43 protein-coding genes (2 of these 43 cut by a window edge) are annotated in these 57,671 nt (G+C 66.5%); 23 read left to right on the top strand and 20 right to left on the bottom strand.

Going from position 1 to position 57,671, the window contains the following annotated elements; genetic code table 11:
• Window positions 1-340 carry the 3' portion of a TetR/AcrR family transcriptional regulator gene (locus tag AB0N05_RS20725; protein WP_364696309.1) on the top strand. The gene continues 242 nt to the left of window position 1, outside the view, so only the last 340 of its 582 coding nucleotides appear in the window; its start codon lies beyond the left edge, outside the window; its stop codon occupies window positions 338-340.
• 76 nt (window positions 341-416) lie between these two features.
• On the opposite strand, the gene AB0N05_RS20720 is transcribed toward AB0N05_RS20725, so the two are convergent.
• Window positions 417-2,312, bottom strand: a complete 1,896-nt coding sequence (locus tag AB0N05_RS20720; protein WP_364696306.1) for a glycosyltransferase — start codon at window positions 2,310-2,312, stop codon at window positions 417-419.
• 141 nt (window positions 2,313-2,453) lie between these two features.
• Complete coding sequence (locus AB0N05_RS20715) at window positions 2,454-2,948, bottom strand: GtrA family protein (RefSeq protein WP_364696303.1); 495 nt, start codon at window positions 2,946-2,948, stop codon at window positions 2,454-2,456.
• A 154-nt stretch (window positions 2,949-3,102) separates the two neighbouring features.
• On the opposite strand from AB0N05_RS20715, the gene AB0N05_RS20710 reads away from it, so the two are divergent.
• Together AB0N05_RS20710 and AB0N05_RS20705 are read left to right on the top strand one after the other, a co-directional pair.
• Window positions 3,103-4,077 (top strand): glycosyltransferase, encoded by a 975-nt coding sequence (locus AB0N05_RS20710; RefSeq protein ID WP_364696300.1) that lies wholly within the window; start codon window positions 3,103-3,105, stop codon window positions 4,075-4,077.
• Window positions 4,078-4,190: 113 nt separating this feature from the next.
• A complete protein-coding gene (locus AB0N05_RS20705; protein WP_364696297.1) occupies window positions 4,191-5,747 on the top strand; it encodes a DUF2142 domain-containing protein in 1,557 nt (518 codons plus the stop codon).
• An 88-nt stretch (window positions 5,748-5,835) separates the two neighbouring features.
• On the opposite strand, the gene rfbB is transcribed toward AB0N05_RS20705, so the two are convergent.
• A complete protein-coding gene (gene rfbB / locus AB0N05_RS20700) occupies window positions 5,836-6,840 on the bottom strand; it encodes a dTDP-glucose 4,6-dehydratase (RefSeq protein WP_364696294.1) in 1,005 nt (334 codons plus the stop codon).
• A 440-nt stretch (window positions 6,841-7,280) separates the two neighbouring features.
• Between rfbB and AB0N05_RS20695 the strand changes: the two genes are divergently transcribed.
• The gene (locus AB0N05_RS20695) at window positions 7,281-7,991 is read left to right on the top strand and encodes a hypothetical protein (RefSeq protein ID WP_364696291.1); all 711 of its coding nucleotides are present in this window, start codon (window positions 7,281-7,283) and stop codon (window positions 7,989-7,991) included.
• 122 nt (window positions 7,992-8,113) lie between these two features.
• Here the strand turns inward: AB0N05_RS20695 and AB0N05_RS20690 are convergent, their stop codons facing one another.
• Window positions 8,114-9,136, bottom strand: a complete 1,023-nt coding sequence (locus AB0N05_RS20690; protein ID WP_364696288.1) for an alpha/beta hydrolase — start codon at window positions 9,134-9,136, stop codon at window positions 8,114-8,116.
• A gap of 238 nt (window positions 9,137-9,374) precedes the next feature.
• On the opposite strand from AB0N05_RS20690, the gene rfbA reads away from it, so the two are divergent.
• Window positions 9,375-10,250 carry a glucose-1-phosphate thymidylyltransferase RfbA gene (gene rfbA / locus AB0N05_RS20685; protein WP_364696285.1) on the top strand — a complete coding sequence of 292 codons (876 nt, stop codon included), beginning with the start codon at window positions 9,375-9,377 and terminating at the stop codon, window positions 10,248-10,250.
• A 2-nt stretch (window positions 10,251-10,252) separates the two neighbouring features.
• A complete protein-coding gene (gene rfbC, locus AB0N05_RS20680) occupies window positions 10,253-10,819 on the top strand; it encodes a dTDP-4-dehydrorhamnose 3,5-epimerase (protein WP_364696282.1) in 567 nt (188 codons plus the stop codon).
• 108 nt (window positions 10,820-10,927) lie between these two features.
• On the opposite strand, the gene AB0N05_RS20675 is transcribed toward rfbC, so the two are convergent.
• A complete protein-coding gene (locus tag AB0N05_RS20675; protein ID WP_364696279.1) occupies window positions 10,928-12,406 on the bottom strand; it encodes an MFS transporter in 1,479 nt (492 codons plus the stop codon).
• Between the two features lie 87 nt (window positions 12,407-12,493).
• On the opposite strand from AB0N05_RS20675, the gene AB0N05_RS20670 reads away from it, so the two are divergent.
• Window positions 12,494-12,898: a MarR family transcriptional regulator gene (locus AB0N05_RS20670; protein WP_364696276.1), complete on the top strand. Its 405-nt coding sequence runs from the start codon at window positions 12,494-12,496 to the stop codon at window positions 12,896-12,898.
• Window positions 12,899-12,911: 13 nt separating this feature from the next.
• Here the strand turns inward: AB0N05_RS20670 and AB0N05_RS20665 are convergent, their stop codons facing one another.
• Window positions 12,912-13,751 (bottom strand): helix-turn-helix transcriptional regulator, encoded by an 840-nt coding sequence (locus AB0N05_RS20665; RefSeq protein ID WP_364696562.1) that lies wholly within the window; start codon window positions 13,749-13,751, stop codon window positions 12,912-12,914.
• A 96-nt stretch (window positions 13,752-13,847) separates the two neighbouring features.
• Window positions 13,848-14,435, bottom strand: a complete 588-nt coding sequence (locus AB0N05_RS20660; RefSeq protein ID WP_364696273.1) for a DUF4282 domain-containing protein — start codon at window positions 14,433-14,435, stop codon at window positions 13,848-13,850.
• Between the two features lie 350 nt (window positions 14,436-14,785).
• Here AB0N05_RS20660 and AB0N05_RS20655 point away from each other — a divergent pair, with 350 nt between their 5' ends.
• Window positions 14,786-15,256, top strand: a complete 471-nt coding sequence (locus tag AB0N05_RS20655; protein ID WP_364696270.1) for a hypothetical protein — start codon at window positions 14,786-14,788, stop codon at window positions 15,254-15,256.
• 110 nt (window positions 15,257-15,366) lie between these two features.
• Here AB0N05_RS20655 and AB0N05_RS20650 read toward each other — a convergent pair whose 3' ends face one another.
• Window positions 15,367-15,849 (bottom strand): LuxR C-terminal-related transcriptional regulator, encoded by a 483-nt coding sequence (locus tag AB0N05_RS20650; protein ID WP_364696267.1) that lies wholly within the window; start codon window positions 15,847-15,849, stop codon window positions 15,367-15,369.
• 127 nt (window positions 15,850-15,976) lie between these two features.
• On the opposite strand from AB0N05_RS20650, the gene AB0N05_RS20645 reads away from it, so the two are divergent.
• The 4 genes from AB0N05_RS20645 to AB0N05_RS20630 all read left to right on the top strand — a co-directional run bounded on the left by AB0N05_RS20645 (window position 15,977) and on the right by AB0N05_RS20630 (window position 22,028).
• Entirely contained in the window at window positions 15,977-18,328 is a 2,352-nt protein-coding gene (locus tag AB0N05_RS20645) for a molybdopterin-dependent oxidoreductase (RefSeq protein WP_364696264.1), read from the top strand.
• 13 nt (window positions 18,329-18,341) lie between these two features.
• Window positions 18,342-20,351, top strand: coding sequence for an adenylate/guanylate cyclase domain-containing protein (locus AB0N05_RS20640; RefSeq protein WP_364696261.1), 2,010 nt, complete (start codon window positions 18,342-18,344; stop codon window positions 20,349-20,351).
• 13 nt (window positions 20,352-20,364) lie between these two features.
• Window positions 20,365-21,024 (top strand): Crp/Fnr family transcriptional regulator, encoded by a 660-nt coding sequence (locus AB0N05_RS20635; protein ID WP_364696258.1) that lies wholly within the window; start codon window positions 20,365-20,367, stop codon window positions 21,022-21,024.
• A 386-nt stretch (window positions 21,025-21,410) separates the two neighbouring features.
• Window positions 21,411-22,028, top strand: a complete 618-nt coding sequence (locus AB0N05_RS20630; protein WP_364696255.1) for a pyridoxamine 5'-phosphate oxidase family protein — start codon at window positions 21,411-21,413, stop codon at window positions 22,026-22,028.
• 17 nt (window positions 22,029-22,045) lie between these two features.
• On the opposite strand, the gene AB0N05_RS20625 is transcribed toward AB0N05_RS20630, so the two are convergent.
• Window positions 22,046-22,501, bottom strand: coding sequence for a GtrA family protein (locus AB0N05_RS20625; protein WP_364696252.1), 456 nt, complete (start codon window positions 22,499-22,501; stop codon window positions 22,046-22,048).
• Window positions 22,502-22,572: 71 nt separating this feature from the next.
• Between AB0N05_RS20625 and AB0N05_RS20620 the strand changes: the two genes are divergently transcribed.
• The 3 genes from AB0N05_RS20620 to AB0N05_RS20610 all read left to right on the top strand — a co-directional run bounded on the left by AB0N05_RS20620 (window position 22,573) and on the right by AB0N05_RS20610 (window position 25,085).
• The gene (locus tag AB0N05_RS20620) at window positions 22,573-24,045 is read left to right on the top strand and encodes an FAD-binding oxidoreductase (protein WP_364696249.1); all 1,473 of its coding nucleotides are present in this window, start codon (window positions 22,573-22,575) and stop codon (window positions 24,043-24,045) included.
• Window positions 24,042-24,803, top strand: coding sequence for a decaprenylphospho-beta-D-erythro-pentofuranosid-2-ulose 2-reductase (locus AB0N05_RS20615; RefSeq protein WP_364696246.1), 762 nt, complete (start codon window positions 24,042-24,044; stop codon window positions 24,801-24,803). The genes AB0N05_RS20620 and AB0N05_RS20615 overlap by 4 nt, the downstream gene beginning before the upstream one ends.
• A 126-nt stretch (window positions 24,804-24,929) precedes the next feature.
• Window positions 24,930-25,085, top strand: coding sequence for a hypothetical protein (locus AB0N05_RS20610; protein WP_364696243.1), 156 nt, complete (start codon window positions 24,930-24,932; stop codon window positions 25,083-25,085).
• A 282-nt stretch (window positions 25,086-25,367) separates the two neighbouring features.
• Here AB0N05_RS20610 and AB0N05_RS20605 read toward each other — a convergent pair whose 3' ends face one another.
• Entirely contained in the window at window positions 25,368-25,610 is a 243-nt protein-coding gene (locus AB0N05_RS20605) for a hypothetical protein (protein ID WP_364696240.1), read from the bottom strand.
• A 217-nt stretch (window positions 25,611-25,827) separates the two neighbouring features.
• Here AB0N05_RS20605 and AB0N05_RS20600 point away from each other — a divergent pair, with 217 nt between their 5' ends.
• Window positions 25,828-27,711 carry a galactan 5-O-arabinofuranosyltransferase gene (locus AB0N05_RS20600; RefSeq protein ID WP_364696559.1) on the top strand — a complete coding sequence of 628 codons (1,884 nt, stop codon included), beginning with the start codon at window positions 25,828-25,830 and terminating at the stop codon, window positions 27,709-27,711.
• A gap of 168 nt (window positions 27,712-27,879) precedes the next feature.
• Window positions 27,880-29,754: a glycosyl transferase gene (locus tag AB0N05_RS20595; protein WP_364696237.1), complete on the top strand. Its 1,875-nt coding sequence runs from the start codon at window positions 27,880-27,882 to the stop codon at window positions 29,752-29,754.
• 24 nt (window positions 29,755-29,778) lie between these two features.
• Here the strand turns inward: AB0N05_RS20595 and AB0N05_RS20590 are convergent, their stop codons facing one another.
• Window positions 29,779-31,671 carry a serine/threonine-protein kinase gene (locus AB0N05_RS20590; protein WP_364696234.1) on the bottom strand — a complete coding sequence of 631 codons (1,893 nt, stop codon included), beginning with the start codon at window positions 31,669-31,671 and terminating at the stop codon, window positions 29,779-29,781.
• Between the two features lie 129 nt (window positions 31,672-31,800).
• On the opposite strand from AB0N05_RS20590, the gene AB0N05_RS20585 reads away from it, so the two are divergent.
• The 3 genes from AB0N05_RS20585 (at window position 31,801) to AB0N05_RS20575 (ending at window position 39,361) form a co-directional block, all read left to right on the top strand.
• Window positions 31,801-35,043 carry an arabinosyltransferase domain-containing protein gene (locus tag AB0N05_RS20585; RefSeq protein WP_364696231.1) on the top strand — a complete coding sequence of 1,081 codons (3,243 nt, stop codon included), beginning with the start codon at window positions 31,801-31,803 and terminating at the stop codon, window positions 35,041-35,043.
• Between the two features lie 98 nt (window positions 35,044-35,141).
• A complete protein-coding gene (locus AB0N05_RS20580; protein ID WP_364696556.1) occupies window positions 35,142-38,450 on the top strand; it encodes an arabinosyltransferase domain-containing protein in 3,309 nt (1,102 codons plus the stop codon).
• Window positions 38,451-38,590: 140 nt separating this feature from the next.
• Window positions 38,591-39,361 carry an alpha/beta hydrolase gene (locus tag AB0N05_RS20575; RefSeq protein WP_364696228.1) on the top strand — a complete coding sequence of 257 codons (771 nt, stop codon included), beginning with the start codon at window positions 38,591-38,593 and terminating at the stop codon, window positions 39,359-39,361.
• A 19-nt stretch (window positions 39,362-39,380) separates the two neighbouring features.
• Here AB0N05_RS20575 and AB0N05_RS20570 read toward each other — a convergent pair whose 3' ends face one another.
• On the bottom strand, window positions 39,381-39,581 hold the full coding sequence (locus tag AB0N05_RS20570; RefSeq protein WP_364696225.1) for a DUF5988 family protein: 201 nt from the start codon (window positions 39,579-39,581) through the stop codon (window positions 39,381-39,383).
• A gap of 60 nt (window positions 39,582-39,641) precedes the next feature.
• Window positions 39,642-40,277 carry a zinc ABC transporter ATP-binding protein AztA gene (gene aztA, locus AB0N05_RS20565; RefSeq protein ID WP_364696222.1) on the bottom strand — a complete coding sequence of 212 codons (636 nt, stop codon included), beginning with the start codon at window positions 40,275-40,277 and terminating at the stop codon, window positions 39,642-39,644.
• A 51-nt stretch (window positions 40,278-40,328) separates the two neighbouring features.
• Between aztA and aztB the strand changes: the two genes are divergently transcribed.
• From aztB to aztD, 3 genes are read left to right on the top strand one after another with little or no spacing between them, the layout of a single operon-like run.
• The gene (gene aztB / locus AB0N05_RS20560) at window positions 40,329-42,455 is read left to right on the top strand and encodes a zinc ABC transporter permease AztB (RefSeq protein ID WP_364696219.1); all 2,127 of its coding nucleotides are present in this window, start codon (window positions 40,329-40,331) and stop codon (window positions 42,453-42,455) included.
• 32 nt (window positions 42,456-42,487) lie between these two features.
• Window positions 42,488-43,357, top strand: coding sequence for a zinc ABC transporter substrate-binding protein AztC (gene aztC / locus AB0N05_RS20555; RefSeq protein WP_364696553.1), 870 nt, complete (start codon window positions 42,488-42,490; stop codon window positions 43,355-43,357).
• Between the two features lie 34 nt (window positions 43,358-43,391).
• Window positions 43,392-44,555 (top strand): zinc metallochaperone AztD, encoded by a 1,164-nt coding sequence (gene aztD, locus AB0N05_RS20550; RefSeq protein ID WP_364696216.1) that lies wholly within the window; start codon window positions 43,392-43,394, stop codon window positions 44,553-44,555.
• Window positions 44,556-44,681: 126 nt separating this feature from the next.
• Here aztD and AB0N05_RS20545 read toward each other — a convergent pair whose 3' ends face one another.
• The 7 genes from AB0N05_RS20545 to AB0N05_RS20515 all read right to left on the bottom strand — a co-directional run.
• On the bottom strand, window positions 44,682-45,152 hold the full coding sequence (locus tag AB0N05_RS20545) for a hypothetical protein (RefSeq protein WP_364696213.1): 471 nt from the start codon (window positions 45,150-45,152) through the stop codon (window positions 44,682-44,684).
• Window positions 45,153-45,351: 199 nt separating this feature from the next.
• Window positions 45,352-46,896, bottom strand: a complete 1,545-nt coding sequence (locus tag AB0N05_RS20540; protein ID WP_364696210.1) for an acyl-CoA carboxylase subunit beta — start codon at window positions 46,894-46,896, stop codon at window positions 45,352-45,354.
• Between the two features lie 52 nt (window positions 46,897-46,948).
• Window positions 46,949-52,165 carry a polyketide synthase Pks13 gene (pks13, locus tag AB0N05_RS20535; RefSeq protein ID WP_364696207.1) on the bottom strand — a complete coding sequence of 1,739 codons (5,217 nt, stop codon included), beginning with the start codon at window positions 52,163-52,165 and terminating at the stop codon, window positions 46,949-46,951.
• Window positions 52,166-52,308: 143 nt separating this feature from the next.
• On the bottom strand, window positions 52,309-54,231 hold the full coding sequence (gene fadD32, locus AB0N05_RS20530; RefSeq protein WP_364696204.1) for a long-chain-fatty-acid--AMP ligase FadD32: 1,923 nt from the start codon (window positions 54,229-54,231) through the stop codon (window positions 52,309-52,311).
• 492 nt (window positions 54,232-54,723) lie between these two features.
• Window positions 54,724-55,704 (bottom strand): cutinase family protein, encoded by a 981-nt coding sequence (locus AB0N05_RS20525; RefSeq protein ID WP_364696201.1) that lies wholly within the window; start codon window positions 55,702-55,704, stop codon window positions 54,724-54,726.
• On the bottom strand, window positions 55,701-56,234 hold the full coding sequence (locus tag AB0N05_RS20520) for a DUF732 domain-containing protein (protein ID WP_364696198.1): 534 nt from the start codon (window positions 56,232-56,234) through the stop codon (window positions 55,701-55,703). The genes AB0N05_RS20525 and AB0N05_RS20520 overlap by 4 nt, the downstream gene beginning before the upstream one ends.
• Window positions 56,235-56,367: 133 nt before the next feature.
• Window positions 56,368-57,671, bottom strand: the 3' portion of a protein-coding gene (locus tag AB0N05_RS20515) for an alpha/beta hydrolase-fold protein (protein WP_364696195.1). 709 nt of this gene lie beyond the right edge of the window; the window shows 1,304 of its 2,013 coding nt (coding positions 710-2,013); its start codon lies beyond the right edge, outside the window; it ends in the stop codon at window positions 56,368-56,370.

The following is a 57,671-nucleotide window of genomic DNA, read 5'->3' as shown; positions in this document are numbered from 1 at the left end:
AGCCGCCGTCGGCATGACCGTGGCCGGTGTCGCCTTCGGCCGGGAACACCTGGACGACGCGCGCTTACTGCTCGATCTGCGGCCCAGCGACCTGCTCGACGGACCCGACAAGGAATTCCAGGATCGCCTGGCGGCCATGAACGCACCGCTCATCGAGCAGCTGCGCCGGATCGCCGCCGGTATCTACGGAGCCGACGGCCCCCGCGAACTCGACGCCGTCGCCCGCGCCATCGTGGATCTCCCCTATGCGGCCCTGCGCAGGCACGCCCGCGCCGAAACCCTGCCGGACTGGCTCGAGGCCGATATCGCCGCCGCAGCCCGCACCCTGCTCACCTCGTAGCCGAAAGCGAAGCGGCCGTGCCCGATTCGGGCACGGCCGCTCGAGGCGATTCGGATTCTTCCGGGAATCGATTCGGCTACTTCTGGGAATCGATGCCGTACAGGCGTTCCCAGTTCTCGCGGCTGGTGAGTTCCGGCATGGCTGCGCGCCAGCGGTTCTGCAGGGACGGGAGTTCCTTGCGGAGCTGCTTCAGCACCTTGTACGCACGCCGCAGCAGACGGCGGGCGGTTTCCTCGTCCCGCTGACGGATTCGCACGCCGGACTGGGAGGCGTCGGTGACGACCACATGGTCGTAGAGGCCGACGTGCCACCAGTGCGCATCCTCGCGGGTGACACCGACCAGGCCGGGGATGGTGCGCCCGGTCCACTGGTTGAAGGCGCGCTTGAACAGGATCAGCAGCGGACGGCTGGGTTCACCGCCCGCGCGCCGAACATTGATGTGCGCGTTGGGGACCGGGGCGGTGGCGGCCGGATGCTTGATGGTCTCCGAGTAGTCGCCGCGCGAGCCGCGGGCAGCCGCGAGGGCCGCGATACCGCCGTCGCGCAGGGCCTCCGGGCCCTTCAGGTAATCCTCGATGCCCTGCAAGGTGGTGTGCGCCAGGCCGTACTGCATGCCGACCAGGTATTCACCGATCTCGCGGAACAGCTGGCGGGTGATCGCCTTCGGGTCCAGGTCCGCATGCAGGGAGGACACGATGAGCGAGTTGCGGGAGGAGAAGTAGCGCGCCCAGTCGTCGAAGTCCTTCCAGTAGAAGTCGGCGTGCCAGACGGCCGCGTTCGGCAGGGTGACGGTGCGGAAACCGTGCTCCCGGGCGCGCAGGCCGTATTCGACGTCATCCCACTGGAAGAAGATCGGCACCGGCAGCCCGATCGTCTTGACCACCTCGGCGGGGATGAGGCAGGTCCACCAGGCTTGGTAGCCCGCGTCCACGCGGCGTTCCTGATGCTTCTTGAGCATGCTGGTATTGCGCAGCGCCTTGGACACCTTCTGCCCGTGCCGCAGCTTGCCCAGATTCGTTTCCTCCGCACCGACATTCAGGTAGTCGGGGTTGAACAGGAACAGCATCTGCGCGCCCACCAGGGTGGGTTCCACGGTCATATTGGCGAAGGCGTTGAGCCGCAAGACCGTTTCCGGCTCGCACAGGATGTCGTCGTCCATGAGGATGACGTCGGCGTGCTCATTGGCGGCGGACACCTCGTACAGGCCGCGCGTGAAGCCGCCCGCGCCACCGAGATTCGGCTGCCGGATGTAGCGCAGCTTGTCGCCGAACTTCGGCTGGGTCTCGGTGAACAGCGGCTGGTCCTGCACCAGGTCGGTGCCCTGGTCGACGACGTAGACGGCGTCGATGGCGGCCAGCACGGTGGCGTCGGAGGCCAGCGCGGCAACCGTGATGGCGCAGTCCTGCGCCCGGTTGAACGTGCAGATGGCAATGGCGACCGGGCGCATGTGATCGGGGGCCTGCGCGGTCCACTCCAGATCGGAGATGGTGACCTCGCTGCCGATGGCGTCGACCTCGATCCAGATCGCGCCGCCGTCGATGTACATGTCGAGCGCGGTCCCGAGCACCACGCGGCCGCTCTCGCTGGTCTCCGCGGTGGCGACGATGCGCCGATGCCCGGCGATATCGGAGGCCGCCAGCCGCACCTTGGTCTTGCCGGTGGTCTCGAGGGTCATGGCGACCTCGACCTCGGTGACGGTGGTCCAGCGCTGCCAGTAGCTGGCGGCGAACCGGCCGAAATAGGTGTTGGTGTGCGCGGTCGTGCCCTTGTCCAGGCGCAGTGAGAAGCGTTCGCGGTGCGACTTGCCCTTGATCACGGCGTACAGGTCGTCGTTGATCTTGGGGGCGGGTCCGGCGAAGACGCCGCGCGCCAGCACCAGCCGCTCGGGCGCGGTGTGATCGGCGCGCAGGGCCGCGGGGGCTCCGGCGGTCTCACTGATTTCGCTCACGGCTTGTCCAGCCGACGCATCCATGAATTCCTCGACATCCCTCGAATACAACAGATACCGGCACACCCGACGTGTGGTCGCACTCCCACTGTCACGCTCGGCGGGCCGAGAATATCAGCTAATCGGCGCGGCATCGGGTTCTGGCCACACATGCGCGAACCTGCACTAACGATTGTCTTCCCGCGCACCGGTGAAGACGAATTTGTCATAAGCCCAGTAGCGGAACGCAACCGCGACCGCCTGGCCGATCAAAGTTCCGGAGATGTTGTCCGCCAAGGGAGTCGACAGGTGCAGCACATAGCGTGAGAAGCCGAGGCACCCCAGTTGCAGCCCGATCGCGACGATGTTGAACAACGTGTAGAGGACGTATTCGCGCGCGGCAGACCCGCCCTTCTTGTGCGCGAAGGTCCACCATTTGTTGCCGAAATAGGTGACGACGGTGGCCACCAGGATGGCAATGATCTTGGCGAGCAGCGGCTGCTCGAACAGCGGCCCCTGTCCGCCCCAGAAAACCAGCAGGTTGTAGGTGCCCGCGTCGACCACGAAGCCGATGCCACCGACTACCAGGAAGGCGCTGCCCTGCCGCAATGCGGTCTTGACCTTGGTGACGAGGGACTCGGGCGCTTGCCCACCCACGGCCGTCGACTCGCTGCTTGACACCGGGTGACGGTACCCCGACACGCCCGAGGTTGGCGGCCGGGAGGGTGGGTAAATCGAGAAATGCGAGGGTGAGCGGGCACGTTACCGTCACAACCCGGTACCCTCCCCGTGTTCGTTCGTATTCGCCTTCCGATCAGATCAGAGGATTGACCGGGTGGACTCCACCGAGCTTCGCATTGCCGCGATCGTGCCGTGCTACAACGAGGAAGCAGCTGTTGCGAAGGTCGTCGCCGACCTGCACGCTGCGGTCCCGGGCATTGCCGTCTACGTGTACGACAACAACAGCACCGACGCGACCTCGGAGCGGGCGCTCGAGGCCGGTGCGATCGTGCGCAAGGAACACCGCAAGGGCAAGGGCAATGTGGTCCGCCGCGCCTTCGCCGATATCGAAGCCGACATCTATTTGATGATCGACGGCGATGACACCTACGACGCCTCCGCGGCCCCGAGAATGATCGAGGAGCTGCTCGCCGGGCCCTACGACCATGTGCTCGGCGTGCGCCGCGAGCTGGACGGCATGTCCGCCTACCGGGCGGGCCACGAGACCGGCAACAAGGTGCTCAATGGCGTCGTCGCCCAGGTCTTCGGCGAGAACGTCGAGGACATGCTGAGCGGCTACCGGGTGTTCTCCCGGCGTTTCGTGAAGAGCTTCCCGGCGGTGTCGAAGGAATTCGAGATCGAGACCGAGCTGACCGTGCACTCGCTACATCTGCGAGTTCCGCAGTCGGCCGTCCCGGTCGGTTTCAAGGACCGCGCCGAGGGCAGCGAATCCAAGCTGCGCACCTATCACGACGGCTTCAAGATCCTGCGCCTGATCATCGGCCTGGCCCGGCATGAACGGCCGGTCGCCTTCTACGGCCTGTTCGGCACCCTCGCGTGGCTGGTCTCGGTCATTCTGATCACCCCGATCGTGATCGAGTTCTACCGGATTCACGAGGTTCCGCGCTTCCCCACGCTGTTCCTGGGCTTCACCCTGCTGCTACTGGGCAGCCTGGCCTGGACGGCCGGGCTCATCCTCGACGGCATTCGCCGCTCCCGGCACGAGGCCGCGCGGCTGGTCTATCTGAACTATTCGGCGGTCGGCGCGCACGAACCCGCCACCGAGCACTCGGGCGGTTCGCGACGATGACGATTCGGACCGAGCCGGAAGCCACCATGCCCGGGGAGGACCCGAGTTCGACCGGAAAAGACGTGCCCTTGCTTGACGTGCAATCCCCGCGGGACACAGCACAATCGGACAACGTGGTTATCGAAGCGAAGGACACCATCGCGCAGCCCGCCAAGATCGAGGCGGCGGCATCGCAGGCACAGCCCACCGGCTGGCGCGGCATGCTGGAGCGCATCGAAACGCGGTTCGGCTCCGCGGCCGTGGCGTTCGTACTGATCGCCGGAATCTTCGGCGCGGTGTTCTCCGTGGTGACGCCGCCCTTCTGGGGGCATGACGAGATCACCCAGTTCGGGCGCGCCTACCAGGTGGCGCAGGGGCAGATCACGCCGCAGAAGATCCATGACGATCGCGGCCCCGCCTGGGGTGGCGACGTACCGGTCAGCATCGACGCGCTCATGAGCTACGCGTTCGACGACTACCGCAATAATGCCGACGAGCCCGATCCCATGGTCGTCGACCCGCACGCCTACGACCTGCTCGGCGCGGCCCCGGTCTCCAAGGCCACCACCCAGGTCTGGTTCACCAATACCGCGGCCTACTCCCCCATCCCGTATCTGCCTGCCGCCGCGGGCATTCGGATCGCGCAGGCCTTCGACCTCAGCGTCGGCGGCATGGTCCTGGCCACCCGCTGGGCCGGACTGCTCGCCTACCTGGCGATCGTCGGCTTCGCGCTGCGCACGCTGCGCGGGCATCGGATCCAGTGGCTGGCACTGACGGTGGCGGTACTGCCGATCGCGGTGTTCCAGGCGGGCACGGTCACCGCCGACACGGTCACCAACGCACTGGCACTGCTGGTTTCGGCGCTGGTCGTGAAGGGCCTGTTCCTGGGGCAGCGACTGTCCCGCCCGGAAACCGTTGCGGCCCTGGCGGCAACCATTCTGCTACCGGTCTGCAAACCCACCTACGTGCTGATCGCCATGCTCACTGTGCTGATTCCGCCGCAGCGCTTCGGTTTCGGCGATCCCGACCGGGTCGCCGTCTGGCAGCGCGCGCTGCCGTGGGCGACCGCCGCCGTGGGCGGCGTGGCCTTCGCGGTGTGGATGAAGATCGCCGCGCCCACCGGCGACGGCATGAGCCTGATGCGCCCGCAGGACCAGTGGGGCAGCGTCCGGCCCGGCGACCAACTGCACGAAATCCTCGGCAACCCGGGGCATTTCCTCAGCGTGTTCGGCGACAGCATCGCGCGCCGCGACCAGCGCTGGTTCACCCAGTTCTTCGGTGAGCTCGGCTTTGCCTACATCGACGTCCCGGCCATCACCATTCTGGCCAGCCTGCTCGCCTTCGCGGTGAGCATCGGCGTGGCCGACCGCATGACCGGTGCGCGCGGCGCGAATACGCTGCGCACCTGGCTGGTGCTGCTCACCATTCTGGCGAGCGTCGCGATGATCTATGTAACCCTGTATATGTCCTTCACGCCCGTCGGGTACTACATCATCGATGGCGTGCAGGGCCGCTACTTCGTGCCGCTGGCGGTGCTGGCGCTCGCGGTATTGCTGCGCTGGATGCCCTTGCGTCTCAGCGACGCTCGCGGCCGCATCCCCTCGCGCGGCCCGGCCCTGACTGTGATCGCGGCGACCTCATTCGCGCTGATCGCGGCCATCGTCAAGTACAGCACCATCGTCTGGGGCTGAAAGTCCGCACAGCCGAAACCCCCTGCACTACACAGAAAAGCGGGGCTCACCGGAAATCCGGTGGGCCCCGCTTTTTGGCACGTGTGCGTCAGAGGACTTTCTCGCCCGCGGCCACGTAGGCCGATTCGGTGGCGGATTTCTGCGCACGCCACCAGGGTTCGTTTTCCCGATACCAGTCGATGGTGGCATCGAGGCCCTTGCGGAAGTCCCGGTATTCGGGTTCCCAGCCGAGTTCGCTACGCAGCAGGGTGGAGTCGATGGCGTAGCGGAGATCGTGGCCGGGGCGATCGGTGACGTGATCGAAGTCGTCCGGATCGCGGCCGAAGGCTTCCAGGATGAGCTGCACCACGGATTTGTTGCCGCGTTCGCCTTCGGCACCGATCAGATAGGTCTGGCCGATTCGCCCGCGCTCCAGGATTTCCCAGACGGCGCTGTTGTGATCATCGACGTGGATCCAGTCGCGAACCTGATGTCCGGTGCCATACAGGCGCGGTCGCACACCGTCGATGAGATTGGTGATCTGGCGTGGAATGAATTTCTCGACGTGCTGATACGGCCCATAGTTGTTGGAGCAGTTGGACAATGTCGCCCGCACGCCGAACGAACGCACCCAGGCGCGCACCAGCATATCGCTCGAGGCCTTGGTGGCCGAATACGGACTCGACGGGTTATAGGGCGTGACCTCGGTGAACGCGGCCGGATCATCCAGTGCCAGATCGCCGTACACCTCATCGGTGGAGATGTGGTGGTAGCGCACCTGATGGCGGCGCACGGCCTGTAGCAGCGAATAGGTGCCGACAATATTCGTCTGCACGAACGGCCACGGATCGGCGAGTGAATTGTCATTGTGGGATTCGGCGGCGAAATGCACCACCGCGTCCACACCGCCGACCAGTCGGTCCACGAGTGCGGCATCGGCGATGTCGCCTTCCACGAACTCGATCCGCTCGGCGATCGACGCCAGTGAGGCGCGGTTTCCGGCATAGGTGAGTTTGTCGAGGACGGTGACTTGCACGCCGGGGCGGCGAGTCAGGGTCTGATGAACGAAGTTCGCGCCGATGAAGCCGGCGCCGCCGGTTACGAGCAGTCGCACGAGAGAAACACTACCGCCGCCGGGGAGAGGGCCCGCCGCACGGCCTCGACATGTTGCAGCCAATACACCTGCCGACCGGTTCGTGTGAGCGGAATCGGATACGAGAAGGAAACAATATATCGACGCCGAAACGGCATGGTCACCCTAAATGTCGCAATTTCGTGGTGTGCCTGCAAAATTCACGCTCGAACCATTGTGGTTTATCAAGCTCGTAGTGTGACCTTTGTCACAAAGAGACTTCTTGGTAACCAACCGCCGGATCAGTGGTATGAATGAAAACCGTACGCACGCAGGACATTTCCGGAACCTCTCAGACCGCGCGAGCGGCATGGTGAACGGAAATTGAACAAACGGTCACGACGGGTTCACCGCTCGTTAGCTGATCTCCATTTCGATTCCCCTTGTCCCCCCGAGCTCTTCCCTGATGAGGTTTGCACCAAATGCTGATGAGGAAATTCGCCGCCACGTCGGCGCTGCTGATCGCCGCCATGGGCGTCACCGCCGGTACCGTCAACGCGGCCCCGGCCGCCAACGAAGCCGACGCGATCAACTACACCACCACCACCACCGAGACCAGCACCGTCATCCGCACGGACGCCGGTTCGCTGGTCGTCGAGGACGGCGTTTTCAAGGTCAAGGCTGCCAATGGCACCACCGTCGCCGGAACCGAGCTGAAGTTCCGCGTCGATGACTTCGTCTTCCCGATCGCGGCCGAGATCAAGGATCGCGTCGCGACTCTGACCCCTGAGTACAGCGTCGAGAAGGCCGTCTACTCGCCGGTGGCCCAGGAAGTTGCGCTGCCCTACGAGAACCAGGCTCCGTGGAAGTCGGACTACGACCGTGAGCAGGCCGCCTGGAACCGCATGAAGGACACCGTCTCCCTGGGTGCCACCATCGGCACCCTGGTCGGCGGCCTCGGCGGCGCGGCCCTCGGCTGCGTCCTCGGTGCCGGCGTGGCTGTCGCGGCGACCGCTCCCCTGGCTCTGCTGTTCGGTGCCGGCCCTGTCACCGGCTGCTTCATCGGTGCTGCCACGGTGGGCTTCCTGGGCACCATCGCGGGTCAGATCTTCGTGACCGCCCCGGTTGCCATCCTGGCCGCCGCGCAGTACTTCACCACCATCAACCAGCCGTCGGTCCAGCCTGCCAAGTAATTCGGCAGCAGTACGGCAGAAACCCCCCGCCCGGACCACCCGGGCGGGGGGTTTCCCTTTTCTGCGCTGCCCATTTCCTGGACGTCGCCATCGCCGGTTCTCGTAGGGGGAGAACCGGCGAATCAGGCTGTGCGCGCGATCTGCCCGGCCTCGAGACGTGCCCGCACGAACTGTGCGACATGCGCCAGCGCGGCCCGGCTCTCCGGCATATTCGGGAAGATCGCCATGAACGCGTGCACCTGACCGCGCCAGATCTCCAGTGTCGCGGGCACTCCCGCGCCCGCCAGGCGTTGCGCCATGATCTCGCTGTCGCGCCGCAGCACCTCGTCCTCGGCGACGATGAGCAGCGCGGGCGGCAGTCCGGCGAGCACATTGTTGACCGGTGACATATCCGGATCCAGCCGCCCGTTCACCTCGGCGCCGAGCTTCACCACCGATTCCAGCGCGGACAGCGGAATCAGCGCGTCCCGATGGTAATTCGGGTGCGCCCGCTTCTCGGTGCAGTCCAGATCCAGTGCGGGACACAGGCCCACCAGTCCGGCGGGCACCGGCAGTCCGGCATCGCGGGCCCGCAGCGCGGTCGCGAAAGTCATGTAGCCGCCCGCGGAATCGCCCGCGAAGACAATGCGGGACGCATCCGCGCCGTGGCTCAGCAGCCATTTGTAGGCGGTCAGGCAGTCGGCGACGCCTCCGGCGATATCGGTCTCGGGCAGCTGCCGGTATTCGACGCTGACCACCGGCAGGCCGGTGCGGCGGGCGAGGGCGGCCACCACGGGGCGGTGGGTGTCGAGTCCGCAGAGGAAGAAGCCGCCGCCGTGCATGTACATGACCACGCCGTCGCGCAGTGAGCTGCGCGCCCCGGCCGGTCGCACGATCTCGATGCGGAAACCCTTGAGCCGTACCTCTTCCCGCTCCACGCCGCGCGGGGTGGGCCGCAGCTTGGCCAGATTATTGATGACGCCGCTCACCACCGGCATGGATGCCTCGGTCACCGTGGCCCGGTCGCCCAGGGGCCGGATCATGGTTCGGCAGGCGACGGTGAGGGCTCGGGCGTAGGCGCTGACTCCGTGGGGATTCGCTACCGGCTGAGTGTCGTCCTTGTGGGACTTGCCGCCGGGCGTCACCGCATTGTGGGCCTTGGACATCGCGCACCTACCTCATTGTTGGCGCGCCGAGTCGTCGTCGGGTGGCGAGGGCTCGGCACCAGGCGCGCGAGTGTCGGCGCTGACATCTCACAAAGCGTTATTTCAGAACACCATGAGAACGTGACCTACGCAACACTTATCGACCGTCCGGGACGCCGGTAAACGGCTGTCATCGATTCGCCGTCGACTCGGAACCGGACTGGCCCCCCTCGCGACCGAACTGGCAGACTCTCGTGACATGCGCGGAATCATCCTGGCGGGCGGCACGGGCTCACGGCTGCACCCCATTACGCGCGGGGTGAGCAAACAGCTGGTCCCGGTGTACGACAAGCCGATGGTGTACTACCCCCTGTCCACCCTCATGCTGGCGGGGATCAGGGACATCCTGGTCATCACCACCCCCGAGGACAGCGCCGCCTTCGCGCGACTGCTCGGCGACGGCAGCCAATTCGGGCTGTCCATCAGCTACGTGGTGCAGCCGGAACCCGACGGGCTCGCGCGGGCCTTCGTGCTCGGCAGGGCCCACATCGGCGGCGACAGCGCCGCACTGGTGCTGGGCGACAATATCTTCCACGGGCCCGGACTCGGCACCAAGCTGAACCGGTTCGACAATCTGGATGGCGGCGCGGTATTCGCCTACCGGGTCTCCGATCCGACCGCCTACGGCGTGGTGGAATTCGCCGACGGCAAGGCCATCTCCATCGAGGAGAAGCCCAAGCAGCCGCGCTCCAATTACGCCATTCCCGGGCTGTATTTCTACGACAATGACGTGGTCGAGATCGCGCGCGGACTGAAGCCCTCCGATCGCGGCGAATACGAGATCACCGATATCAACCGCGTCTACCTCGAGCAGGGCCGCCTCCAGGTGGAGGTGCTGCGGCGCGGCACCGCCTGGCTCGACACCGGCACCTTCGACTCACTGCTGGACGCCGCCACCTATGTGCGCACGATCGAGGAACGACAGGGCCTCAAGATCGGCGTGCCCGAAGAGGTGGCCTGGCGGCTCGGGTTCATCGACGACGAACAACTGTGCAAACTGGCCGAACCCCTGGCGCGTTCCGGATACGGGAAGTACCTGCTCGGCCTGCTGGAACACGGGCGGGTGGAGGAGTAGGCATGCGAATTCGGGAACTATCGGTGCCCGGGGCGTGGGAATTCACGCCGCGGCTGCGCGGTGACGATCGCGGGGTATTCCTCGAGGCGTTCAAGGCGTCGGACTTCGAGAAGGCGGTGGGCCGCCCGCTCGACCTGCGCCAGGTCAATATCTCCACCTCCGCCGCCGGGGTGCTGCGCGGCATCCACTACACCGAGGACCCGCCCGGCCAGGCCAAATACGTGACCTGCGTGCGCGGTTCGTTCCTCGACGTGGTGGTGGACCTGCGCCCGGCCTCGCCGACCTTCCGCAAGTGGGATGCCGTGGTCATCGACGATGTGGAGCGGAAGTCGGTGTTCCTGTCCGAGGGGCTCGGGCACGCACTGCTCTCCCTCGAGGACGATTCCACGGTCAACTACCTGTGCTCGCTCGAATACTCTCCCGAATTCGACCGGGACCTGGACGCTTTCGATCCGGATCTGGCCATCGAATGGCCGACCGTGAATCGCAATGGCGAACCGTTGACCTTCATCCGCTCCGCCAAGGACGCGGCCGCGCCCCGGCTCGCGGATCTGAAGCTCCCGCACTGACTTTCGCGGGACAGACGAAAACTGGGACGCACCGCTTGTCGCGGTGCGCCCCAGCGCATTTCATGAGGTCCGCCGCGCCCGTGTGAGCGACGGGCGCGGCCGACGTTCTCAGCTGACCAGCTCGACCTCCCGGTCGGCTTCCAGTTCGCGAGTCTCCTCGCGACGGTTGCGCACCTTCGGGATGTAGATGGAGAGCGCGACCAGGGCTCCGACAATGGCGACACCGGCGGCGAATTGCAGGCCCGGACGGTAGTTGTCGAGCATGGCGCTCGGGCTGGTGTCGGTGTGCGAGCCGGAGGTGACGATGGCGGTGGTCACCGCGAGCACGATGGCCGCACCGACCTGCATGGCGGTCTGGAGGACACCGGCGGCCAGGCCCTGCTCGTCATCATCGATGCCACTGGTGGCCTGGATATTGATGGCGGGGAAGCCGACCCAGCCGATGCCGACCAGCAGGACCGCGGGCAGCAGCATGGTCACGTAACCGGGGTCGGTGTCCAGACGCAGGTACAGCAGGTAACCGATGGCCATGACCACCAGGGTGACGGCGATGATCGGGCCGGTGCCGAAGCGATCGACCAGCTTGTCCGAGACGAACGCCGAGGCGACCACCAGCAGACCGACGGGCAGCAGGGCGAGAGCCAGGTGCAGCGGCGACCAGCCGAGGGTGTCCTGCAGGTACAGCGTGGTGATGAACTGCCAGCTGAAGTAGGAGCCGCCGACCGCGATGATGGCCAGGCTGGCCCGCCACAGGGTGGGCTTCTTCAGGATGCCGAGGCGGATGAGCGGGTACTTCACGCGCTTCTCGACCGCCACGAACGCGGCGAACAGGGCGATGACCGCGGCGAACGAGCCCAGGGTGCGGAATCCGGTCCAGCCGGCCTCCGGCGCGGAGACCACGGTGTAGACGAGCAGCAGCATGGCGCTGGTGGAGAGCAGGGCACCGAACAGGTCGTGTCCGCCTTCTTCGGCGGGCTTGTCCTTGGGCACCAGGTAGGCGGCCGCGACCAGGGCGGCAATGGCGATCGGGACGGGCAGCAGGAAGGTCCAGCGCCAGCCGAGACCGGTCATGAGACCGCCGAACAGCAGGCCCATGGAGTAGCCACCGGCACCGAAGACGGTGTAGATGGACAGCGCCTTGTTGCGGGCCGGGCCCTCGGCGAAGTTGGTGGTGATGATGGACAGACCGGTCGGCGCGGTGAACGCGGCGGCCAGGCCCTTGATGAAGCGGGTCAGGATCAGCAGCGGGCCGGAGCTCACCAAAGCGCCTGCGAGAGAGGCCAAGGCGAACACGGCCAGGGCGATCAGGAAGACCTTGCGGCGACCCAGCAGATCCGCGGTGCGGCCGCCGAGCAGCAGCAGGCCGCCGTAGCCGAGGACGTAACCGCTGACCAGCCACTGCAGGGTGGAGGTCTCCAGGTGGAGTTCGGAGCCGATGGACGGGAGGGAGACGCCGATCATCGACACGTCAAGACCGTCGAGGAACAGCACGATGCACAGGGTGATGAGCATGCCCCAGAGCCGGGCGGTCCACTGCGTGGAGTCTGCCGCGTTGCTCACCGCGGGGCGGGTCTCGGTGGAAGTCACGAGAGGGAACATTACATGCACGTGCATCAAATGCAAAGGCATTAAATGCAGTTGCATGGGTTGGGGTTTACGTCTAGGATCGGGGCCATGCCGAAGTCGACAGTGCCTGTCGAAACGGCCTTGACCGACAAGTCAGGGCTGGTCACCGAATGGCGCGATCTGCTGTCCCGGCACGCGACGACCTCGTGCGCCCTGGAAAAAGAGCTGCAAGGCCGCCACCACATCGGGCTCAGCGAATTCGAAACCCTGGACCGGCTCATGGAGGCCGGGGGCGAGAGCTACAAGATGAGCGATCTCGCCAATGACATCTACCTCAGCCAGAGCGCGCTCTCGCGAGCGGTCGCCCGGCTGGAGCGCGATGGCTTGGTGAATCGCACTCTGTGCACGAACGATCGCCGCGCGATCTTCGTGTGTCTCACAGAGAAGGGCAGGGAACTGCACGAGCAGGCCGCGCCCACCCACCGCACCGTGCTCGCACAGGAATTGAGCTGAGGCTCAAAACCTTTCAGATCGCGGCGCGGATCGTCTCGATCATCGGGAGCGCATCCACCGCGAGGGAGGTCGCTGCCGCGAATGCCTCGCGGTAACGGTCCACGTCGGGCTCCTTGTCCAAATAGGACGCGCCCGTGAGGGATTCCACGTAGACCACCGGCGGTTCGGCGGCTTCGCCTGCGAGAGACGGGAATTCGAGCAGGACGAAGCGGCCCGCGTCCATGCCGTGGTGATAGCAGCAGTCGGCGGGGACCAGGCGCAGGCGCACGTTCGGGAGTGCGCCGAGTTCGCGCAGGCGGTCCAGCTGGCCGAGGGTCACGTCATCGCCGCCGATGCGATGCCAGAGCACGGCCTCGGAGATCACGACATCGAGTTTGAGGGGCGAATCCGGGCGGGTGAGCAGCCCTTGGCGGGCGGTGCGGACCCGGACCCGGCGGTCCATCTGCTCGGCGGAGATGCCGGGATACGCGCCCGCGAGCACCGCGCGCATGTACGCCTCGGTCTGCAATAGCCCTGGGACCAGCTCGTTTTCATAGGTGGTGAGACGTGCGGCGGCCTCTTCCAGCCCGATGTAGACCTCGTACCCCTCGTCGATCACATCGCTGAATTCGGTCCACCAGCCGCGCGCCTTGGTTTCCCGAGCCAGGCTGGTAAGCGGTTCGATGGCGTCCTCGGGCGCCCCGTAGATGCGGCACATGGCCTCGACATCCAGGCTGCGGAGCGAGGTCTGGCCGGTCTCGATGCGCCAGATCTTCGCTTCCGACCATTCCAGCCGCTGAGCTGCCACCCGAGTCGTCATCCGTGCGCGATTTCGCAGGTCGCGCAGGTGACGGCCGAGTTGTCGGCGTGGCATCGTGGAACCGGTAATCCCCTGCGGTAGTGCCATCAATCCCCCTGAATCAGTGTGCGATCGCATTGTTGCACAAGAAGACTGGGGGGACTATGGACGTCATTTCCGCGAGGAACGCTTACGGTAACGCCAGAACTGCACCGCACGCATGTCTTCGGACAGTTGATTGACAGGTTCCGCCACATCCGAGAGCGCCTGGAAAAGATCGTCGGCGAGCACCGAGATGTGCTCCACCCGACTGGCCAGCCGGGAGGCATTGAGCACGAACTCCAGCAGCAGGCGCACCACGGCCGCGATGGTCAGGCCCAGCGGAATCGCGAAGACCAGTGCGAAGACCAGGCCCAGCCAGGCCGAAACCCGCCACAGCCCTATGGTTCCCACGATCGGGATGGCGAAAGCGCTTGCCAGGCCCAGGACATAGGCCAGCGGCAGCAGGGTGCGGGTCGCCGAGCGCTGGAATTGCAGGTCGAGCAGGGCGCGGGCCGCGTCGATGCTCCATGAGCCGAAAGCGCTTGGGCTGGCGAAGGGTTCGACCGGCGCCTCCTCGGCCTCGCTCTCCTCGGCGGCCCGCCGTGACATCCGCTTGGTAGCGGACTCCTTGAAGGCCGCCCAGCGCCCTTCCGCCTCGATCTCCAGCTCCTCGAATTCCTCGAGTTCCGCTGCGCTCCCACCCGATTGGTCGGTCATGCCGAAGTACTCCTCTCGCACAGACCATCTCAGCCATGCGAAGTCTCATCGGTATCTCGCGCGGGGTGTAGAGCGGCGCAGTGTGTTCTAGAACACGTCCCCGATTTTCGTTCACGAAGGCCGGGTCGCGCCCGATACCTCCCTTGACACCGTTGTCGCAGGCAGCGCCGTTCGAGCCGTCTTCTGTCGTAAATGTGACACAGACGCGATCAGGTCAAAACGGACCGCAAGTTATCTGTTGAAGGCCCGCAACCGAACCCGATTCAGAAAGACTCTGTAACGCTCTGAACCTCTCGTGCCGATACCAGGCACAGAGCAGGACATAGATCTACCGGGGAATGGAGAATCCAGTGCGTAAGACGTTTTCGTCTGCCGTCGAGGAATCCGCGCAGGAATGCATCCAGCGCGGCTGGACGGTCGCCGAGACGGCCAACGGCCTTTGCCTGATCACCGATGACCAGATTTCGGGCATCGAGGTCACCGGCGAAACCGCCGCTTTCGTGCGCCGCTACCTGCGGGCCAACGACCTGACCGGGCCGGTCATCGAGATCCCGGGCGCCGAGCGCCGCGAGATCCACCTGGTCACGGGCCTCCGCAAGGCCGCCATGGCCATCGAGGCGCTGCGCACGGCTGGCGTGATCGTGCACACCGACGGCGCGGGCATCCCGCTGCCGCCGACCCAGATCGCCACCGGCTCCACCTGCTGGGGAGTCACACCGCACGAGGCCCGCTGGGTCCCGCCGGTGGTCGCGGTGGCCGCCGCGGTTCGCGCCGCCGCCGCCAAGGGCGTCAAGCCGCGGGTGGCGCGCATCGCCTCCTGACCCACAGCTTTCGAATACCGCGAAACCCGCGGGTGCACCCCGGCACCCGCGGGTTTCGCTGTATCCGCGGTAAAACGTTGCGAAATGATCGATAACGCACATCATGCGCGCTAGGCGCTGTGCAGGAACCCCGTTCGCGCCGAATCACCGTGCGACACCGGCCGCCTCGGCCTGCCCGGATGCGGAGTGCGTTGCGGTGACGCGTAATTCAGCACCGCGGCGCGGGCGGCGCGCCGATTCGAGACGCCCAGCTTGCGCAGGATCGCCGACACGTGATGGTCGACGGTGCGAACCGACAGGACCAGGTATTCGGCCATCTCCACATTCGTCAGGCCCGCACACAGCAGGTGCAGGACATCGCGCTGGCGGCTGGTGAGGTCCGGGAGCCGGGCGTGCGGGGCCTCGGGGGCCGGGCCGGTGATGCGGACGAACAAGCCGGGTTCACCACCGATACTGAGTTCGACCACCGTGCCGGAACCGTCCGCCACCTCCGAGCTCGCCCGGCGTAGCGCTTCGAGTGCCTCTGTTCGCTCCAAGAACCGCATGTCACCAGCCTTGCCGGGGCGGCAGCGGCGGTCTGTCCGCGCCGACATGGTGGCAGCGTCAGCAAGCCGACACAGCGGCAGTGTCATCAAGCCGACACAGCGCACAGTGACGTAGACATGACGTAATCCGCCGCGCAAGTGTTTCGCCTTCGGCCGTGCCGGGCGATCATTGGTTATGACCCATGTCACGGACGGCCCCCGGACACTGCTGCGCACCTGCCCGCTCTGCGAGGCGGTATGCGGGCTCGTGCTCACCCTCGACGCCAATGACCACATCACATCGATACGCGGTGATCACGCCGATCCGTTCAGCCGAGGATTCATCTGCCCGAAGGGCGCCACCCTCGGGCACCTCGACGAGGACCCGGACCGGCTCACCACACCGATGATCCGGGATCGCGCCACCGACACCTGGCGCGGCGCGAGCTGGGACGAGGCCTTCGGCATCATCCGGGAGCGAATGCCGCAGCTGGCCGCCGAACACGGCAATCAGGCGATCGGGCTGTATCTGGGAAATCCCAACGCGCACACCGTCGCCGGGGCGCTGTATGTGCCGCTGCTGATCCGGGCGCTCGGCACCCGCAGCCTGTTCTCCGCGAGCACCGCCGACCAAATGCCCAAGCAGGTTTCCAGCGGGCTCATGTTCGGTGACCCGCTCACCGTCGCGGTGCCGGACCTGGATCGGACCGACTATCTGCTCATGCTCGGCGCGAATCCGCTCGAGTCCAATGGATCGCTGTGCACCGCACCGGATTTCCCGGGACGGCTGAAGGCGTTGAAGGCGCGCGGCGGCAAGTTCGTGGTGGTGGATCCGCGACGCACGCGCACCGCCAAGCTGGCCGACGAGCATCTGTTCGTGCGGCCCGGTAGCGACGCCTATCTGCTGTTCGGGATCGTCCACACGCTGTTCGAGGAGAACCTCACCGACGTGCGCGTCGAGGTCGAGGGTCTCGACGAAGTACGGGCCGCCGCAGCGCCTTTCACTCCCGAGCAGGTGGCTTCGCGCACCGGGGTGCCCGCCGAGACCATCGTGCGGCTGGCCCGCGAGCTGGCCGCCGCGCCGACGGCCGCCGTGTACGCGCGAATCGGCACCTGCACAGCGGAATTCGGGACCCTCACGCAGTGGCTGGTGGACGTGGTCAATGTGCTGACCGGGAACCTGGACTCCCCCGGCGGTGCGATGTTCGCGACGGGCGCGGCGCTGGGGATCGTGCGCAGCCGCCCGTTCCGCACCGGGCGCTGGGGCAGCCGGGTGCGCGGGCTGCCCGAGTCCATGGGCGAACTCCCGGTGGCCACGCTCGCCGACGAGATCCTGACGCCGGGTGACGGGCAGATTCGCGCCATGGTGACGGTGGCCGGGAATCCGGTGCTGTCCGCACCGGGCAGTGGCCGCATGGATGCCGCCTTCGCCGCCCTGGACTTCATGGTGAGCGTCGACCGCTACCTGAACGAGACCACCCGGCACGCCGACGTGATCCTGCCGCCTCCGCGCATCCTGCAGTCCCCGCACTACGACTTCGCCCTGCTCAACTTCGCGGTGCACAACTACGCCCGCTACTCGCGCCCGCTGGTGCCGCTCGGCGACAGCATGTCCGAGCCGGAAGTGCTGGCCCGGCTCGCCCTCGCGGTCAGCGGTCAGGAACCCCAGCCGGGTCTGGACCCGCTCACGGTGGTGGACGAGATCGTCATCGCGGGCACCCTGCACAAGGCGGGCATCCCCGACCGCCGCGCGGAACTACTCGGCGACAACACCACCGAACAGCGCATCGACCTCATGCTCCGACTCGGCCCGTACGGCGAATGGAACCCGGGGGCGAGCGACGAGATCGCGCGCGCGACCGCGACGGCGGACGGCGGCAGCTCCCGCGCCGAGGACGGGGCGCTGCAATCCGGCCGCCATGGCACCGGGCATCCCTCCGCCGAGAGTGCCGCACGGGTACCGGTCGAAGGCACCGAGCACACGTCGCTGCCATTCGCCGACGGGCTGAATCTGCAAGTGCTGCTGGATAATCCGCATGGCATCGACCTCGGGCCGTTGCGGCCGCGGTTGCCCGGGGTGCTGCGGACCGCTTCCAAGCGGGTAGAGCTCGCGCCGGAGCAACTGCTCGCCGATGTGGCGCGGTTGCACGGGCGGTTGCTGGATGCCGCGCCGGAGATGGTGCTGGTCGGGCGGCGGCAGCTGCGGTCCAACAACAGCTGGCTGCACAATGTGGCGCCGCTGGTGGGCGGGTCGAATCGGTGCACGCTGCACATTCATCCGGACGATATGGAACGGCTCGGGCTCGATGGGCATGCCGTGGTGAAGTCTGCGGCGGGCGCGGTGACCGTGGATCTGGAGCCGACCGAGGACATCATGCCGGGAGTGGTGAGCCTGCCGCACGGATGGGGGCACGAGGACAGTAGTCAGCAGGTCGCACGCGCGCACGCCGGCGTGAACGCCAATGCGCTGACCGATGATTCGCTGGTGGACGCGCCGTCGGGGAATGCCGTGTTCAACGGTGTGCCCGTCACGCTCACACCGGCCTGAACACAGGGAACGCATGTCTCCGATCCGGGTACTGCTGTGGGCGGTACACGTGGCATTGCCCGCGGGCGGGCTGGCGCTGCTCATCACCCGTCCGCAGCTCGACCACCTGTACATGCACAGTGGCTTCCACTTCTGGCTGATTCTCGGCGCGGCCGTGCTGTCGCTGGGGCTGGGCGTGCTGCTGTTGCGGGCCGCCCGCGCACACCGGGATATGCGCCTGGTCCTGGTTTCGCTGGTGTTCCAACTGAATTCGGGATTTCTCGGATTGCACGCGCTGGCGACGCCGGGCGTCATCCTGTCGTCCGCGAATATCGGCTTCACGGTGGCGGTTCCGGTCGGCATGGTGCTGGGCGGGCTGGCGGCGCTGGGCTCGGTGGTGGAATACGGGCCCACCCCCCGCGCGCAGCGGTTCACCGAACTCCTCGCCGCCGTGCCACTCACCGTGATGGCGGTGTGGGCGCTGCTGTCACTCACCCGCGTCCCGCCCTTCGACACCGTGCCCGATCCGTCCGAGGCGCAGGGGCCGCTGGTGGTGCTCGCCTTCGTCGGCGCGGCCTGCTATCTCGTCGCGGCCGGTTGTTATGCCGTGCTCTACCTGCGTAATCGCAGCACCGTGCTGCTCAGTGTGCTCACCGCGTTCGTGCTGCTGGCCGAGGCGCTGTTCGCGGTCGGGTTCGGGCGCAGCTGGCGGGTGTCGTGGTGGGAGTGGCATGTGCTGCTGGGGGTTTCGTTCGCGCTGATCGCGATCAGCGCGCATCGCAGCTTCCTGAAGGAAGGGTCGGCGCGCGGGCTGTTCGACAGTGTCACCCAGCGCAGCACGCTCGGTGCCATTCAGCGCGACTACGACCGGGCGCTCGAGGAGATGGTGTCCGCGCTGGAAGTGCGGGCCAGTGGCGGGGTTTCGGCGACCGAACCCCTGGGCGCGGTCGGGCAGCAGTTAGCGCGCAGGTTCGGGCTGACCGAGCGTCAGGTGGCGGTCCTGCAGCAGAGTGCACAGGCGCTCGGCAATGAGCGCGAACAGGTGCGGCGGCTCGGTGCGCTGGTGGCGGTGGGCGAGCGGTCGAGTGTGATTCGCGGGGAGCGGGAGCTGCTGGCCGAGATTCAGCGGCTGGCGGGGTACGCGTTCGATCGCGATGTGGTGCGGATCGGGATTCTGCGGCGCGGGCATCTGATCTTCGCGGACGGCAGGCCACTCAACCCGGCGGCCTTCGCTTTTCCCTTGAATGTCAAAGGTATTCAAGCCGGTGTGCTCGAGTTGACCCGGCACAATGTGGTGCCCCAGCCCGGCGCCGGACTTGGTCCGGCCGAGCACGCGGTGGCGCGGTCGTTCGCGGCGCAGACCTCCGTGGTGCTCGAAAATGCCCGGCTCTACCAGCAATTGGATGGGCTGTTCCGGTCCTACATGTCGCCGCAGGTGGCGACGGCGCTGCTGGCCGATCCGTCACAGGCCGGGCTGGGCGGGGAAAATCAAGAGGTCAGCGTGCTGATGGCGGATCTGCGCGGGTATACGCCGTTCGCGGAGCAGGCCGGGCCGGAGCAGGTCATGCGCATGCTGAACACGTATTACGGCGCGATCGTGCCGGAGATCCTGGCCGAGGGCGGGACCGTGGTGCAGTTCGTCGGCGATGCGGTGATGGCGCTCTTCAATGCGCCGGTGCGGCAACGGGATCACGCCCTGCGGGCGGCGCGGGCCGGGCTGGCATTGCAGCGGGCGACGGCCGCCGTGCGGGAGAGCCACGACGGGGCGCACGGGGCGTGGCCCATGTTCCGGGTCGGGGTGAACACCGGTCCCGCGATCGTCGGCAATGTGGGTGCTCGGGAGATGCGGAACTTCACCGCCATCGGCGACACCACCAATCTGGCGGCGCGGCTGGAGGGGCTGGCCGAACCGGGGACCGTCGCGGTGGGGCCGCTCACCCGGGAGCGACTCGGTGATCGCGCCGAGGTAAAGAACCTGGGCGATTTCGACATCAAGGGCAAGAGCCAACCGGTGACCGTCTACGAACTGGTGGGCTTGCGATGAGGGAGCGGATGCGTTGACGGAATTCGAACTGCTGGAGGGACTCTCACCGGCCGAGCGGCGGGAGTTCATCGCGGCCTGCACGCCGCGACGGTTCCATCGTCGCGATATCGTCTGCCACGAGGGCGATCCCGGTGATTGCGTGCATCTGATCACGACGGGTCGCGTGATCGTGCGCGTCACCACGCCGCTCGGGCATATCGCGACGCTGACCATTCTCGGTCCCGGCGATATGTTCGGCGAGCAGGCGCTGCTCAGCCCGGACGCGCGGCGCACCGCGACCATCGTGGCGGTCACCGACGCGCAGACGCTGACCTTGAATCGGGCGCAGCTGGAGAAGTTGCGGGCCGAGCATCCGCAGGTGGAGCGGTTTCTCACGAATTCGCTTGCGGCGCAGGTGCGGCGGCTGTCGGCGGCGGTGCTGGAGGCGCTGTACCTGCCGGTGGAGACGCGGGTGCTGCGGCGGCTGGCGCATCTGGCGCGGGTGTACGGGGATGGGGACGGGAAGCCGTCGATGATCCGGCTGACGCAGGAGGATCTGGCGTCCATGGCGGGGACCACGCGGGCGACGGCCAATAAGGTGTTGCGGGAGTTGGAGGATCAGGGCGTGGTGCGGCTCGGGCGCGGGGCCGTGACGGTGCTGGATCGGGCGCGGCTGGACCGCAAGGCGAAGTAAGAATTTCGAAATAGGCAGGGCGGTCGGTTCTTTCAGGCCCTGCAAGGGGGATGGCACCCGGACAAATTGGGGCAAATCCATGCAAAAGGGATTAATCAGTATTGCGAAATCCACTTGCCACCTGCGGAACTCACCGACCGGGATTAGTGAGGCAAGGTCAGCATCCGCATAGCTAAGGGACAAAGGACTCTTGCTGAAGTTTTCATCCGGGAGGATCCTCGCTCGGGAAGGTTTGACCGGCTCCAGTCGACCTCCCCTCACCAGGGCAGATGGGCCGGTTCACGCATTCGCCACACCAAAATAGTTCAACCGTATAGGATTTCGGATGGCCGAGTTTCGTGGCCGAGCCTCTTCTATCCGGTGTTCAGCTACCAAAGGGGTGCACGATGCCCGGTATCAGAAACGGCAGCGACGGCGAGCGAGAACTCCAGGAACGCTACGGAACTCAGGGTCGGGCAGAGCGCTTCTATAATGATCAAGTCCGAAATCGGCTGAATGAAACCATGATCGAATTCATCGGCCGAATGGATATGGCCTTCATCGCCACCGCCGACAAGACCGGCGAATGCGACAATAGCTTCCGCGCCGGTAAGCCCGGCTTCCTGCACGTGATCGATGACCGCACCCTGGCCTATCCCGAGTATCGCGGCAATGGCGTCATGGCCAGCCTGGGAAACCTCCTCGAGAACCCCCATGTGGGCATCCTCATGATCGACTTCGTCCAGGACCTCATCGGCCTGCACATCAACGGCACCGCCCGCATAGTCGACGACACCCTCATGCGCCGCTGCGTCTCCGACCTCCCCCCGGACGACCGCGGTCGCCTCCCGGAGCGCTGGGTGGTGGTGGATATAGAGGAGGCCTACATCCACTGCCGCAAACACATCCCGCACTTGGTCCCCGCCCAGCGCGAGACCCGCCAATGGGGCACCGACAATGTCCGGGCCAAGGGCGGCGACTACTTCCGCGCCAAAGAGGAGTCGCGCGCCCTCGCCGACCTCTGAGGTCGGTACCTCTGCGGTCAGTGGATCTTGAAGATGACCGCGCGCTGGACGATGAAGTTGATCACGGTCGCGGTGCCCTGGGCCACGCAGAATGCGATGGCCATGCGCCACCATTCATCGGGCAGCGCGTAGAAGGTGACCTGGTTGATGCCGACCTGGATGGCGAAGGTCACGGCGTAAAGGGCTATCACCGCGATGAAGCGCTTGCGGCTGGGCTCCGCCTTGAAGGTCCAGCGGCGATTGATCAGATACGCGGTGGTGGTGCCCGCTATGAAGCTGATGGACTTCGCCACCGGCAGCGGCAGGCCGAACACCTTGAAGAGCAAGGTGTAGAGGCCGAAGTCGACGATGGCGGACAGACCGCCCGTGACCGCGAACCGGATGATCTGGGTTTTCAGATCGACGTCCGTACCACCCGGCTCGTCTACGAGGGGCAGCTCGGGCGGGAGGGGCAGATGGGGTTCCGCGGTCACAACGCACGAGAGTAGTGCCAGGGATCAAGGACACAAGCCTCGAATCGGTTATGTCTGTACTCTCTATCCCGATGTCCACGAAAGCTCAGACCACCACGGCCGCCGCCGACAACTCGGCTGGCGAAGGTGCGGACACGGCGTCGACCGGCTCGTTTACCCTGCCGACGCGCACTCGCACACTGACCGGTTGGGGTCGCACCGCACCCACCACCTCCGAAGTTCTCTCGACCAGTGACCCGGAGCTCATTGCCCGTGCGGTCGCCATGGTCGCGGAGGACAACGACTCCAAGCCCGCGCATCTGCGCCGCGGCGTCATCGCTCGCGGTCTCGGCCGCTCCTATGGCGACCACGCGCAGAACTCGGGCGGCCTGGTCATCGACATGCCCGCGTTGAACCGCATCCACCGCATCGACCGCGATTCCCGCCTGGTCGATGTGGACGGCGGCGTCAGCCTGGACCAGCTCATGAAGGCGGCACTGCCGTTCGGGCTGTGGGTTCCGGTGCTACCCGGTACGCGGCAGGTCACCATCGGCGGCGCCATCGCCTCCGATATTCATGGCAAGAACCATCACAGCGAGGGTTCTTTCGGCAATCATGTGCGGTCCATCGACCTGCTCACCGCCGACGGCACCGTGCACCACATCGGGCCCAAGAAGAACGCCAAGTTGTTCTGGGCCACCGTCGGCGGCAATGGGCTGACCGGCATCATCCTGCGCGCGACCATCGAAATGGTGGCGACGGAGTCGGCGTACTTCATCAATGACGGCGTCAAGACCACGACGCTGGATGAGACCATCGCCGCGCACAGCGACGGCAGCGAAGCGAATTACACCTACTCCAGCGCCTGGTTCGATGTGATGAACCCGCAGCCGAAGCTCGGCCGCGCCTGCATCACTCGCGGCCGGTTGGCGAAGGTCGACGAGCTGCCCAAGAAGAAGCAGAAGAACCCACTCAAGTTCGATGCGCCGCAGCTGATGACGGTGCCGAATATCTTCCCGAGCTTCACCGCGAACCGGCTCACCCTCGGTGCGGTCGGCGAGGCGTACTACGCCATGGGCGGCAACTACACCGGCAAGATCCAGAACCTGACGCAGTTCTACCACCCGCTCGACATGATCGCGGAGTGGAATCGGGCGTACGGTCCGGCCGGATTCCTGCAGTACCAGTTCGTGGTGCCGACCGACGCGGTCGAGGAATTCAAGAAGATCATCATCGATATCCAGGCCTCCGGGCACATTTCGGCGCTGAATGTCTTCAAGCTGTTCGGCGCGGGCAATCCGGCTCCGCTGAGCTTCCCGATGCCGGGCTGGAACATCTGCGTAGACTTCCCGATTCGGGCGGGTCTGAACGAGCTCGTGACCGATCTCGACCGGCGTGTGATGGAATTCGGCGGTCGTCTGTACACCGCGAAGGATTCCCGCACCACCGCGGAGACCTTCCACAAGATGTACCCGCGGATCGACGAGTGGATCAAGATCCGCCGATCCGTGGACCCCACAGGCGTTTTCATGTCCGATATGGCGCGAAGGCTGGAGCTTCAGTGATCAATGCGGTAGGAAACCCGCAGTCCATTCTGCTGCTTGGCGGTACCTCGGAGATCGGTCTCGCGATCTGCTCCAAGTACCTCGAGAAGGGCCCCGCCCGCATCATCCTGGCGGCGCTGCCCGGCGATCCGCTGCGCGAGGACGCCGTCGCGCAGATGAAGGCCGCCGGTGCGTCCGAGGTCGACGTCATCGATTTCGATGCGCTCGACATGGATTCGCACCCCAAGGTCATCGACCAGGCTTGGTCGCACGGTGACGTGGACGTGGCGATTGTCGCCTTCGGCATGCTCGGTGATGCCGAGGAACTGTGGCAGGACCAGCGCAAGGCCGTCATCGCCTGCGAGCTGAACTACACCGCCGCGGTCTCCGTGGGTGTGCTGCTCGGCGACAAGATGAAGGCCCAGGGCTACGGCCGCGTCATCGCCATGTCCTCGGTGGCCGGTGAGCGCGTGCGCCGCTCCAACTTCGTCTACGGCTCCACCAAGGCCGGGCTCGACGGCTTCTACCTCGGCCTCGGCGAAGCCCTGCGCCCGCACGGCCCCCGCGTCACGGTCATCCGCCCCGGCCAGGTCCGCACCCGCATGTCAGCCCACGTGAAGGAAGCCCCCCTCACGGTCGACAAGGAAGACGTGGCAGCCCTCGCCGTCGCGGCCTCCGAAAAGGGCAAGGAAATCGTCTGGGCCCCCGGCACTTTCCGCTACATCATGATGATCCTGCGCCACATCCCGCGCCCGATCTTCCGCAAGCTCCCGGTCTAACCTCCGAGCCTGTACCGAACTGCCGCACCTTCCCCGGAAGGTGCGGCAGTTCTCATATGCCCACCCACACGAACCTGGTCGAAACGTATCCTGATTCGAACCACCTGTTGACCGACAGGAGTTGAGATGTCACCGACCGACGACGAACGCCTGGCCCGCTCTGCCGCCTACGACCACTACTTCCAACTGGCCCGCGACTGGGATCTCGAAACAGCCGAAGCCGCTCACATTCGATTGGACAACGAGTTCCTCAGCGAAAGAGCGCTTCCACCAGACGAGTAAGAAGCGATGTGTCAGTAACTATCCCTGCGCAGTCACCCAGTGCGGACAGTGGATACCAACTGATCAGATCCGGTATAGCCAATCCGATGGTGTCGATGCCGTCAGCATTCCGGTACGAAACCCGACAGATTGACGTGAAGTCGTCCGGAACAGCCCCGGGCACTACCTGACACACCACGACCCTGCCCTTACCCGCTGCGAGATAGCGGGGTCCCGACAGCACCAAGGCGTAAACAGGTGTGGGAGAAGTTGATGCGAGCAGCCGTCGGATCTCGCCCTGCTTCAAACGGTCCCCCCGTTGTCCAGCGCTTCGGCTCGAATCGTGTCACGCAACCGCACCTGCTCGTACATCCAGTCCTCGGTGATGCCGAGCATCTGATCGACGGCTTTGGACTGCTCCCACATCTCGCGATCCAAACGATCCTGGATGGCTTCGACGACCCATTGCGAGACATTTCCGCCCGCCGCCGACCGTAGTCGCGCATCGAGATCATCCGGGATCTTCACCGACAGCTGCTGGGTCATACCGATCAGGTTACTGCAAGTATTACCTGAAGTGGGCCAAATCGCGATGCCATCGGCGCGCTCTGGATGCGGCGCACCGGGTCGCCGCTAGGCTGTCGCAGCGGCGAGCGGTCAGGGATATGAGTCCGGAGGCGGAGTGCGAATGAGCGAGCAGAAGTCGAGTGGGCGGGGGGGCTTGCTGGTGCGGCAAGCCGGTGGTGCGCTCGGCGAAGCCGGGATGGCAGCGTTGGTCGCTGCCGGGGTGGCCGGGGTGGGGCTGGTCGCGTTTTCGGTGGTGCACTGGCCGGCGTTCAACTCGTCCAATGTGACTCGGGCCATCACGACGGTGGGGCAGGTGGTGGCGCTTGCCATGCTCGCCGGGTCGATCGTGTTGCTGCGCATGCACAAGTGGCCGTGGGTCGCGAAACTGCTTTCATGGGCGGGGATTTCGGCGTTCGTGACGGTGACGTTGGGGATGCCGCTCGCGGCTACCAAGCTGTATCTGTTCGGGCTTTCGGTGGACCAGGAGTTCCGGACCCAGTATTTGACGCGGCTGACCGATAGTGCGGCGCTGCGGGACATGAATTACGCGGAGCTGCCGCCCTATTACCCGGGTGGGTGGTTCTGGCTCGGGGGGCGGTTCGCGAAGCTGGCCGGGATGGAGGGGTGGGAGGCGTTCAAGCCCTTCGCGATCCTCGGGTTGGCGGTCGCGGCGACCGTGGCGCTTGTGTTGTGGTCCAAGTTGATTCGGGCGGATTGGGCCGTCGGGGTCGCGGGGGCTACCACGGCGGTGGTGCTGGCTTATGGTGCGCCCGAGGCCTATAGCGCGCCGCTGATCTTGCTGTTGGGGCCTGCGCTACTGATGGCCTGGGGAGCACTGCACCGGCCTGCGGAGCCTGCCGTGGGGACCGCGGGCGGATGGGGTGCCGTCATCGGGGCTGGATTGTTCCTCGGGCTCGCGGCCACCTTCTACACGCTGTACTTCGTTGTCGCCGTGTTCACGGTGTGCCTGATGGCGGTGATCGCCGCCTGGCTCGCGCTGCGGGAGCGGAAGGGCGCGCGCCGGGCTCGGGTGACCGTGCCGTCGGTGTGGGCGGTGTTGCGGCCGATTCTGGGGCGGCTGATCGGCATGGGTGTTGTCGCCGGGGTGCTGGCGCTGACCGTGTGGGTGCCGTTCCTGGTGAAGATGCTGAGCGGGAAGGCGAGTTTCTCGTCCGGAAGCGCCTTCCATTACCTGCCCGAACCGGGGTCGCGGTTGCCGCTGCCCATGACCGAGTTCACCCTGTTGGGTGCGTTCTGCCTGCTCGGGACCGTGTGGCTGGTGGTTCGGGTGGGGAGTTCGCGGCGGGCTCAGGCGCTGGGGATCGGCGTGGTGGCGGTTTATCTGTGGTGCCTGTTGTCGATGGCGGCCACTGCTGCCGGGACCACGTTGCTGTCGTTCCGGCTCGATCAGGTGCTGTTGGGGCTGTTGAGTGCGGCCGGGGTGTTCGGGTTCGCGGAGGGGGCTCGCGCCGTTTATCAGGTGTTGAACGAGCCCGACCGGTTCCGGCCTGCCGCCGCGGCCGTGGCATTGGTGGGCGCGGTGGCGTTCAGTCAGCAGATTCCGACCGTGCTGGCCGCCGAAATCTCCACCGCATACACCGATACCGATGGGAATGGGGAGCGCGCGGATAAGCGGCCGCCGTCCGCGGTGAAGTACTACCGGGATATCGATGCGGCGTTGCTGGCGCAGACCGGGCGGGCTCGGGATGAATCCGTGGTGCTGACGGCGGACACCAGCTTCCTGGCGATCTATCCGTACTTCGGATTCCAGGCGCTCACTTCGCATTACGCGAATCCCCTCGCCGACTTCGCGGGGCGGGCGGCCGAGATCAAGCGGTGGTCGCAGATGAAGTCGACGCAGGAGTTTCAGGACTCGCTGAATCACTGTGTATGGCGGGCTCCGGATGCGTTCCTGTTCCGGCGTTCCGGGGACGAGTACACGCTGCGGCTGGCCGAGGATGTGTATCCGAATGATCCGAATGTGAAGCGGTACACGGTGGCGTTCCCGAAGGCATTGTTCGAGGATGAGCACTTCCGGGTCACGGATATCGGTCCGTTCACGCTGGTCGTGCGGCGCTAGCTCGAGACAGCGGCGCTAGCTCGAGACAACTGTCACGTTATCCCCAAATTTGGTGAGAATCTGGGGATAACTACCCTTTTCTGTGGATAACTCAGGCACTTGCCAGCGCAATCTCAGTCGTACCCGGTAAGTTGAGCGGCTGATTGTGAAGGCAAGAGGAGTTATCGCGTGGCACAGGGGTGGGCAACCGACCGGACAACTGAAGACCGATCGGCGGTGACGGTGCTGGAGCCGTTCGCTCCGGCCTCGGCAAAACCGGCTTCTCCCAAGCTGACTCGCTCGCGCCGTGCGCTGCTGCGCATCCGCACCGCGCGCACCGATCTGATCGTGGCTACCGGTTATCTGTCCCTGGCGGTGCTGGTGTTGTCCGGTCAGTGGCGCAATACCGAGAGCGGCTACCTCATCAAGAGCGGCCAGGACCAGACCATGTGGGAATGGTTCTTCGCCGTCACCGCGCACCGGATCGAGCATCTGCAGAATCCGCTCGGCACTGTCCTGCAGAACTATCCCGACGGCGTGAACATGATGGCCAATACCGCCATGTTCGGCGTCGGCGTGCCACTCACGCCGATCACCCTGCTGTTCGGGCCGACCGTCACCTTCGTGCTGGTGCTGACGATCGGGCTGTTCGGGACGGCGTTCGCCTGGTACTGGCTGTTCTCGCGACACCTGGTCGGCTCGAAACTCGCTGCGGCCGTGGGCGGTCTGTTCTGCGGCTTCGCACCCGCCATGATCTCGCATGCCAACGCACACCCGAATTTCGTACTGCTGGCACTGCTTCCGCTGATCGCCTTGCAGATCATTCGAATGGCCAAGCGGGCTGGCAATACCCTCGAAGCCCGCAAGGCGCGCCGCCTGCGGGACGCGTTCGTGCTGGGTCTGCTGGTGTCCTTGCAGATCGCGCTGGGCGAGGAGCCGCTGCTCATTTTCGCGCTCGCCTTCGGGCTGTTCGGGCTCGTCTACTACCTGCACGCCCCGCGCACCGGACTGCGCGCGCTGCGCGCCATCACCCCGACCGTGCTGCTTGCCGCGCTGATCACGGTGGCGCTCACCGAGATTCCGCTGTGGTGGCAGTTCTTCGGCCCGCAGTCCTACCGGTCCATCGACCACGGGCCGATGAACAATGACCTCAAGGCGCTGTTCCAGTTCCCGTCCGAATCGCTGGGCGGCCTGTTCGCGCACGGCCAGAACGTGGCCATCAATCCCACCGAGGAGAACTCCTACTTCGGCTGGCCCCTGCTGCTGCTCCTCACCGTGACCACCGTGCTCATGTGGCGCGAACGCGTGGTGCGGGCCGCCGCCACCGTGATCGTGACGGGCACGGTGCTCTCGCTCGGCGCGACCCTCATGATCGGCAAGCACAACACCGGAATCACCCTGCCGTGGACGTGGTTCGAGAAGGTGCCGCTGCTGAACTCGGTGCTCGAATCCCGCTTCACCATGGCGGCCATCCCGGCCATCGGCGTCATCCTGGCCATGGCCACGCAGCGCGCCCTGGAGTACTGGCGTGAGTCGGCCACCGATTGGCGGCCGCTGGCCTGGTTCGCCGCAATGGTGCTGGCGCTGCTGCCGCTCACCCCGACCATCCTGCCGGTGGTGCAGCGCAGCGAGACTCCGGCCTTCTTCACCGATGGCACTGTCCGCCAGTATGTTTCGCACGGTTCGGTGGTGGTCGCCCCGCCGCCCACTCCGCCGGACGCCCGCGCCCTGCGCTGGCAGATCGATTCCGGCTTCCAGTTCCCGCTCGCGGGAGGCTATTTCGTCGGCCCTACCGGCACCGACAAGAAGGGCCGCTACGGCCCGGACGACCGGCCCACGGCCAGTCTGCTCATCAAGGCCCAGCAGTCCAACAAGGTTCCCGTGGTGGACGATGCCGCCCGCGCCCAGGCCCTGGCGGACCTTCGCTACTGGCAGGCCGACGTGGTCGTGCTCCCTCCGACCGATAACACTGACGCCCTCCGCATCACCATGGACGAACTCCTCGGCTTCCCGGCCCAGAAGGTCGACGGCGTCTGGCTGTGGGACGTGCGCAACTTGGTCTAGCCACGAGTCCGGCTGTGCGAGCGCCTATTTGAGGGGCGCTCGGTACAGCCAGTCGGTGAGGACCTGATCGATCGTGTGGCCCGGCCAGCGGACCACGAGGACGAAGCGGGAGCGGGGGTCGCCGTCGGGGAAGGTGACGGCGGTGAGGATGTGGCGGGCGTCGGAGTCCTTCTGGTTCGCCGGGTCGACCGCGCCCTCGGCGGTGATGGTCAGTTCACCGGGCACGTCCTGATGGCTGAATATGGTGGTGCGGGTGGCCTTCTCGGCGAAGAACAGGGTGGCGGCGGATTGGGCCGGGCGGGTGCCGAAGTCGAAGACGTCGAAGCGCACCTGGCCGGTGGAATCCTCCGCATTGCAGACGATTCGGCGTGCGCCCTGGGCGCCCGAGGTGTCGGCGGGGCCCGGATCGCGTTTCTGGCAGGACGAACCCTGCCAGCCGACCGCGCGACCGTTCGAGGCGAGCTGGCCGACCAGACTGGGGAATGCTTGTGCGATGGCGGCGTGATCGCCCCAGGATTCGGCGACCTTGTCGGCATTGGTGTACGTGATCAGGCCGCTCACATCGGTTTTGCGGCTGACCCGGCCGTCGGGAAGCAGGGTGAGGGTGGTGGGTCCATTGGCGCGGCAGGCGTTCGCCGGTTCGCGGGCGACGATCTCGGAGGTGCCGATGAGTATGCGGTCGCCATCGGAGGGCACCTGGTCCAGCGGAGCCGAGAACTGGCAGTGGAACGTGGATCCATTGGGCAGCACGCCATCCACGATGTTGGACAGCACCGGATCGCTGCGCTTGCCCTGCTGCACGACCAGGCGATAGTTGGTCTGGCCCTCGGTGGCCAGCCAGGTGCCGACGAACTTGTCCGGCACCAGGCCCGCCGCCGGGTTGGGCTCCTCGCCGCCTTGGCTGAGCGCGTAGGCGACCCCGCCACCCACGACCAGTGCGACGATGGCCGCGGGAATGACGACCTTCCTGCGTAATAGCCGCTGCCACGGTGACTTTCGCTCGTCGGCGGGTGCCGGAATCGGTGTGGAGCGTGGCCGCGGGGTGAACAGGCTGCGCGCCGGTGCGGTGACCGCCATGGCCGGGTCCGAGTAGTACGCCTGGGTGGCGGCCTGGGTGAATTCCACGCAGCTGGGGTACCGGTCGTCCGGGTTCTTGGCCAGGGCGCGTTCCAGCACCGCGTCCAGGGCGACCGGCAGATCGGGGCGAATGGTGCTGGCCCGCAGTGGTTTCTCCTGGGTGTGGGCGTGCACCCAGCCCAGCAGATTGTCGGCGGTGAACGGCCGCTGATCGGTGAGCAGCACGAAAAGCGTGCACGCCAAGGAGTATTGATCGGATTTCGGACCGACCGGTTTGCCTGACACCTGCTCCGGTGACGCGAAAGCGAAAGTGGCGGAGATATTTCCGGGATGCGTGAGGTTCGTCGTCTCATCCCGAATCCGGGCGATCCCGAAGTCGCCCAGCAAGGCCCGCTCCGGCCGCCCCTCATCGGGCGCGGCGATCAGGATATTGGACGGCTTCACATCGCGATGCAGTACGCCCTTGCCGTGCGCGTAGTCCAGCGCGCCGCCGATCTCCTCGCCGATACGCAGCGCCCGCTCGGCCGAAACCCCGTGCAGCTCCGCGGCATCCACGCCCTCGATGTACTGCATGGAGATCCAGAACCGGTCATCGGCGACACCCCGGTCATAGACCTGGACGATATTCGGATGGTCGAAGTGCGCGGCGATATCCGCCTCACGCTCGAAGCGTTTCCACACCTCGGCGTCGGCTACCTCGCCCTCTTTCAAGATCTTCAAGGCCGTGAGCCTGGGTAGACGTGGGTGTCGCGCCGCGTAGACGACGCCTGAACCCCCCGCTCCGATTCGTCGCGCGATCACATACCCGGCGATCACTTCGCCAGGTCGCAGCTCGCTCATGCTTCCTCTTCACTCCCGGCCCGGCCCCTCGCCCAGTTCGGATACCAACCATCCTGGCCTACATCTGTCGTTCCGGCTACAGACGAGTCGCGAGTGACTGGATTCTCACGGTCTATAGCATCGGTGCTCGTGCGCGAAGACACCCGAAGGTTTCACCGCATCCGCCTCATCGCCCTGGTTTCCGGAGTCATCGGAATCCTGCTGGCGGTGTTGAGCCCCGTCCTGCCCGTGAAGCAGGATCGGCCGACCTTGAGTTGGCCGCAAGGTAATACGGTCAACGTCGAGGCACCCCTGGTGTCTTACGTGCCATTGAACTTCGACGTCAACCTGGGGTGCGAGGTCTTGCGGGACGCCCCGAACGGGACGCTGTTCTCGACCGTGCCGGCGGCTTCGGGGAAGGCCGCGGACAAGGGCCTCGTGATCAGGATCAGCGACGAGCCGACCACCGGACGCACGGTATCGGTACTGCTCCGGCTGATTCCGGTGCTGTCCGCGCCGCTGGCGGAGATCCAGGACTGCGGCTCGCTCGGCGTACATTCCGACGCCACGGAGACTCGGGCCGAGATCACCGGGGCCACGCGCAAGGACGGGACGCCGTTCGCGAACCGGATTCTCGGGGATACCCGGCCCCAACTGGTCGGCATGTTCAGTGATTTGAACCGGCAGCAACTCGGCGCATCCATGGCGTTCGCCGATATCGATGCCCGATTCAGCTCCAGCCCGACCTGGCTCAAGCGGCTGGCCATCATCGGCGCGGTGCTGTTCACGCTCAACGCATTGTTCGCCCTGCACCTGCTGGACACCAGCGACGGCCGCCGCCCGCGCCGCTTCCTGCCCGCGCACTGGTGGCGTGTCAGTCTCGCGGATGTGGGCGTACTCGGCACCCTCGCCGTCTGGCATGTCATCGGCGCCAATACATCCGACGACGGCTACATCCTGAATATGGCCCGGGCCTCCAAGGAATCCGGGTACATGGCCAACTACTACCGCTGGTTCGGTGTGGCCGAGGCCCCGTTCGGATGGCCGTACGAGGTGCTCGCCTGGATGACCCGGATCAGCGATGCCAGCCCGTGGATGCGATTGCCCTCGCTACTGGCCGGAATCGTCTGCTGGCTGGTCATCAGCCGGGAAGTGCTGCCGCGCCTGGGTTCCCGGGTGCGACGCGACCGGGTGGCGATCTGGACCGCCGCGCTGGTGTTCCTGGCCGCCTGGATGCCCTACGACAATGGCCTGCGCCCCGAACCGCTGATCGCCGCGGGCGCACTGCTCACCTGGTGCTCCATCGAACGCGCCATTGCCACCGGACGACTGCTGCCCGCCGCGATCGCGGTGCTGATCGCGGGCTTCTCGCTCGCGGCCGGGCCGACCGGTTTGATCTGCCTCGCCGCGCTCATCGCCGGATCCCGGCCCGTCCTGCAGGCAATCCTGAAGCGCGCCAAGGGCGAAGGCTCGGCATTGCTGCGGTACGGCGCGCTGTTCGCACCCGGCATCGCGGCCGGAACCCTGGTGCTGGTGGTGGTTTTCGCCGATCAGACGCTGGCCTCGGTCATGGAGGCGACCCGGGTCCGCACCCTGATCGGCCCCAATGTGGCCTGGTTCGATGAGCGCACCCGCTGGGATTCGCTGCTCATGCTCTCCCCCGACGGGTCGCTCTCACGCCGGTTCGGGATTCTCGCCATGCTGCTGTGCCTCGGCGTCTGCGTGCTGGTCATGCTGCGCAAGAACGGCCGCATTCCGGGCACCTCGCGCGGGCCGTCGGCGCGGATTCTGGGCATTGTCTTCATGTCGCTGTTCCTGATGATGTTCACGCCCACCAAGTGGACGCATCACTTCGGCGTGTACGCCGGGCTCGCCGGATCGGTGGCGGCGCTGGCCGCGGTCGCGGTGGGGGTCAACGGTATTCGCTCGCCACGCAATCGCACGCTGTTCACGGCGGCTGTGTTCTTCCTGCTCGCCATGACCTTCACCGGCCCCAATGGCTGGTGGTACGTGTCCAGCTACGGCGTGCCGTGGTTCGACAAGGCCCCGCTCATCGCGGGCAAGGGCTTCTCCACGCTGTTCCTCGGCCTGGCGATTCTGTCCCTGCTGTTCGCGCTCTGGCAGCACTATCGGGAGCCGTACGCGAAGGCCAAGCCGGAGCGCAAGTTCGACAAGTTCGCCACCATGCCGCTCACCATCGCGGCGGCCGTCCTGGTGCTGTTCGAGGTGCTGTCGCTGGCCAAGGCGGCGGTCACCCAATACCCGGCATACTCCATTGCCGCCTCGAATCTGCGTTCGCTGACCGGGGATTCGTGCGCATTGGCCAATGACGTGCTGGTGGAGACCGATACCAAGGACTCCCTGTTGCACCCGTGGACCGGCTCCGACGCCGACGGATTGTCGGCCAAGAACACCGGATTCACGCCGAACGGCGTGGCATCCGACCTCACCGCCGATGCGGAGGAGACCGTCTCCGGCGGTGCGAACTCGGTGAGCAAGGACTCCAAGAACAAGACCACCAACACCACCGGTGCGGGCACCGGCGGCGGTAAGAGCGAGGAGACCGGCATCAATGGCAGCACGGTCGCGCTGCCGTTCGGCCTGGACCCGGCCACCACGCCCGTCCTCGGCAGCTATACCGATGGCGAACAGCAGGTTTCGAACCTGACCACCGAGTGGTACAAGTTCGATCCCGCCGTGCGCGACAACCCGGACTACAAGGTCCTGGTGATCACCGCGGCGGGCCGCATCCGGTCCTTCACCAAGGACGGGGTGGAAACCTACGGTCAGGACCTGTTCCTGGAATACGGGACCCGCGCCGCCGACGGCACCGTCACCGACGTCCACCAGATCCGGCCCACCGATATCGGCCCGAACCCGTCCTGGCGCAATCTGCGTATCCCCCTGGATCAGATTCCGGCGGGGGCCAATGCCGTTCGCCTGGTCGCCGACGACCGCGACATCACCCCGCGTCAGTGGCTGGCCGTCACCCCGCCCCGCCTGCCCAAGCTGGAATCGCTGAATACCCTTGTCGGCCACACCGACCCGGTCCTCGAGGACTGGCATGTCGGCCTCGCCTTCCCCTGCCAGCGCCCGTTCGACCACCACGACGGCGTGGCCGAGGTGCCGCGGTGGCGCATCCTCCCGGACCGGACCGGGTCGGACGCCTCCAATGCCTGGCAGGACGATATCGGCGGCGGCCCGCTCGGCTGGACCGGCCTCCTCCTGAAATCCCAGACCATCCCGTCGTATCTGAACCACGACTGGGCCCGTGACTGGGGTTCGCTCGAGAAGTACACCCCCTACGTCCCCGACGCCGTCCCCGCCAAGCTGAACGTCACGGTCGAGACCCGCTCGGGCCTCGCCAAGGACTCCCCCATCCGGGCGAAATAGCGGCAGACACCCCATGCGATTCGCATCGCCGGAGTGAAGAGGGCCACTCCGGCGATGGGCAGATACCATCAGCAACCGTGCCCGACGCCTCTGCTGTGCTGACAAAGCCGAATCCACCGGCAACCGCCCCCGCGACGCCGGGGGATTATCGGATCGCGAAGCTGATCGCGATCGTCGCGGGCGTGCTGGGGGCGCTGTTCGCGCTGGCCACGCCGTTCTTGCCGGTCAAGCAGACCACCGCGGTGGTGAATTGGCCGCAGGACGGGACGCTCGCCAGCATCGACGCGCCGCTCATGTCGCAGGTGCCGTTGGACCTGAGCGTCAGCATCCCGTGTTCGGCGGTGCAGCAACTGGATCCGCGCGGCGGCATTCTGCTGGCGACCGCGCCGCCGCAGGGCAAGGGCGCGGACCTGGAATCCATGTTCGTGCGCGTCTCGGGCGAGAGCGTGGATGTGCTGGACCGCAATGCGGTGGTGGCGTCGGCGCCGCGATCGGAGTTGAGCCAGTGCTCCTCGATCGATATCAGCTCCGATATCAACCGGACTTACGCGAAATTCGTCGGCCTGACCCACACCGTCGAGAAGGCCACTCCCGACGGCGGCAAGGAATTGGTCACCGTCGATGTCGAGGGCAAGCTCGACGGTGATCTGCGGCCGCAGGTGGTCGGCGTCTTCACCGATATGAAAGGCGCGGTCCCGGAGGGCCTTTCGTTCCATATGACGGTGGACTCGCGGTTCTCCTCCACTCCCACGATTCTCAAGCTGGTCGCGATCATCGCCGCCGTGCTGCTGACCCTGCTGGCCATGGGCGCACTGGCCAAGCTCGACACCAGCGACGGCCGCGGGCACCGGCGCATTCTCCCGGCCAAGTGGCTGCGGCCGACCTGGGCGGACGGCGGCGTCATCGGCACGCTCGCGGTGTGGCACTTCATCGGCGCGAACACCTCCGACGACGGCTACATCATGACCATGGTCCGGGTCGCGCCGCACGCCGGTTATATGGCCAACTACTTCCGCTGGTTCGGCGTGCCCGAGGCGCCGTTCGGCTGGTATTACTACGTGATCCAGGCGTTCTCGGAGATCTCCACCGCCAGCCCGGTGGTGCGAATTCCGGCGCTGCTGTGCGGAATTCTGTGCTGGATGGTGATCAGCCGCGAGGTTGTACCGCGTCTCGGGCGCGGCGTCGCCACCTCCAAGGTGGCGCTGTGGACCGGCGGTCTGGTGTTCCTCGCCTTCTGGCTGCCCTACGACAATGGCCTGCGCTCGGAGCCGATCGTGGCGCTCGGCGCACTGCTCACCTGGGTGTCCATCGAACGAGCCATTGCCACTTCACGATTGCTGCCCGCGGCGGTCGCGGTGCTGGTCGCGGCATTCACCCTCGCAGCCGCACCGACCGGTCTGATGTGTGTGGCGGCCCTGCTCGCCGGTATCCGGCCCCTCGTGCGGATCGTGGTGCGCCGCCGCAAGCAGTTCGGTGATCTGGCACTGCTCGCACCCATCGCGGCGGCCGGAGTCCTGGTGCTGGTGGTCGTCTTCGGCGATCAGACCTTCGCCGGGATCATGGAGGCCAACCGGGTTCGCCAGGCCGTCGGCCCGAACCTGGCCTGGTACGAGGACTACCTGCGCTACTACTACCTGTTCGTGGAAACCGTGGACGGCTCGCTCGCGCGCCGGTTCGCCTTCCTGCTCATGATCCTGTGCCTCATCACCACCATGCTGGTGCTGCTGCGCCGGCGGCAGGTGGCGGGCATCGCGTCCGGGCCGACCTGGCGGTTGATGGGCGTGGTCTTCGGAACCATCTTCTTCATGATGTTCAACCCGACCAAGTGGACACACCACTTCGGCGCGTACGCGGGTATCGCGGGTGCGCTGGCGGCGGTGACCGCGGTTGCGGTGTCCGCCACCGCATTGCGGTCGCGGAAGAACCGGTCGGTGTTCCTGGCGGGCCTGCTGTTCACGCTGGCGCTCGCCTTCTCCGGCATCAATGGCTACTGGTACGTGTCCAGCTACGGCGTGCCGTGGTACGACAAGCGCGTCTCGCTGCACGGCTACCAGTCCAACACCCTCATGCTGGTGCTGTTCGGCCTGGCACTGGCGGTGGTCGCCTGGCAGTCGCTGCGCGAGGGCTACGCCAAGCCGATGGAGAACGGGAAGACCAAGCGCGGCAGGCGGGTTCGCAAGTTCGCCGCCATCCCGCTCACCGTGATCGCGGCGCTCATGGTGCTGTTCGAGGTGATGTCGCTGGCCAAGGGCGCGCTCTCGCAGTACCCGGCGTACTCGCTGGCCCGCTCCAACTTCGACGCGCTCGGCGGCAATAGCTGCGGACTCGCCAATGACGTACTGGTGGAAGCCAATCCGAACGGCGGCAATCTGCCGCCGATCATCGACCAGGCCAACCCGCCCAAGGACAATGATCCGCTCGCCGGGGCCAACCCGGTCGGCTTCTCCCCCAATGGCGTATCCGAGAAGCTGGACGCCGACAGCGTCGAGGTGAAGCCGGGCACCGGCAATACCTCCAGCCAGACCGTCGGCCCGGCCTTCGAGAAGGGTCAGAGCGCGGGCACCGGCGGCGGCAAGGGCGCCGAGGGCGTGAACGGCTCGACCGTGGCGCTGCCGTTCGGCTTGGACCCGGCCACCACGCCGGTCATGGGCAGCTGGCAGGACGGCGTGCAGCAGCCCGCCAACCTGACCTCCAGCTGGTATCAGCTGCCTGCGCGCTCGGAGGATTCGCCGCTGATCGTCATCTCGGCGGCCGGGCGCATCATGTCGCACGACGACACCGGCAATATGACCTACGGTCAGTCGCTGCTGGTGCAGTACGGGCATCAGAACCCGGACGGCTCCGTCACCGATCTCAAGCAGTTCTACGAGCCGCGCGATGTCGGCCCGGCCCCGTCCTGGCGCAATCTGCGGGTGCCGATGGATGCCGTTCCGGCCGAAGTGAATGCGGTGCGCATTGTCGCCAATGACCCGATCCTGATCGGCGATCAGTGGCTGGCGTTCACCCCGCCGCGCGTGCCCAAGCTACAGACGCTCAATACCTTCATCGGTACCGAGCAGCCGGTCCTCGAGGACTGGGCGGTCGGCCTGCAATTCCCGTGCCAGCGCCCCTTCGACCACCGCTACGGCGTGGCCGAGGTGCCGAACTACCGCATCCTGCCGGACCGCCCGCTCGCCATCAGCTCCACAAATACCTGGCAGGCAGGCGAGAACGGCGGCCCGCTCGGCTTCACCGAGATGCTCGCCAAGTCCGAGACCATCCCGACCTATCTGAAGAACAACTGGGCGCGGGACTGGGGTTCGCTGGAGAAGTACGAGCAGTACTACCCGGCCAAGGCCGCCGAGATCCAGACCGGGACGGCAACCCGCTCCGGCTTCTGGTCCCCCGGCAAGCTCCGGGTGTTCTAGCCCGAACCACGCAAACCTGAAGCAGCCGCCCGCACTCCGCGGGCGGCTGCTTCCTTTTCGGTCGATGCCGTCACCACCGACTTCACCGCGACGCGGCACCCGTTGTGCGGCCGCCCGGTTCCACCCGGGAGGATGTACGCATGTCTAACGTTCAGCTCGGTGATGTGGCCACTTGGTACGACGTGCACGGGGACGGCGAACCGGTGGTGCTGCTGCACGGCGGGCTGGTCGACTCGCGCATGTTCGCACCGGCCATGCCGGTGCTCGTGGGGCGCTTCCGGATGTACACGACCGACCGTCGCGGGCACGGACACACTCCCGATATCGACGGTCCACTGTCCTATGACGTGATGGCCGACGACACCATCGCCTTCCTGGAGAAGGTGGTCAGGGAGCCCGCGCATCTGGTCGGGCACAGCGATGGCGCGAACGTGGCGCTGCTGGTGGCCTTGAAGCGACCGGACCTGGTACGCCGAATCGTGTTGATCAGCGGCAACTTCCACCACGACGGGGTCGAACCGGAGTTGCTCGAGGAGATCCTGGAACCGGACACGCTGCGCTATCTGGGCGCTCGCCACGGCGAGGTGTCGCCGGACGGTGAGGAGCACTTCCCGGTGCTGGCGCGCAAGGTGGTCGAGATGGCGCGCACCCAGCCGACTCTCACCCCCGAGGACCTGCACGCGGTGGCGGCACGCACGCTGGTCATGGCCGGGGACGACGACGCGATCACGCTGGAGCACACCATTGCGCTCTACCGCGCGATTCCGAATTCCGAACTGGCCGTCGTCCCGGGCACTTCACATCTGCTGGTCATGGAGAAGCCGAACGAGGTCTACGGCCTGATCGCCGACTTCCTTTCCACAGAGCCGGTGCCGACGCGGCAGCCCATCCGCCGCGCCGCTGAGGTCTGATCGGCCTGAGCTACGACGGTCACCCGTCTATGTGAGCGACCCATTCGTAGACGGGGAGGCTGCCCTCCGCTGTGTCTTCCCACCGCGGCGTCACCTTGAAGCGTTCGTAGCCGCTGCCGTGGGCCACCCGCAGCTCGATACCGGGCGGCGTAATCGGGACGATCCGCGGTTTCAGGCCGTCAGGCCCGCCTTCGAGCAATGCCTTCGGTGAGCTACTCATAGCTGAAGGCTCTCACATCCGACACGGTCGACCGGTCGATTCGGTGTAATCGGCGAGCCGCTACGACTGGGCCTCGAGGTGCAGGCGATGGTGCGCCCGGGCGGCCTCGTCGTGGTCGTGGGTGGCCTGCACGACGGTGACATTCGTGGCGGCGATTTCATGCAGCACGCGCGAAATCTCGTCGCGGGCCGCGATATCCAAACCCGTTGCGGGCTCGTCCAATAGGAGTAGATCCGAGTCCTGCGCCAGGGCCTGAGCCAGCAGCGTGCGCTGACGCTGACCGCCGGAGAGCGCGCTCAGGCGGCGATCGGCCAGGTCGGCGACGCCCATGCGGTCCATGCAGCTCCCGATGAGCGCCTTGTCCTGCCGGGTGAGCCGACGCCACGGGCCGCGATGCGCCCACCGCCCCATGGCCACCGTCTGCCGGACCGTGATCGGCAGCGCCTGCGGAATCGCGGCCTGCTGCACGACCAGAGCCGGTCGTCGGCTGCCGGTGCGCTCGACGGTTCCCGAAATCGGCGACAGCACCCCCGCGAGCACCCCGAGCAGCGTGGATTTCCCGGAACCGTTCGGACCGACAATCGCGGTCACGCGACCTGCCGGAATAGCGGCCGAAAGCCCGTGCAGAACGGTACGCCCGGCATAACCGGCACATAGCTCGTCGATCCGGATGGACGTGGGCTGATCACTGTGCACTATCTCACCTAACTTGAACTGAAAATCATTTTCACTATACGGTCTGGCCCCATGGATTGGCTGACCGTCCCCCTCGAGGTGTCCTTCGTGCAGCGCGCACTCTGGGGCGGCCTGCTCGTCTCCTGCCTCTGCGCACTCGCCGGAACCTGGATCGTGGTGCGCGGCATGGCATTCCTCGGCGACGCCATGGCCCACGGCATGCTGCCCGGGGTTGCGGTGGCCTCGCTGCTCGGCGGGAACCTGCTGCTCGGCGCGGGATTGAGCGCGGCGGCCATGGCCATCGGAGTGACGGCGCTCGGGCGGAATACGCGATTCTCGCCGGATATAGCCATCGGGCTGCTGTTCGTGGGAATGCTGTCGCTCGGCGTGATCATCGTGTCGCGGTCGCAATCGTTCGCTGTCGACGTGACCGGATTCCTCTTCGGCGATGTGCTCGGCATTCGCGACCGCGACCTGCTCTACCTGCTGATCGCGCTGGCAGCAGCCGCGACGATCACCGCACTCGGGCATCGCGCCTTCGTGGCACTGGCCTTCGACCCGCGCAAGGCCGCCACCCTGGGACTGCGCCCCCGCCTGGCACAAGCCGCCCTACTCGCCTTGGTCACCCTTGCGATCGTCTCGTCCTTCCACATCGTCGGAACACTCCTGGTATTCGGCCTGCTCATCGCGCCACCGGCGGCGGCGACCTACTGGACCAACCGGATTCCGATCATGATGCTGCTCGCCGCGATATTCGGCGGAGTGGCCACGGTGGCCGGACTCTCGATCTCCTGGCATGCCGAGACCGCGGCGGGAGCAACCATCGCCGCGGTCGCGGTCGGGATATTCTTCGCGTCCGCGGTCGCCGCGCAGGTGCGAGATCGACTGCGGCAGCACGGATCGGGACACCTACCGCGAGGCGGCCCGCCCGCTGCCGACCACGGGCGCGCGCGGAAATTCGGGCGCGGACCACAGCAACCGGCCAGGACCAGATCGAATTCTATTGTCCCGCTGGCTGTCCTGGTGGCAGCAGCACCGCTGGCGGGGTGCGGAGCGCAGCAGCATGGCGAGACACCCGAGGAAGTGCCACACGGATTCGTCGCGGGCGCGACGGAAATGGCGGAGGAGCAGCCTCGGCTCGTGGTGGCGGACAAGGGCACCGGCGCGATCCGGGTCGTCGATCTGACCAGCGAGAAGGTCAGTGATGGGGGTCGGGCACCCGGCGTCGAGCGACTGTTCACGGACGGGCGGCACGCGTACGCGATCACCGGGGGGATGGTGCGCATAGTCGACGGCGGTTCGTGGGTCGTGGACCACGGCGACCATATGCACTACTACCGGGCCGGAGTCCGGGAGGTCGGCGTACTCGACCACACCTGTGTGGCGCGCGAGCGCGGTGACCTGCGCGGGTGCGCCGACGTGGTGTCGGTGCACGGCGATGCGGGGGTCACCGCCGTCGCGTCGGAAACGCGCACCGTATTGCTCGACCGGGCCGCATTGGATGACGGGAAGGTCGTCGAGCGGAAGGCGGTCGACGGAATCGCCGTGCCGTACGCCGGGCGGCTCGTCGTGGCCTCGCCCGAGAACGGGCAGGTGGAGATCCGCGACCGGGATAGCCGATCGATCGCGGGCGTCACGGAGAGTTGCCCGGGGGCGAGCGGGACGGCGGTGACCCGGCGCGGAGTCGTATTCGGTTGTGCCGATGGGGCTTTGGTGGTGAATGAATCGGAAGGGACATTCACGGGGTCGAAGATCCGGTATCCGCAGAACGTCTCCGTCGAGGAGCAGGCAGTCGCCTTCACGCATCGGCCGGGGAGCGCCACTCTTGTCGCGAAGGCGGGCAAGCGCGGCGTGTGGGTGCTGGACCTCGCCGCGAAGGCGTGGACGTTCGTACCGACCGGACCGGTCGTGGCGGCGAATACGGCCGGGGAATCCGCGGCACTGTTGACGCTCACACGGGACGGCGTGCTGCATGCCTTCGATATCGCCACCGGCACGGAAACTGCTTGTACACAGGTGATTTCCGGGGCAGTGGATGACGCCGCGCCACCTGCGATCCACGTCGATCGGAGCCGGGCCTACCTCAATGACCCTGCGGCTCGGGCCATCCATGAGATCGACTATCGCGACAACCTGCGCCGGGCGCGGACGCTGCCGCTGGATATCGCGCCGACCTCCTTCGTGGAGACCGGGCTGTGAAGACACTCCTCCGGGCCTGCCTGGCCCTCGCGCTGCTGGCGGCCGTGACGAGTTGCGCGGAGCGCGGGTCGAGTCGCGCCGAAATCATTGTCACCACAAATATTCTCGGCGACATCACCCGGAATGTGGTCGGCGATGCCGCCCGGGTGACCGTGCTGATGCCGCCGAATGCCGACCCCCACCAGTTCGCCATCTCGGCGCGTCAGGCGGCAGCTCTCGAACGGGCCGCGCTGGTCGTGCACAACGGGCTGGGCCTCGAAGCGGGTGTGCGGCGCAATGTCGAGGCCGCCGAGCAGGCGGGTGTTCCGGCGGTGGCGGTCGGTGCGGCGGTCGATCCGATTCGGTACCGCGACAATGATTCCGCTGATCCGCACTTCTGGACGGATCCCATGCGAGTCCGCAAGGCCGCCGAGGTGATCAGCGCGCAGGTGCTCGAACATGTCGGCGGTATCGATGCGGGGGCGGTGCGCGCCGCGACCGACCGGTATCTGACCGAGCTCGACACGCTCGACGGGTGGATGCGGGAACGGTTCGCCACCATCGCGCCGGAGCAGCGCAAACTTGTCACCAATCATCACGTATTCGGTTATCTCGCAGAGCGATTCGGGTTCGAGGTGATCGGCGCGGTGATTCCGGGCGGCACCACGCTCGCCTCGCCCAGTGCCTCGGATCTGGCCGGACTGGCCGGAACCGTGCGCGCCGCCGAAGTGCGCGCCATCTTCGCCGATTCCTCGCAGTCCGATCGGCTGGCTCGGGTACTGGCCGAGCAGGCCGGACTGACTGTGCGGGTCATCTCCCTGTATTCAGAGTCGCTGACCGAGCCCGGCGGTGGGGCGGGCACCTACCTGGACATGATGCGCGCCAATACCGAGGCCATCGCGCGCGGACTGACCGGCATCTGAAACACCGAACCATCTCTGAGAACTGGAGTAGCACATGAGATTACGCTCGCGTGGCGGTCACGCCGTCGCATTGACCGGGCTCACCGTATCTGTCATTGCCCTGAGTGGTTGCGGCACCGGCGAATCCGAGCACGGTGCGCGGACCGCGATCGCCGAGCCGATCGCGGTCACCTATGACGGCGGTATCTACCTGCTCGATGGCAAGACACTCCAGCTCGCCGACGACGTGAAGCTGGACGGCTTCAACCGCCTCAACCCCGCCGGGGACGACAGCCACGTGATGGTGTCGACCACCGAGGGCTTCCGGGTGCTGGACGCGGCGCACGCCGAATTCACCGATATCGAATTCCCCGGAGCCAAACCGGGACACGTGGTCCGGCATGCCGGTCGCACCGTGCTGTTCACCGATGGGACCGGCGAGGTCCGGTCGTTCGATCCGGCGCAGCTGGAGAACAAGGCCCCGATCGTCGACTCCTACCGGGCCGCCGCACCGCATCACGGTGTCGCGGTGCAGCTCGCGAACGGCGATCTGGCGGTCACGCTCGGCACCGAGGAGAAGCGGGTCGGCATGGTGGTGCTGGACGCGCAGCGCAAGGAGATCGCGCGCAGCGAGGACTGCCCCGGCGTGCACGGCGAGGCGACCGCGCAGGGCGAGGCGGTCGTGATCGGCTGCCAGAACGGCGTACTCGTCTACCGCGACGGCGTGATCACCAAGGTCACCAGCCCGACCCCGTACGGCCGCATCGGCAATCAGTCCGGCAGCGACCTGTCCCCCATCGTGCTCGGTGACTACAAGCAGGATAAGGACGCCGAACTCGAACGGCCCCAACATGTTTCACTGATCGACACCCGCACCGGCACGCTCCGCCTGGTCGATCTCGGCACCAGCTACACCTTCCGCTCGCTGGCCCGCGGCCCGCACGGCGAGGGCCTGGTGCTCGGCACCGACGGCCGCGTCCACGTCATCGACCCGGAATCGGGCGCGGTGACCCGCACCATCCCGGTCGCCGCCGCCTTCGAAGAGCCGATCACATGGCAGCAGCCCCGCCCGGCCCTGTTCGTGCGCGGCGACACCGCCTACGTCTCCGATCCGGCGACCAAGCAGGTCCATCGCATCGACCTGACCACCGACAAGATCACCACCACCGCCACCCTCGCCGCCGCCCCCAACGAACTCAGCGGCGTCACCGGCCACTGATCCCGAAAAGCGAAGCGGGCGCCCATTTCTGGACGCCCGCTTCTTTTGACCGTTGATCGGAGGAAATCCATGCAGGCAATCGGGGGGTGGGTTTGCCTCCACGGATCCTTCGATTCAACAGCCGGTCTATTTGGCGTTAGGCGCGCTCGACTGCGGCGACGCGGCCCCGGAACTGGCCACCGTGGTCGGCGCGACGGTCGTGACCGGCGCATCGGTGGTCGTCGGCGCGACGGTGGTGGTCGGTGCGACAGTCGTCGTAGGCGCGACGGTCGTGGTCGCCGCAGCACTGGTGGTGGCGGCCGGAATCGGATCCGGGCACTTCCCCTGCTGCTCACCGAGAATATTGATCTCGGCATTCGACCGCGGATCCCCCGCGTAATTGATCTGGTCCGTGCACTTCACATAATTGTCCATAGGCGGCTGCCCCGGATCCCCCGCTGGCGGCTGCCCGCCCGAATCCCCCGGCTGCGCCACCGGCCCGGCCCCCGGCACACCCTGACCTCCGCCCGGCGCAGGCTGCCCGGCCTGCGGACCCCCCGGATTCCCCTGCGTAGCACCCGGACTCGTAGTCACCGTGGCCTTCACCGTCGAAGTCACCGACCCCGACCCCTTCACGGTCGTCGACGCCGAACTACCCGAATCACTCGAGCACCCCGCCAACCCCAGCACCGACACCGCAGCCAAAGCCACTGCGGCCAAACCAATCCGGGACACTCTTCCTCCTGCTACCCCAACCCACACTGAGGATCGACGGTAGTCAGGAATGCCCCACCCCGGTATAGGGCGAATGCCCTAATTACAACGGCAGCAGGTGGTGTTTGCGGGGGTTTCGGGGGATGCGTTTGTCGCGGAGGAGGTGGAGGGCTCGGCGGATTTCGAGGCGGGTGTGGGCGGGGTCGATCACCGAGTCGATGTAGCCTCGTTCGGCTGCTACCCAGGGGGTGGCGATGGTGGCGTTGTAGAAGTCGATCATTTGCTTGCGCATGGCGGCGCGCTGGTCTTCGGGGGCCGCTTCGAGAGACTTTGCGCCGATGAGGCTTACGGCGCTTTCCGCGCCCATGACGGCGATGCGGGCGGTCGGCCAGGCCAGGTTCACGTCCGCACCGAGTTGTTTGGAGCCCATGACGGCGTAGCCGCCGCCGTAGGACTTGCGGATCACGACGGTGACCTTGGGGACCGTGGCTTCCACGAAGGAGAAGATGAAGCGGCCGCCTCGTTTGATCACGCCGATCTTTTCCTGTTCGACACCGGGTAGGAAGCCGGGGGTGTCGACGACGAAGACCAAGGGGATTTCGAAGGCGTCGCAGATTCGGACGAAGTGGGCGGCCTTATCGGAGGCTCGAGCATCGAGAGCACCGGCGTAGACCATGGGCTGATTCGCGACCACGCCGACCGGGCGGCCGTCGACCCGGGCGAAGCCGCAGATGACATTCCGGCCCGCGGACTCACCGAATTCGTGGAACGCGCCGTCATCGAAGATGCGGATCAGGATGTCGTGCATGTCGTAACCGGCATTGTCGGCATCGGGGACGATGCCGCGGAGTTCCTGATCGGATTCGGTGAGCTCCGGTTCCAGACCGGGATTCACGATCGGCGCGAGTTCCTGACAGCTGGAGGGCAGGTAGCTCAGATAATCGCGAACCCATTGGAACGCTGCCGCTTCATCTTTCGCGACTTGGTGGATATTGCCGTACTCGGCCTGGCTACGCGCCCCACCCAACTCCTCGAGGCTGACATCCTCACCGGTGACCTCGCGAATCACCTTGGGACCGGTGACGAACATGTACGCCGCCTCGGTCGCCACCACCACATCGGTATTGATCGGGGCGTACACCGCGCCACCCGCGCAACTGCCCAGGATCATCGAAATCTGCGGCACCAGACCGGAAAGCGGCTCCTGACGACGGCCCAGCTCCGCATACCAGGCCAGCGAGGTGACCGCCTCCTGAACACGCGCGCCACCGGAATCATTGATGCCCACCACCGGGCACCCCACCTTGGCCGCGAACTCCATGATCCCGGCCACCTTGCGGCCGAACATCTCACCGACCGAACCGCCATAGACGGTCTGATCATGCGAGAAGACCGCGACGGGACGGCCCTCCACCAGCCCATGGCCGGTGACGACGCCGTCGCCGTACAGCGCGGTCTTGTCGCCCGGATTACGCACCAGCGCACCGATTTCCACGAAAGTCCCCGGATCGAGGAGCATTTTGATCCGGTCGCGGGCCGAAGGGATACCCTTCCTGGCCCGCTTGGAAACTCCCGCTTCTCCCGCCGGTTCTCTCGCGACGTCCAGCTTCAGTCGCAGGTCCGCGAGTTTCTCGGCGGTGGTGCTCACATGGCTCCCTTCGGCAAAAACCTACTTTCGCAGAACCTGTTTCGCGGTGGGGCTATTTCGCGGTCGTGTCGATCTCCGCCAGTTTCTTGGTGAGATCGGCGCCGATGGTCGCGATGCGGGGCTCGTCGATGATCTGGAGGTGATCACCCGGGATGTGGATAACTTCCAGATCCGTCAGGTACTCGTCCCAACCGCCGTTCGGCATCCGCTTACCGAAACGCGGTTCCAGCTCGATCATTCCATCGTGGTAGCGGTCGGCGAGGTAAAGAACCACGTGACCGTCGTAACGCGACGGGGTGACGGCCTGGAGTTCCCGGCTCTCGATCCACGAGGTGCGCTGATGCTCGATCACGCCACCCGGAATCTTGACGCCCGCGAACTTCACGAGCTCGAGGATGATCTCGATCTGATCGGCGTCGGAAGCCGCGGCCAGTTCCTCCAGCTGCTCCTGATCCAGTTCACCATTGAAGCCATAGGTCTTCTGCGCGAAGGCCTGGAAGCGCTTGATCCGCTCCACTCGCTCCTCGGGGGAGTTGTTCTCCGGCTCGGTCGGGATGGCCAGGTCGATCAGACCGACCTCACGCACGTCAGCGCCCTCGGCACGCATGATCTGCGCGACCGTCAGCGAGAACACCGCACCCAGTGACCAGCCGTAGAAGACGTACGGCCCCTCGGGCTGACGCTTGCGGATCTCCGGAATGTACTGGCGTGCGCGCTCTTCGATGGAACCATCGACACGCTCGAAGCCGTACATGGGCGTACCTGCCGGGAGACGCTTCAGCAGCGGCTCGTAGACCAGCGTGTTGCCACCGGACGGGTGGAAGACGAAGACCGGCACCGCATCCGACCCGGCTTCCTTCGCACGCAGGGTGCGGACGAAGCCTTCGACGTCGTCGCCGTGCTCCTGGTAGGTGGCCACCACGTCGGCGATGTTTTCGATCGTTGCGCAGGCGCGGATCTCGGCGGGATCGATCTGCGCCTTGGCGCGCTCGGACAGACGCGCAACCAGCTTGTCGAAGGTGGCGTCGTCGATCTCGGGCAGCGTATTGAAGATGCCACCGGCCGACTTGCCCGTCACCATCGCCCACGTCGCGAAGACCAGCCGCTCGGGAGCGTTGCGCGGGGGAACGTTATCCGCGTCGGTCTCGGCGGGCGGCGGTGCGGCGTCGAAATCGGCTTCGGTCGCCGAAGTCTGGTCGCCCGCAAGGGCTTCCTCGGTGATCTCGGTGGCCTCGGCGACCACGTCGGTGCCCTCGGCATCGAGTCGGTCGGTCATGGTCGGCTCGGTGGTGCCGATCGAAGCTTCCGGCTTCGGCAGCACGGCCGCGGGGTCTTCACCGGCGGCCAGGGCGGCGCGGGCGGCGGAGACGAAGTCGGCGTCGACCGTGATTTCCTCACCGGCGGCCTGGCGGGCGGCGATGTCCGCGAGTTCTTCGCGATGTTCGATGGCGTAGCGGAGGACCTTGCCGACCTCCAGGAGGCTGGCGTCGCGCACGGCCTGGATCTGGAGTTGCGGGATGTCGAATTCGTATTCGACGCGGTTCTTGATGCGCATGGCCATGAGCGAGTCGAGGCCCAGTTCCATGAGCGGGATCTCCATGGGGAGGTCCTCGACGGCGTAGCCCATGGATTCGGCGACGATGATCGCCAGCCGCTGCTCGATGGACTGTGAGCCGTTCGGGTTCCAGCGCTCGCCGACGGCCTCGGCGACCTCGACCTCGGCGGCCGGGGCGGCGGTGACGGCCGCGACGGGCTGTGCCACAACCGATTCCGGCAGCGGAGCACCGGAGGTGACCACCGCGTCGAAGACCAGGCGGAAGGCGTCGCCTTCCTTGGCGTGCACCTGTACCGACGCGCCGCCCGGATGCCGGGTGAGGGTGGTGGTGAGGGTGCCCGAGGCCGGAATCACGCTGTGCGCCACCGAGGCTCCCAGCGTGACATCCGAAAGCACCTGTGCGGCAGCGGCATTCACCAGCGCGCCGAGATCGGTGACGGCTCCGGCCTGGACCTGCCATACGTGGCGGCCGTCCGGCAGCGAGACGTGCGAGCCCGGTACCTGGGTGTCGCCCGAGCCGCCGAAGCTCGCGCTCTTGGGCCAGTACTGCTTGCGCACGAACGCGGTACGCGGCACGTCCGCGTAGTCGCCCTCGGACAGCAGCGAGCTCAGGTTCACGGCGTGGCCCTGCACATACAGCTGCGCCAGCGCGGAGAGAACGCCGGAGGCCTCGTCTTCCTTGCGCTTGAGGGTCGGGATGAGCGCGGCATTGTGCACGCCCGCCGCGTAGGTGGTGCCCAGCACCTGCATGAGCGCGACCGAATTCGGCGCGAGCTCCAGGTAGGTGGTGATGCCGGTGTCCACGGCCTGGCGCACGGCATTGGTGAAGTACACCGAGCCGCGCATGTTCATGACCCAGTAGTCGACATCGTGCACGGCCGGATTGCCCGCGCGGTACACGCCGTCCTTGTGGACGGTCGAGTACAGGTCGCGCTTGAGCTTGGTCGGCTCGATGCCCGCGAGCTCGGCGGCCAGCTCGCCCAGCAGCATGTCCATCTGCGAGGTGTGCCCGGCGCCGCGGGTCGGCAGCACGCGCGCGAACTTGCCCTCGGATTCGGCGCGCGACACGATGGCGGCCACCTGATCCGGGAGTCCGCCGATGACGGTATTGGTGGGTGCGGCGTAGACCGACACCTCGATGTCCGGGTAGTCCGGCAGCAGCCGCTCGATGTCCTCGGCGCTGTACTCGACCAGCGCCATGTGGCGGACCTGGTCGTCGGTGAGCATCTGCTCGCCCTCGCCCATGAGCCGCGACCGCGAGCAGATGACCCGCACCGCGTCCTCGAGGCTCAGACCGCCCGAAATGTACGCGCCCGCAACCTCACCCATCGAGTGGCCGACCACGCCGTACGGCTCCGCGCCGTGATGACGCAGCAGCGCCGCGAGGGCGACCTGGATGGCGAAGGTGCCAACCTGGCCGGTGCCGACATCCCAGTCCTGCTCGTCGTCCAGGATCATTTCCCGGACCGAGTAACCGGCCTCGTCCTCGACCAGCACATCGACCTGATCGATGGCCTTGCGGAAGATCGAATTCTGCTGGTAGAGCGGCTTGCCCATCTTCCGGTGCGCCGCACCGAAACCGCCCATCACCCACAGCGCGCCCTTGGCGGCCGGAGCGTCGGCGGTGAACACGTTAGTGCCCGGCTTGCCCTCGGCGATCGCGCGCAGACCGGCAATGGCCTCGTCGTGCGTGGTGGCCAGCACGATGCCGCGCGAACGGCCGTGATTGCGCTTGGCTAGCGAGCGCGCCACATCCTCCAGCGGAGTCGCCTGTCCCGCTTCGGATTCCAGCCAGTCGGCCAGATCCTTGGCGGCGCGGCGACGACGCGACGGCAGGTAGGCGGACACGGGCAGGAGCAGCGGGAGCGGCTCGGTGCGAGTCCATTCCGGTTCCGGCGCAGCGGCTTCGGTGATCCGCTCGGCCTCGGACACCGGATCGGTGGCCTCGCGATCGAGATCGGCGGCCTCGTTGTCCGACTCGGGGACGGCGACGGTCGGCACGTACTCCTGGATGACCACGTGCGCATTGGTGCCACCGAAGCCGAAGCCGGAGACACCAACGGTGGCCTTACCGCTGTAGCGCGGGAATTCGGTCGGCTCCTCGACGATCTTGAGGTGCGCCTGATCCCACGGGATGAAGGGGTTCGGGCCCGAGTAGTTGATGCTCGGCGGAATGACGCCGTGCTGCAAGCCCATGATCACCTTGGCGAGGCTGGCTACGCCCGCGGCCGACTCGAGGTGACCGAAGTTCGACTTGGCCGAACCCAGCAGCGCGGGCTTGTCCGCATCGCGGCCGCGGCCGACGACCCGGCCCAACGCGTCCGCCTCGATCGGGTCGCCGATCAGGGTGCCGGTGCCGTGCGCCTCGATGTAATCGACTGTGGACGGCGGGATTCCGGCATCCCGGTAGGCCTTGCGCAGCACCTCGGCCTGCGCATCGGGGTTCGGAGCCAGCAGGCCGTTGGAGCGGCCGTCATTGTTGACCGCACTGCCCTTGATAACGGCGTAGACCTTGTCGCCGTCACGCTCGGCATCGGCGAGGCGCTTGAGCACCAGCATGCCGCCACCCTCGGAACGGACGAATCCGTCGGCGTCCTTGGAGAACGCCTTGAGGCGGCCGTCCTTGGCGATCGCGCCATTGGCCTCGAACCCGAGGGTAGGCATCGGAGCCAGCAGCATTTGCACGCCGCCCGCGAGGGCCAGATCGGAGTCGCCGAGGCGCAGTGCGCGCACGGCCTCGTGCACCGCCACGATGGTGGAGGAGCAGGCGGTGTCGATCGTCATGACCGGACCGCGGAAGTCGAAGAAGTAGGAGATGCGCGCCGGGATGATCGAGGACGCGCTGCCCATGATGCCGTAGGCCTCGGCCGACAGCGGAGTGTTCGGATCGCGCGGCGCACCCAGCGAGTTCGCGGCGATGAACGCGAAGTCGTTCGAGGTGGAGCCGATGAACACGCCGACCGGATCGCCCTTGAGCTGGCTGGCCGGAATCCTGGCGTGCTCCAAGGCTTCCCAGGTCAGTTCCAGCATGAGGCGCTGCTGCGGATCCATCCGCTCGACCTCGACCGGCGAGTGGGCGAAGAACTCCGCGTCGAAGCCCTTGATCACTTCCTGATCGAGGTAGCCGCCCTTGGTGTTCGCGTTCGCGACCGCCGCCGCCATACGCGGGACGCTGGTGAATTCCTCCCAGCGGCCCTCGGGTAGGTCGCGAATGCCGTCGCCGCGATTGATCAGGAATTCCCACGTGGATTCGGGCGTATCGCCCGCACCCGGCAGACGCGTGGACAACCCGACAATCGCGATATCGTGCGCCTCGCCCGGCTGGAATCCAGCGGTGTAGAACGAGTCGTCAGCCGATTCGGCCGGAAGATCGGGTTCCCCATTGATGATTCGTTCCGCGAGCGAACCGATGGTCGGATGCTGATAGACGACGGTCGCGTTCAGCAGGACACCGGTGAGTTCCTCGATGTCACCGCCGAGGGCGAGCGCATCCCGCGAGGCCAGGCCGAATTCCTCCATGGGCCGGTCCACGGTGATGTTCTCGAGCGGCTGCCCGGTCGCGTCGGCGACCCAGTGGCGCAGCCATTCCCGCAGTTCCTGCACCGACATATCCGCACCCGTCGGGGCGGCCTTCGGTGCGGCTGCGGCGTCGCCGGACACCGTCGGGGCAGTTTCGGTCGTCTGGGTGGGGACCATGTCCTCGTTCTCAGCCATCAGTTCCTCAAGTTACCTGTCTGCGTACGGTGCGCGGCAGAATTGTTGAGATCCTCGCTGTTCCGCCTGGTTGCGGCGGGTGCGATAACCATGAATGGCGCGGTCCGGATCGGGCCGCGCCATTCACCAGTGAGGTAGGTACCTCACTCCTCGTCTGGTGCATCGGGGAAAGCCTGCTGCGTGTAACCACCACGCAGTGTGCCTTCCAGGTATGCCGCCTTGCAGGCGCGACGCGCGATCTTGCCGCTGGAGGTTCGCGGAATCGATCCGGCCGGCACCAAAAGGATGTCACGCGCGGTGACACCGTGCCGCTGGGAGATCGCGCCACGCACCGCGTCGGCGATCGGGCCCGGATCGGCCTTACCGGCGCCGGGACCACGCTCGGCCACGATCACCAGCTGCTCGGAGGCATCGTCGGCGTCGTAGCTGATGCCCGAATGGCTGTCCTGCGCAAAGACTTCGGCGGGCAGCTGGTTGGCCGGGACCGCGAAGGCCGCGATGTAGCCGGGGCGCAGCGCCTTCGAGGACTCCTCGGCGGAGAACTCGATGTCCTGCGGGTAGTGGTTGCGGCCGTCCACGATGACCAGGTCCTTGACGCGGCCTGTGATGTAGAGCTCGCCGTCGTAGTAGACGCCGTAGTCACCGGTGCGCAGCCAATTGCCCTCAGCGGGGACGCCTTCGGCGTGGCTGCCCTCGGCGACCCGGTTGACCAGGCGATTGCGGAAGGTGTTCTGGGTTTCCTCGGCGCGACCCCAGTAGCCGATGCCCATATTGTTGCCGTGCAGCCAGATCTCGCCGACCCGGCCCTCGGGCAGCTCGCAAGCGCCGTCGGGATTGTCGATCGAATCCTGGTCCACGATGGCCGCCCACTGCGACAGCGCCACATAGCCGCAGGAGACCTGCGCGATGGCGTTCTCGTGGCCCTGCTCGACCCGCACCATGCGACCGGCATTGAGCTCGTAGCGGTCGACGTAGATGTGCTTGGCCTCGTCCTCGTGCCGGGTGGCCGACACGAACAGGGTGGCCTCGGCCATGCCGTAGCAGGGCTTGATGGCGGTCTTGGGCAGGCCGTACGGCGCGAACGCGTCGTTGAACTTCTTCATCGACTTGGTGGTCACCGGCTCGGAGCCGTTGATCAGGCCGATCACGTTCGACAGGTCGAGTTCCTCGCCCGGCTTGGGCAGGCCGCGGGCGGCGGCATGCTCGAAGGCGAAGTTCGGTGCGGCGGCGAAGGTTCCGGCGCCGTCGGACACCGCGGCCAGCTCATTGATCCACCGCGACGGGCGGCGCACGAACGAGGCCGGCGACATGATGGTGATGTACTTGCCGCCCACGGCGGGCAGGATCACCGTCAGCAGACCCATGTCGTGGTAGAGCGGCAGCCAGGTGACACCGCGCGAGTTCCAGTTCAGGTCCAGCGCGTTCACCATCTGAAGCACATTGGTACCGACCGCCCGGTGCGTGATTTCCACGCCCGCCGGGACGCGTGTCGAACCGGAGGTGTACTGCAGGTAGGCGATATCGTCTACCGCGATATCGGGGCGGATCCACGAATCACCGACAGCGTCGGGAATCGCATCCACCGCGATGATGCGGGGCCGCTGCGCAGCCGGCAGCGAACGGAAGAACTGGCGCACACCGGCGGCCGAGGAGCTGGCCGTCAGGATCGCCGAGGGAGTGCAGTCACCGAGCACAGCATGCAGCCGATCGGTGTGACCCGGCTCGTCCGGATCGAACAACGGCACCGCGATGGTGCCCGCATAAATGGCGGCGAAGAAGGAGATCACGTAGTCCAGACCCTGAGGGGCCAGGATCGCGACACGATCACCCCGCTTGGTCACCTGTTGCAGTCTGGCGGCCACCGCGCGCAGCCGAGTGCCGAACTGACTCCAGGTCAGGTCCTGATACTCACCGTCGCGCTCGCGTGAGTAATCGATGTAGCGGTACGCCAGATCATCTGCGTCGTTGCCGTGGGTGTGCTTCTCGACGTAGTCGACGAGGGTACGGCCCTCGGGGATCGTGATGTTCCCCGTTTCGTCGAGGTAATCGTCGAAAGTCTCGTCCATTCCTTCTTCTCCTCCAAGGCACACGCGGCATGCGGCATAGCCGCTGTTACCTGTGAGGCCCAGACTCTTCGCCCGCGGGAGCTCCATGCGAGAGCCAACCTGCAGAATTGTGTTGCGGTCTGCGCGGTGACCGTCTATTGGCTAGATGTTCTCAAACCAGAGACATGTTACAGAGGAGCCGCCCTGCCATGCTCTGGAGCGGCCAAACATATCCCAGCTCACTCGACTCGCGTTAACGGGATCACCGGTGCGAATGCCGTCCTGTGGACGGGGTATACCCCCGCCGCGGGACACAGATGTGAGTTGCCGCACGGGCAGGGTGCGATCGGCGATTTCGACGAGTGTGCCGATCACCACATGCGACGTGGTCGCCGTCATGAACCACCTGCTCCTGGCTGTCCGGATTGCGCTGCGGCACAAAGCCGGTGCCGCAACTCGGAGCACTCTACAACGTGACCCTGAAACTGGGGGGTCTGCCGAGTGCCGCCAAGGTCAGGAGTGCGCGGGATGCGGCGCATTGTCGATCAGGCCCGACGCCCAGTTGACCGTCCACTGGGTCGCGGTGGTCCCGTCGTCCTGCACCTTGAAGCCGTTGTAGAGGCTGTGCACCGGATTGCCCGCGGCCTTCACCAGGACGTTCAGGCTGCCGAGGATATTGCCCGGACTGAGCGCCTGGTTCGGGGCGTCGCAGACCATATCGCCGGGTGCGCAGATGGTGTAGGTGCGGCCGACCAGCTCGCCGAAGCCGCCGCGATCGCCGGTCATGGTGATGCCCGGGACATTGAGGCCCTTGAGCGCGACCTCCGCGCCGACCCCGGCCGGGGATTCGCCGATCTCGATGGCCTTACCGCCCTCACCGTCGTCGCGGCGGCCGTCGGCGAGGGTCGTCACGCCCAGCACCTTGTTCGCCGGGACCGGGCCCTTGCCCTGACCGATCTGCGCGGCCACATCGCCCGCGATCACCGCGCCCTGCGAGAAGCCCACGATCACGTACGAGGTGAGCGGGCAGGCCTTGTAGGTGGCCGCGAGCTTGTCGGTGGCCCGCTGGGTGCCCTCGGAACGGCTGTTGTTGTAGGAGGCCTGCCCGTCCGGCGGCAGCGCGATGGGATTGGAGAACTGCGCCACGTACGGAACCGTGTAGACCTCCACCCGCTCGTTCGGGAACTTCTCCCGGATCGGGTTGGAGATATTGAGCATGAGCGACGCCGGATTCGCGGTCGGGTTGTAGGGGTCGTCATTGCTGTTCGACTCCCACGTGCCCGGCACCGACAGGAACAGCACATCCGGGCACGTGGCCGGTTGCGAGGTGGGTTCCTTGGGCGGTTTGGTCCCCGGACCGGGCACCCGCAGCCGGCCCGCCAGCAGGTACCAGAGCAGCAGCGCCACAATGATCGCGATCACGATCAGGGCGATGAGCAGCAGGCATCCCGCCGGCTTGGACCGGCGTCCGGGGCGGCGTCGCGTCGTGGTCACTTGTTGCAGTAACTCGCGGTCGCGACGTCGACGTAGATCTTGCCGGCCTGATCGACCGACATCTTCGACTCGTCGAAGGACGGATCCGAACCGGCGATCGCGGTCACGTAGGTCAGGATCTGCTCATCCGTCGCGCCACCGGACTTGCCCTGGCACACCAGGTTTCCCGCGGTGAGGGCGATATCCGAGGAAGCCGGGCTGATGCCCTTCTTCTTCAGCTCCTCCAGGAACGTCTTGTCCTTGTCGGTGAGCGCCGGGGCATTGCTGGGCGTGGTGATGAACTGCGACGGCACCGGCTGCGGGCGCTCGGCCGCGACGCTGGTGGTCGGGGCGGTCTCCGGCGCGGACTGATCCGTGGACGGTGCGTCACCGCCGGGGGTGGTGGGTGCCACGGCGCTGGCCTTGGTCGTGGTCGGGGCCAGCGTGGGCGTACTCGTCGCGGTGGAATCACTATTGCCGCAGGCTGCGAGCAGTCCGGCGGCAGCGACTGCGGCCACCATGCCGAAAACCTTTCCACGGGTCCGATGCATTTATTCGTTTCCTTGATCTGTCTGCGGGCACAAGGTCGCAACCAGGCTAGCGGCAAGCCGCCTCGCTGCGCCCCCCTCGCGATACACCCTCACACACTTCTCAGGACGAGTCAGCACCACTTCTCAGGACAAGTCAGTTCGGCCGGACATCCGGTCCGAGCGCCGGGATGGGCAGCGGCAGGCCCTCGATCGGGAGCGGGAGACCCTCCACCGATTCCGGCCGGGCGGCGGGTTGCGGCTGGACCTGCGGTTGCGCCGCGGGCGCGGGAGCGACGGGCGCTCCGATCGGGCGGCCGTCCAGGCCGAGCACCTGGGCCTTGCCGTCGCGCACCTGGATGGAACCGCCCTGGAAATTCTGCTGGGTCGCGCCCGCCGGGTTCTGGCCCTCATCGCTGATCGGGTAGCCGAGGACGCCGTTCTCGAAGCCGAGCGCACTCCACGCGTCCATGATCGGGCCATTGCGCACACCCCAGGAGCCCGAGAGCGGACTCCAATAGATATTGCCGCCCTCGAACCGGGAGAACCGGCCCAGATCCTTCAGCGCGCCTTCCTCGGCGATCGGGAAGCCGTACGGACTGTTCTCGAAACCGACCTGCGCGTACTTGCCGAGCACCAGGCCCTGCACCAGATGCGCGCCCGTCTTGGCGCTGAAGTACATCGGACCGTGCTCGAAGCCCTGGACCACGCCGTCCTTGTTCGGGGTGCGCTGCTCCGGGCTGTTCGGGTAGCCCGCCGGGCCGCGTTCGAAGCCCTGCTTGCCCCATTCGTCGAGGACCGCGCCGCGGATCATCTGCGCGCCGGTCTGCGGAGTCCAGTAGATGGAACCGCTCTGGAAGGTCTGCCAGCGGCCGCGGCCGTCGGGCAGCGCCTGCTCGACGCCGGTCGGGAAGCCCAGCCCGCTGCCCGCACCGCTGAGGCCCGCGTAGCTGCCACCGATCGCACCGGCCACCGGGCGCGCGCCGGTGGCGGGCGAGAAGTAGACCTGGCCGCCGCGGAAGTCCTGCACCACGCCGCCCTGCACCGGGTACTCACCGGTGAGGCAGTCGCCGAGCCAGTTGTTGCCCTGCACGACTCCGGCGATCGCGCCGCCGACCTTGCAGTCGGTGAGCGCGGTGTCCACGCCCAGCGCGGTGGCCGTCTGCGCCCAGGACTGCCGCATCTCGAAATCCCAGTACGGCCACGAATGTGTGCCGGAGGGACGGTAATTCACCGAGACCGGGATGGTCAGCTTGTTCAGCTTGGCCACGAAGTTCTGCGAGCTCAGCCGGGACAGGATCTCCAAGCCCATGCCCGCGTAATTGGTGGTGATGCCCGGAATATCGGAGGCCGGATCACTCGCGCCCGCGGAGCCGCTGCCGCTGGATACGTACAGGCTCAAGCCCTTCAGCTTGTCGGCCAGCTCGTACGGATCGTGTTCCTTCCACGCCGGATTGGTCG

The organism is Nocardia sp. NPDC051030 (assembly GCF_040683015.1).
Lineage (GTDB): Bacteria > Actinomycetota > Actinomycetes > Mycobacteriales > Mycobacteriaceae > Nocardia.
Note: the sequence above shows the minus strand (reverse complement) of the source record. Positions and strands in the feature narration are given on the sequence as shown.

Bases quoted from the DNA above. Each gene is read 5' to 3' on its own strand.
- AB0N05_RS20720 (WP_364696306.1), bottom strand. From the start codon at position 2,312: ATGGATGCGTCGGCTGGACAAGCCGTGAGCGAAATCAGTGAGACCGCC.
- AB0N05_RS20695 (WP_364696291.1), top strand. From the start codon at position 7,281: ATGCTGATGAGGAAATTCGCCGCCACGTCGGCGCTGCTGATCGCCGCC.
- AB0N05_RS20690 (WP_364696288.1), bottom strand. From the start codon at position 9,136: ATGTCCAAGGCCCACAATGCGGTGACGCCCGGCGGCAAGTCCCACAAG.
- rfbA (WP_364696285.1), top strand. From the start codon at position 9,375: ATGCGCGGAATCATCCTGGCGGGCGGCACGGGCTCACGGCTGCACCCC.
- rfbC (WP_364696282.1), top strand. From the start codon at position 10,253: ATGCGAATTCGGGAACTATCGGTGCCCGGGGCGTGGGAATTCACGCCG.
- AB0N05_RS20670 (WP_364696276.1), top strand. From the start codon at position 12,494: ATGCCGAAGTCGACAGTGCCTGTCGAAACGGCCTTGACCGACAAGTCA.
- AB0N05_RS20665 (WP_364696562.1), bottom strand. From the start codon at position 13,751: ATGCCACGCCGACAACTCGGCCGTCACCTGCGCGACCTGCGAAATCGC.
- AB0N05_RS20660 (WP_364696273.1), bottom strand. From the start codon at position 14,435: ATGACCGACCAATCGGGTGGGAGCGCAGCGGAACTCGAGGAATTCGAG.
- AB0N05_RS20650 (WP_364696267.1), bottom strand. From the start codon at position 15,849: ATGTCGGCGCGGACAGACCGCCGCTGCCGCCCCGGCAAGGCTGGTGAC.
- AB0N05_RS20645 (WP_364696264.1), top strand. From the start codon at position 15,977: ATGACCCATGTCACGGACGGCCCCCGGACACTGCTGCGCACCTGCCCG.
- AB0N05_RS20640 (WP_364696261.1), top strand. From the start codon at position 18,342: ATGTCTCCGATCCGGGTACTGCTGTGGGCGGTACACGTGGCATTGCCC.
- AB0N05_RS20630 (WP_364696255.1), top strand. From the start codon at position 21,411: ATGCCCGGTATCAGAAACGGCAGCGACGGCGAGCGAGAACTCCAGGAA.
- AB0N05_RS20620 (WP_364696249.1), top strand. From the start codon at position 22,573: ATGTCCACGAAAGCTCAGACCACCACGGCCGCCGCCGACAACTCGGCT.
- AB0N05_RS20610 (WP_364696243.1), top strand. From the start codon at position 24,930: ATGTCACCGACCGACGACGAACGCCTGGCCCGCTCTGCCGCCTACGAC.
- AB0N05_RS20605 (WP_364696240.1), bottom strand. From the start codon at position 25,610: ATGACCCAGCAGCTGTCGGTGAAGATCCCGGATGATCTCGATGCGCGA.
- AB0N05_RS20600 (WP_364696559.1), top strand. From the start codon at position 25,828: ATGGCAGCGTTGGTCGCTGCCGGGGTGGCCGGGGTGGGGCTGGTCGCG.
- AB0N05_RS20590 (WP_364696234.1), bottom strand. From the start codon at position 31,671: ATGAGCGAGCTGCGACCTGGCGAAGTGATCGCCGGGTATGTGATCGCG.
- AB0N05_RS20575 (WP_364696228.1), top strand. From the start codon at position 38,591: ATGTCTAACGTTCAGCTCGGTGATGTGGCCACTTGGTACGACGTGCAC.
- AB0N05_RS20570 (WP_364696225.1), bottom strand. From the start codon at position 39,581: ATGAGTAGCTCACCGAAGGCATTGCTCGAAGGCGGGCCTGACGGCCTG.
- aztB (WP_364696219.1), top strand. From the start codon at position 40,329: ATGGATTGGCTGACCGTCCCCCTCGAGGTGTCCTTCGTGCAGCGCGCA.
- aztD (WP_364696216.1), top strand. From the start codon at position 43,392: ATGAGATTACGCTCGCGTGGCGGTCACGCCGTCGCATTGACCGGGCTC.
- pks13 (WP_364696207.1), bottom strand. From the start codon at position 52,165: ATGGCTGAGAACGAGGACATGGTCCCCACCCAGACGACCGAAACTGCC.
- fadD32 (WP_364696204.1), bottom strand. From the start codon at position 54,231: ATGGACGAGACTTTCGACGATTACCTCGACGAAACGGGGAACATCACG.
- AB0N05_RS20520 (WP_364696198.1), bottom strand. From the start codon at position 56,234: ATGCATCGGACCCGTGGAAAGGTTTTCGGCATGGTGGCCGCAGTCGCT.